We start from the raw sequence: 57,671 nt of genomic DNA, 5'->3' as shown, positions 1-57,671 counted from the left end.
TGTCAAAGTGTCGCTGTCCCATGCCTCGATCGAAAAAGCCTTCAGCGTCGGTGGCGAGAACAGCGACATCGAAGACAGTGGCCTGCCGGAAAACGTCCAGCAATTGCTGAAGATGATCCGCAAACTGCAAAAGGAAATCGCCGAGAAGAAAGCCCGGATGGCGGCGGTCATGGCTGACAAGAGGCTGACCAACGAAGCCAAGGTCAACATGCTCGCCGCACTGCGTGGCGCCATCGCCGCGCTGAATACCGGGCTGATCAGCGCCAACCTGGCCCTGTCCAAAGTCATGGACCAGTCCGGCCTCACCTCCGAGCAGAACCTCAAGCTCGGCTCACTGCTGACGAAAAACTAGATCACCCGCGAAAAGCGCTGCCGGTTCTGCTGTTCCAGATACGCGTCGAATACCATGCACACCGAGCGCACCAGCAGGCGTCCGGCCGGCAGCACTTCGATCCGCTCGCGTTCCAGATTGATCAGCCCATCGTTGGCCATGCCTTGCAGTTGCGGCCACAGCGCGCCGAAGTAACCCTGAAAATCGATGTTGAACGCCTGCTCGATCTCGGCGAATTCCAGGCTGAAATTGCAGATCAGTTGCTGGATCACCGCGCGACGCAAGCGATCGTCGGCATTGCACACCAGGCCCCGGCTGGTCGCCAGTTGCGCGGCGGCCAGGGTGTTCTGGTACTGGTTCAGATCGCTATTGTTCTGGCAGTAGAGATCGCCGATCTGGCTGATCGCCGACACCCCCAGACCAATCAGATCGCAATGGCCGTGGGTGGTGTAGCCCTGGAAGTTGCGCTGCAGGGTCTGTTCTTCCTGAGCGATTGCCAGCTCATCGTCGGGCAGGGCGAAGTGGTCCATGCCGATGTAGCGGTAGCCGGCGGCGGTCAGTTGTTCGATGGTGCGCTGGAGCATTTCCAGTTTTTGCGCAGGGCTTGGCAGTTCGTGGCTGTTGATCCGCCGCTGCGGCATGAAGCGCTCCGGCAAGTGCGCGTAGTTGAATACCGAGAGCCGGTCCGGTTGCAGGCTGATGACTTCCTCGACGGTGCGCGCGAAGTTTTCCGGGGTCTGCTTGGGCAGGCCATAGATCAGGTCGATGTTGATCGAGCGAAATTGCAGGGTGCGCGCCGCGTCGATGACTGCGCGGGTCTCCTCAAGGCTTTGCAGGCGATTGACCGCGCGCTGTACCGCCGGATCAAGGTCTTGCAGGCCGATGCTGACCCGGTTGAAACCCAGTTCACGCAGCAGGCCCATGGTCGACCAGTCGGCCTCGCGTGGGTCGATCTCGATGCCGTAATCGCCGGAATCGTCATCCAGCAGATTGAAGTGTTTGCGCAGGTGCGCCATCAGTTGACGCAGTTCGTCATGGCTGAGAAAGGTCGGGGTGCCGCCGCCGAAGTGCAGTTGCTCGACTTTCTGCGCCGGTTCCAGGTGGCAGGCGATCAACTGGATTTCCTGCTCCAGGCGTTGCAGATACGGTTGTGCGCGCCCGCGATCCTTGGTGATGACTTTGTTGCAGGCGCAGTAGTAGCAAATGTTCGCGCAGAACGGCACGTGCACATACAGCGACAACGGGCGCAGCGCCTTGCGGCTGTCGCGCAGGGCATGGAACAGGTCGAAGGTGCCGACCTGGCTGTTGAATTGCACGGCCGTCGGATACGAGGTGTAGCGCGGCCCCGCCAGGTCGTAGCGGCGGATCAGATCAGTGTCCCAACGAATGGCGTCGAGCATGCGGGCATTCCCCCGGATAGGCTGGCAGTGTGGCGAGTCTATCGGGGTGCGGCGACGGGGCTCTTGATTTGCATCAACGGCGTATTGGTAATGACTGCTTTTGTGGCGAGGGAGCTTGCTCCCGCTGGACTGCGCAGCAGGCCCCTGGTTTTGCTGTCAAATCGGGAGGGGCGCTTCGCACCCCAGCGGGAGCAAGCTCCCTCGCCACAGTTTTAGTGACCCATCAACCAATGTTGGTGAGGGCCAGGAAGCGTCCAGATCCCGAACAGAATCACCAGCAAGCCCCCGGCCATGCGCACGCTGCGTTTGCGCAGCAACGCCGTCACCCGCTCGGCCGCCAGCCCTGTGGCGAGCAGCACCGGCCACGTCCCCAGCCCGAACGCGAGCATCAACAGCGCACTGTCCAGCGCATTGCCCTGGCTCGCCGACCACAGCAGCGTGCTGTAAACCAGTCCGCAGGGCAGCCAGCCCCACAGCGCGCCGAGCAGCAACGCGCGGGGCAAACTCGACACCGGCAGCAGCCGATTGGCCACCGGCTGAATGTAACGCCACAAACCGCGACCCAGGCTTTCGATGCGGGTCAGGCCGCTCCACCAACCGGCCAGATACAGGCCCATCGCAATCAGCAGCAACCCGGCGAGGATGCGCATGAACATCGCCGCCGGGCTGTTCGCCACCGCCCAGCCAGCCAGGCCGATCAGCAATCCAGCGGTCGCGTAACTGAGGATCCGTCCGAGGTTGTACGCCAGCAGCAAACGAAACCGCCGGCTGCGCTGTTCTTTGGGAATCGCCAGAGTCAGTGCGCCCATCAGGCCGCCGCACATGCCCAGGCAATGCCCGCCACCGAGCAGACCGAGGATCAGCGCCGAGACCAGCAGGGGCGCCAGCTCAAGCATGGGGTGGCGCCTTGTCCTGCGGTTTGTCGGATTTGGCATCGTCCACGGCGGCGGTGTGGTTCGGGTCCTGATCGTCGAACAGGATGCTGTGGGCCGGGCCGTCGAGGTCGTCGTACTGCCCGCTGTCCACCGCCCAGAAGAAGATGTACACGGCGATGGCCACGATCAGCAGGGCGGCCGGGATCATCACGTAAAGAGCTGGCATCGGTACTCCAGGGCCGTGCGGCTCAGGCCGGCAACGGGCGGGTTTCTGAACGGGTGCCGGCAACCGGCGCGCTCGGCAGGCGAGTCAGGCGCAGGGCGTTGAGCACCACGGTCAACGAACTGATCGACATGCCGACCGCGGCCCACACCGGAGTGATCCAGCCGAGGGCGGCGAACGGCAACATGAGGCCATTGTACAGCGCCGCCCACAGCAGGTTCTCGATGATTACCCGACGGGTTCTGCGCGCTAGCGTGAAGGCTTGCACCAGCGCGTCGAGACGGTTGGACAGCAGCACCGCGTCGGCACTGGTTTTCGCCAGATCCGTGGCCGAACCCATGGCCACGCTGATGTCGGCAGCGGCCAGCACCGGTACGTCATTCACCCCATCGCCGAGCATCAACACCTTGCGTCCTTCTTGATGCAACTGTTGCAGCACCTGCAATTTGTCGTCCGGGCGCAGACCGCCACGGGCCTCGTCGATGCCCAGTTCCGCGGCGACGCTGGCGACCATCGGCGAACTGTCGCCGGACAGCAGCAGCGTACGCCAGCCTCGGGCCTTGCACGCGGCGAGCAGGGCGGGTGCGTCGTCGCGCAGGCGGTCGTCGAGAACGAACCATGCCAGCGGCCCTTGATCGTCTCCAAGCAGCAGCCATTGGCCCGGTTCATCCGGCATCGCCGGCACAGGTGCGCCGCTGAGGTCGCAGACGAATTCGGCCTGCCCGATGCGCAAGCGCTGTGCGTCGACCAATCCTTCTAGCCCAAGCCCCGGCGTGCTGTGCACTTCCTCGGCGGCCAGTGGCGCACGCCCGAAGGCGCGGGCAATCGGGTGTTCCGAACGGTTTTCCAGAGCGGCGGCCAGGCTAAGGCACTGGTCGCTGTTCAACGTGCCCAGTGGGCGAATCGAACGTAAAACCAGTCGCCCTTCGGTGAGGGTGCCGGTCTTGTCGAAGATCACCGTGTCGATCTGGTTCAGGCCTTCCAGCACGTGGCCGCGCGTCAGCAACAGGCCGAGTTTGTGCAGGGTGCCAGTGGCAGCGGTCAACGCCGTCGGGGTCGCCAGCGACAGCGCGCAAGGGCAGGTCGCGACCAGCATCGCCAGGACGATCCAGAACGCCCGTGACGAGTCCAGCTGCCACCACAACAGGCCGATGGCCGCCGCTGCAATCAGCGACAACAGCAGGAACCATTGCGCGGCGCGGTCGGCGATTTCCGCCAGTCGCGGTTTCTCGGCCTGGGCGCGATCGAGCAGGCGGACGATGGCCGACAGGCGTGTGTCCTGACCCAGCGCCAGCACCTCGACGGTCAACGCGCCTTCGACGTTCAGCGTACCGGCGGTGACCGCATCGCCGAGGGTGCGCGGTTGTGGCAGGTATTCACCGGTCAGCAGCGATTCGTCGATGCTCGACTGGCCGTCGAGGATCTTGCCGTCCGCCGGCAGGATCGAACCCGGTTGCACCAGCACCCGGTCACCTAGGCGCAATTCGCTGAGCAGAATGCGTTCGCTCTGGCCATTGGCGTCGAGGCGCAGGCACGAGGCTGGTAGCAGGTTCACAAGCTGCGCGGTGGCAGCGGCGGTGCGTTCGCGGGCGCGACGCTCCAGATAGCGCCCGGCGAGGAGAAACAGCGCGAACATCCCGACCGCATCGAAGTACAGCTCGCCGACCCCGGTGATCGAGGTCCAGATCCCGGCGATGTAGGCACTGCCGATCGCCAGCGACACCGAGACGTCCATGGTCAGATGTCGGGTACGCAAATCGCGCATGGCGCCCTTGAAGAACGGCGCGCAGCTGTAGAACACGATCGGCGTGGTGAGGAACAGCGCGACCCAGCGCAGGATCGTGTGCAGTTCGGGGCTGAGGTCGATGTTGAATTCCGGCCAGGTCGCCATGGTCGCCATCATTGCCTGGAACCACAGCAATCCGGCGACGCCGAGTTGGCGCAGCGCCAGACGGTTTTCGCTGGCCAGTTGTTCGCTGGCGCGGTCGGCCTGATACGGGTGGGCGGCGTAACCGATGTGGCGCAGTTCGGCGAGGATCTGGCTCAGTGGCAATTGCGCATCCGCCCATTGCACATGCAGGCGATGGTTCGACAGATTGAGCCGCGCCTCGGCCACGGCCGGCAGAGTGCGCAGGTGTTTCTCGATCAGCCAGCCGCAGGCGGCGCAACTGATGCCTTCCATCAACAGGGTGGTTTCGGCGAGTTCGCCCTCATGACGTACGAAAGGTTTTTGCACGTCGGCGCGGTCGTACAGCGCCAGTTCATCGGTCAATTGCACCGGCAGTGCTTCGGGGTTGGCCGAGGCTTCGCTGCGATGCTGGTAATAGCTTTCCAGACCACCGGCGACGATGGCTTCGGCCACAGCCTGACAGCCGGGGCAGCAGAACTCGCGGGACTCCCCGAGCACGACGGCGGTGAAGCGGCTGCCCGACGGGACGGGCAGAGCGCAGTGGTAGCAGGGGAGTGGGGTGGTCATTTGTGATGCCGTGCAAATCTATTGTGGCGAGGGAGCTTGCTCCCGCTCGGCTGCGAAGCAGTCGTATGGCAGCAATTCATTCTGCCTGAATGAACCGGGAAGCGGGTTATAGGGGCGCTTCGCACCCCAGCGGGAGCAAGCTCCCTCACCACAGTGCAGATTTTTATTTATCCAGGTCTTCGGCGCCCTGCAGCGGTTCGTCACCGAGCAGCAGATCCTTGTCATGGCTGACCTGTTCCTCTTCGAACATGCGCCACACGTGGTCGTCCTGAGTGCCCAGCAATTCGACAAAACGTCGGCCTTCGACCTTGTCGCCCAACTGGCCGATGTAACGGCCGGTTTCGGTTTCGCTGCGGGTCAGGACGATCTTGCGATCCTTCTCCGGCTGGGTCGGCGAGATCAGGTTCAGTTCCAGGGTTTTCGGCTGGCTGTCACCGCTCAGGCGCAGATCGACTTCGCCAGTGACGTCATCCAGATGCACGTTGGCGCGCATTTTCAGATTCTGCGCCAGCAGTTCGCGATCCAGTGAACGATTGATGCCTTTACCGGCCTCGTAGTAGTTGTCGTTAACCAGGTTGTCCGGGTTGTTCACCGCAATGGTCACCATCGACAGGGTCAAGGTCACCGAACAGGTCAGGATCCCGATGATGATCCATGGCCAAAGGTGCTTGTACCAAGGGCTTGCGGCGTTTGCTGCGGGCATGTTCAGTTCTCTCAACGGGTTTGTGGGCCGATGAATCGGCTCTTGGCTTCAACGTGGACGCTGTCGTCGTCGGCATCCTTGAGGATGAATTTCACCTCGTTGGTGCTTGACGGCAATTGTTCCGGTGCGCTCGACAACTCCACCGGCATGCTGAAAATTTCGCCGGCCGGCACCTTGATCTCGCGTTTGCCTTGCAGGCGCAGATCCGGCAGACCGGCGGCCTCCAGCACGTAGGTGTGGTCGCGCTGATCCTTGTTCATGATCTTCAGGCTGTAGACGTTTTCGATCCGGCCTTCGGCGTTTTCGCGGTACAGCACGCGGTCCTTGCTGACGTCGAACCCGACCAGTGAGCGCATGAAGAACGCGGTGACCAAAAGACTGATCATCGCCAGCAGCACTACCGCATAGCCGATCAGGCGTGGCCGCAGTTTATGGGTTTTCTGTCCGGAGAGGTTGTGTTCGGTGGTGTAGCTGATGAGGCCGCGCGGGTAGTCCATCTTGTCCATGATGGCGTCGCAGGCGTCGATGCACGCGGCGCAACCGATGCACTCGATCTGCAGACCGTCACGAATGTCGATGCCGGTCGGGCACACCTGAACGCACATGGTGCAATCGATGCAATCGCCCAGCCCCAGGGCCTTGTAGTCGACACCTTTCTTGCGCGGGCCACGGCTTTCGCCGCGACGCGGATCGTAGGAAACGATCAGCGTGTCCTTGTCGAACATCACGCTCTGGAAGCGTGCGTACGGGCACATGTAGATACACACCTGTTCACGCAGCCAGCCGGCATTGCCGTAGGTGGCGAGGGTGAAGAACCCGACCCAGAAATACGACCAGCCATCGGCCTGGCCGGTGAAGAACTCGAACACCAGTTCGCGGATCGGCGAGAAGTAGCCGACGAAGGTCATGCCGGTGACGAAGCCGATCAGCAGCCAAAGCGAATGCTTGGCGAGTTTGCGCAAAAACTTGTTGCCGCTCATTGGCGCTTTATCGAGCTTGATGCGCTGGTTGCGGTCGCCTTCGGTGACCTTCTCGCACCACATGAATATCCATGTCCACACGCTTTGCGGGCAGGTATAGCCGCACCAGACACGGCCGGCGTAGACGGTGATGAAGAACAGGCCGAATGCCGCGATGATCAGCAGGCCGGACAGCAGGATGAAATCCTGCGGCCAGAAGGTCGCACCAAAGATGAAGAATTTACGCTCAGGCAGGTTCCACCACACCGCCTGATGCCCGCCCCAGTTCAGCCACACCGTACCGAAATACAGCAGGAACAGCGCGGCGCCGCCCACCATTCGCAGATTGCGGAACAGACCGGTGAAGGCACGGGTGTAGATTTTTTCTCGGGAGGCGTAAAGATCGACGCTGTTGTTCGCGTTTTTGCTCGGTGGTGTGATGTCGTGTACCGGAATCTGGTTGCTCATCATTGCATCCCACGGCAGTGGAAAAACGCCTCGGTCGATACGTGCCGACCGCGGTCAGAAAGGGGTGTTGCAGTGGCGCAATGATACGCCTGTCGCTCTGGCTCAAGGGTGCGACCTTTGGTCGCGTTGGGAAAAAAGCGTTATTGGTGTAGCGAATGCAGCAAAGCCTGATGCAGATCAATTGACTTGATGAGTATGGACAGTTTTCGCGCAGTCGCTCGCTCATTGTTCCCATGGATTGATCAGAGCAACGCCGCTCGACTGGAAATCGCCGACGTTACGAGTGACCACCGTGAGCCCGTGCACCAGGGCAGTGGCGGCGATCAATGCATCGCTTTCATTGGTCTGGTCGGGCACATGCAGGCTGGCGCAGCGTAGTGCAACCGCAGCATCGACCGGCAGGATTCGTGCTTCGAAGGCCGGCATGACGTGACGCGTCAGCCAGCTGCGCAACAGCTTTCCTTGAGCAGGATCACGCCGTTCCATTCGTAGTACCCCGGTTTCCAGTTCTTTCAAGGTAATGGCCGAGATGTACAGGCGCGGTGCGATGACACTTTTGGCCCAACTGACGACATTGGCATCGGCTTGCGGCTTGCGAAGTTCGGAAATCACATTGGTGTCGAGTAAATACATCAGGACAGATCCACAGGACGATGAATGATGACTGCACGCTCGGTTTCGAAATCGATGTCGGCAGCCTCCGGCATGACCAGCAAATCGACAATGCTGGCGTTTGCACCGCTCAGTTTCTGAAATTCCTCAATGCTCAACAGTACGTGAGAGGCCTTGCCACGGTCGGTGATGATCACTGGACCCAGACGTGCAGCCTTTTTGGCGCCGCTGGTGTCCTGATTGAATTCACGGCTTGAGATGGTGGTGATTGCCATCATGGTAGACCTCTCGCAATACAGGTGTAGCAACGTTACTACTTCGCCTTCGGTGCGGCAATCGAGGAAGACCGGGCTCAGCCGTCCGTTGGTCGGTCCCTGGCTGGCGTCAGTCGAGCCGGCCTCGCCAAAGGTGGAGACCGGCTCGGGTTTATTCAGACCTGACTTCAAGACTCAGGGAAGCCTGCCGCCGCCCAGGCTGTCGAGGCTGCCGGTATTTCTGTGGGGTTTTGTGGTGCGGCGGGATTCGGGTTGCAACGGATTGCCCAGTGTCACGGCAATCGATTCCGCGGGGTGATCTGATGGTTCGGCGTGATTGTTATCAGCGAGGTTCTGATCATCCGAGAGACGGTTCTTGTCGTCATTCAACATAGTGGCTTCATCCTTGAAGTTGCTCCGATGCGGATCATCGGGCTGTGGAAGACCCTACAGAGCATTGTTGATCGAGTCCATCAGGCATGTGTCTCAAAGTATTAATTTCAATGACTGTGCCGATGTTGTGGAAATATCATTAGTTAATTGAAGGCTTTTAATTTTTTATTGTTTTCGAATAGCTTTGCGGCTGTTCTGCAGCGTATTAGTTGCATGTTCATGTTTTGATGGTTAACTAAATATTGGAGTGTTATGAGAATCAAGGAAGTTAAAAAGCTTTTCGCGTGTCTGTGCCTGTTGTCACTGACTTCTTTGGCCAGTGCCAACGAAAGTGCGCCGCAACACATGGTATTCGCCTCGGATCCGCAATACCCGTGGACGGAAAAATCGGACAGTGGTGAAGATGAATCGAGCGCGGATTTCGAAAAACGCGCGAAATGGCTGGTGGAAACCCAGTTCGCGAGTGTCGCCCAGTTCCGCAACGAGATGGGCGGGCAGGCTGCAGTACCATTGATGATCAATGGTGACATGACCGCGTTTGGCCATGGCTGGCAGCGTTCTTATGTCGGATCGATGCTGAAGAAATACTTTGGCGATCACGTGCTCTACGGATTGGGTAATCACGATTATCAGAACAATGTGAATGACTGTTTCAGTGAGAACTGCGCCGCAGGCAGTATTGTTGATTACCGTGATCATCATGTCGATAAAGTCGACCAGTTCGATCTGGAAGTGAGCGGCAGTTTTCTGAACAAGCACTATCTGGGTAGTCTGGCTTATTCAAAGAATATCGGTGAAGTGCATCTGGTGCAGTTGAACAATGAACCGACTTACGCGGTGAAGATTTCCCATGCCTTGAATCCGACCACGTTTGATATCAAACACTCGCTGGATTGGCTGGAAACTGATTTGCGGATCGCGCGGGCGCAGGGTTACGCGATCATTATCAACATGCACAAACCCTATGACTGGGCGGGTAGTCGGGATCAGGAAAAGCGCTTTCGCGACATGATCGAAAAGTATCAGGTGACGGCGATGTTCGCCGGCCACTTCCACGACGAGGGTGGTAGCCAGACCTATATGGGGAGCGTGCCGATGTTTCTCAGCGGTTCAGCTTCTCAGCAGACGTACCTGACCGCCACTTTTTCCAAGGACCGCAAGCAATTGGAGGTAAGTCTGGTCGAGGACAATCAGTGGCGCAAACGTACACCGGTGGCCACCGTGCCGGTGAAGTCGATCTGGGCCAGTGCCCCATAAAAAATCCCCCGCCAGAGCACTGGCGGGGGATTCTTCATTGCATCAAGCCCTGGCTTTACTGCGCCTCGGCTTCCGGCGCTTTTTCACCGTGGGACAGGCTGTAAACGTAAGCCGCCAGCAGGTGGACCTTGTCGTTGCCTTGCAGTTGTTCCTGCGCAGGCATCTGGCCCTGACGGCCGTAACGGATGGTCTGCTGCAGTTGCGCGAAGCTCGAACCGTAGATGAACGCGGCCGGGTGGGTCAGGTTAGGCGCGCCCATGGCCGGGGTGCCCTTGCCCTCAGGACCGTGGCAGGCCACGCAGTTGGCGGCGAAGAGTTTCTGGCCGTTGGCCGGGTCAGCCTTGGTGCCTTCCGGCAGTTTACGGCCATCGAGCTGGGTCACCACGAAGGCCGCGACGTCGGCTACGCCTTGTTCGCCAATCACTTCGGCCCAGGCCGGCATCACTGCGTGACGACCGCCCATGATGGTGGTCTTGATGGTTTCCGGCTCGCCGCCCCAGCGCCAGTCGGCGTCGGTCAGGTTCGGGAAGCCATAGGCGCCCTTGGCGTCGGAACCGTGGCAGACCGAGCAGTTGGAGGCGAACAGACGGCCACCCATCTTCAAGGCTTGTGGGTCCTTGGCGACTTCCTCGATCGGCATTGCCGCGAACTTGGCGAAGATCGGACCGAACTTGGCGTCCGAGCGGGCCATTTCCTTTTCCCATTCGTGCACGCCGGTCCAGCCGGTCTTGCCGTTGGCGAACGCGGTCTGCTTGTCGTTATCGAGGTAGTTGTAGCCCGGCAGCAGGCCTTTCCAGTTGCCCAGGCCCGGGTACAGCACCAGATAACCCAAGGCGAACACGATGGTGCCCACGAACAGCATGAACCACCATTTCGGCAGTGGGTTGTCGTACTCCTCGATCCCGTCGAAGGAGTGGCCGACCGTTTCGTCCGTCTGTTCGCTGCGCTGGCCCTTGCGGGTCGACAGCAGCAGCCAGGTCAGGGCGAAGATCGTACCGAGACTGAGGACTGTGACGTACAGACTCCAGAATGTAGTCATTCTTTGTTACTCCTAGAAGCTTGCTCGACGTGCTTGATGGCTTCGGGATCATCCGCAAAAGGCAGCAAGGTTGCGTCTTCAAACTCCGACTTGCGCTTGGGGCTGAACACCCACAACGCCAAACCGATGAAGGCCACCATCACGACAACGGTGCCCAGGCCTCGAATCATCCCGATATCCATTAAGAATCACCGTTTGCTTTTGATGATGGTGCCCAGGCCCTGAAGGTAGGCCACCAGCGCGTCCATTTCGGTTTTGCCCTTCACGGCATCTTTTGCACCGGCGATGTCTTCGTCGGTGTAAGGGACGCCGAGCGTGCGCAACACTTCCATTTTCTTGGCCGTGTCTTTGCCGTCGAGCTTGTTTTCCACGAGGAACGGGTAAGCCGGCATTTTCGACTCAGGCACCACGTTGCGCGGGTTGTACAGGTGCGCACGGTGCCAGTCATCGGAGTAACGACCGCCGACACGAGCCAAATCCGGGCCGGTACGCTTGGAACCCCACAGGAACGGGTGGTCCCAGACGCTTTCACCGGCGACCGAGTAGTGGCCGTAGCGTTCGGTTTCAGCGCGGAACGGACGGATCATCTGCGAGTGGCAGCCGACACAACCGTTGGCGATGTAGACGTCGCGGCCTTCCAGTTCCAGCGCCGAACGCGGCTTCATACCTTCGACCGGCTTGTTGGTGACGTCCTGGAAGAACAGCGGAACAATCTGGGTCAGGCCGCCAATGCTGACGGCGATGACCATGAAGAAGGCCAGCAGGCCAATATTCTTCTCGACAGCTTCATGCTTCATCAGTGAGCTCCAACGACAGCGATCTGGGCAGCGGCTTCGGCTTCAGCCGGGTTCGAGGCGCGCACGGTGCGCCAGACGTTGTAAGCCATCAACAACATGCCGCTGGCGAAGAATGCACCGCCCAGGGCACGGACGATGTAGCCCGGGTGGCTGGCCTGCAGCGCTTCGACGAACGAGTAGGTGAGGGTGCCGTCATCGTTGATTGCACGCCACATCAGACCCTGAGTGATGCCGTTGACCCACATCGAAGCGATGTACAGCACGGTACCGATGGTCGCGAGCCAGAAGTGCGCGTTGATCAGGCCGACGCTGTGCATCTGCGCACGACCGAACAGTTTCGGGATCATGTGGTAGATCGCGCCGATCGAAATCATCGCCACCCAGCCCAAAGCGCCGGCGTGGACGTGGCCGATGGTCCAGTCGGTGTAGTGCGAGAGCGAGTTGACGGTCTTGATCGCCATCATCGGACCTTCGAAGGTCGACATGCCGTAGAACGCCAGCGACACCACGAGGAAGCGCAGGATCGGGTCGGTGCGCAGCTTATGCCAGGCGCCCGAGAGGGTCATCATGCCGTTGATCATGCCGCCCCAGCTTGGCGCCAGGAGGATGATCGACATCGCCATGCCCAGCGATTGTGCCCAATCCGGCAGTGCGGTGTAGTGCAGGTGGTGCGGGCCGGCCCAGATGTACAGGGTGATCAGCGCCCAGAAGTGCACGATCGACAGGCGATAGGAGTAGATTGGACGTTCGGCCTGTTTCGGCACGAAGTAGTACATCATCCCGAGGAAGCCGGTGGTCAGGAAGAAGCCCACGGCATTGTGGCCGTACCACCACTGGATCATCGCGTCGGTCGCACCGGCATAGGCCGAGTAGGACTTGAAGAAGCTGACCGGCAGGGACGCGTGGTTGACGATGTGCAGCATCGCGGTCACGACGATGAACGCGCCGTAGAACCAGTTACCGACATAGATGTGCTTGGTCTTGCGCTTGGTGATGGTGCCGAAGAACACCAGCCCGTAGGAGACCCAGACAATGGCCAGCAGAATGGCGAGCGGCCATTCCAGCTCTGCATATTCCTTGGTGGTGGTGTAACCCAGCGGCAAGGTAATGATTGCGCCGACGATCACCGCTTGCCAGCCCCAGAAGGTGAAGGCGGCGAGGCTGTCGGAGATCAGTCGCGTCTGGCAGGTTCGCTGCACGACATAGTAGGAAGTGGCAAACAGTGCACAACCACCGAAGGCGAAAATCACCAGGTTTGTGTGCAACGGGCGCAGGCGTCCAAAGCTCGTCCACGGCAGACCGAAGTTCAACTCCGGCCAGACCAGTTGCGAGGCGATGAAGACACCGAGCCCCATGCCAAGGATCCCCCAGACCACCGTCATGATGGCGAACTGGCGGACTACCTTATAGTTATAAGCAGTCGGACTGATTGCTGTGCTCATTCTAAGGTTCCACGGTTTGGGTGTTTTATTAGGATTAAAATCGGCCGCAAGTATGCAGAGAGCAGGGGGTCATTGCAACGCGCCATGACCTGGGTCAATGCTTTCCAACGCTGATTCTGCGGCCTTTCCATACGCCGCGTAAGGACAAAATTGGCCTCGGACAAAATGTCGCAGCGGACGAAAAAAGCGAGGGGTTCAGGTCAGTTGTAACGGGGTGAGTTCGAACGCAGTGATCGGGTGACGGACGGTCATCGACGCGACAGCCGGTATCTACCGGGCTTTGCGCCCTGTCAGTCAGGCGATTTGTCGAACACATCGCTCAAGGTCGACCTGGAACCGGCACGGGCCAGTCCGCATCGAGCAAGCGTAGACCCGAATCGGAGGATTCGAAAGGAGAGGGTGTGACGGGGTGCGACAATGCGTCGCAAAGGGGCGGGATGCTGCCGCACCGAGAACGGTGCGGCAGATATGTACGCAATACTTATTACTTGTTGTCTTCAGTAATCAGTTTTTCTGTATTCAATCCATGGCTCAGGCTGTACACATAAGCGGCGAGCAGTTGCACTTTATCGTTGCCCAACAGTTCGTTCTGTGCCGGCATGTGGCCTTGGCGACCGTGGCGGATGGTCTGCTCAAGCTGCGTCAGACTCGTGCCATAAATAAATCCGGCCGGGTGCGTCAGATTCGGCGCACCCATGGCTTCAGTGCCGTGGCCGGTTGCCCCATGACAGGCTACGCAGGTGGTGCTGAACGCTTGCTGTCCGGCTTGCAGGTCAGCCTTGCTGTCGGCGGGCAGTGGCAGGCCGGCCAGTTCGTGACGCACATACGCCGCGACGTTCTTCACCCCGGCTTCACCCAGCACGTCGCCCCAGGCTGGCATTGCCGCCATCCGGCCACCCATGATGGTGGTCTTGATGGTCTCGGCATCGCCGCCCCAGCGCCAATCGCTGTCGGCCAGGTTAGGGAAGCCGAAAGCGCCCTTGGCGTCGGAACCGTGGCACACCGAGCAGTTGGAAGCGAACAGCCGGCCACCCATTTTCAGCGCCTGCGGATCCTTCGCCACTTCTTCCACCGGCATGGCGGCGAATTTGGCGAAGATCGGCCCGAATTTGGCGTCGGCCTTGCTCATTTCCTTTTCCCACTCGTGGACGCCGGTCCAGCCGTCCTCGTAGCCGGGCAGGATGCCTTTCCAGTTGCCCAGGCCCGGATACAGGATCAGATAGCCCACGGAGAACACCAGCGTGCCGGCGAACAGCATGAACCACCACTGCGGCAGCGGGTTGTCGTACTCCTCGATGCCGTCGAAGCTGTGGCCCATGGTCTGGTCGACGCTGCCCTTGGTCTCGCCCCGACGCGTGCCGATCAGCAGCCAGGTCAGGCCGATCAGGCTGCCGATGGTCAGTACGCAGATCCACGTACTCCAGAAGGTGGTCATGGCCGGGTACTCCTTGGTTCAGATACTGGTTGGGTGTCGGGTTTCGGCTCGTCGGCGAACGGCAGCAGGCGCGCTTCGGCGAACTCCGGGGTACGCTTGCGGTTGAACACCCAGATCGTCAGGCCGACGAAGGCGACGAACACCACGACGGTGCCGAGGCCGCGAATCAGCCCTGCACTCATTTCAATGATCATCGTGCTCACCTCTTGCTCTTGATCGCAGTGCCGAGCACTTGCAGGTAGGAGACGAGGGCGTCCATTTCGGTCTTGCCCTTGAGGCTGGCGACCGCGCCGCTGATGTCATCGTCGGTGTACGGCACGCCGAGGGTGCGCATGGTCTTGAGCTTGGTTTCGGTGTGGCTGCTGTCGACCGCTTGCGTCACCAGCCACGGGTAGGCCGGCATTTTCGACTCGGGCACGACGTTGCGCGGGTTGTACAAGTGCGCGCGGTGCCAGTCATCCGAGTAACGCGCGCCGACCCGGGCCAGATCCGGCCCGGTACGTTTCGAGCCCCAGAGGAACGGGTGATCCCACACGCTCTCACCGGCCACCGAGTAGTGCCCGTAGCGTTCGGTTTCGGCACGGAAAGGCCGGATCATCTGCGAGTGGCAACCGACGCAGCCTTCGCGGATATAGATGTCGCGGCCCTCCAGTTGCAGCGCGGTGTAGGGCTTCATGCCTTCCACCGGTTTGTTGGTGACGTCCTGGAAGAACAGCGGGACGATCTGGGTCAGGCCGCCGATGCTCACGGCGAACACCATCAGCAGCATCAGCAGGCCGACGTTCTTTTCAATCGTTTCGTGTTTCATGGCGGACTCCTCAGGCCATCTGCGCGGCAGCAACGACGTCAGCAGGCTGCGAGGCCCGCACGGTGCGCCAGGTGTTGTAAGCCATCAGCAACATGCCGCTGAGGAAGATCGCCCCACCCACCAGACGCACGATGAAGCCAGGGTGGCTGGCCACCAGGGTTTCGACGAAGGAGTAAGTCAGCGTGCCGTCCTCGTTGACTGCGCGCCACATCAGGCCCTGGGCGATGCCGTTGACCCACATCGAGGCGATGTACAGCACGGTGCCGATGGTCGCGAGCCAGAAGTGCGCGTTGATCAGGCCGATGCTGTGCATCTGCTCTTTGCCGAAGACTTTCGGGATCATGTGGTACAGCGCGCCGATCGAGATCATCGCCACCCAGCCGAGCGCGCCGGCGTGTACGTGGCCGATGGTCCAGTCGGTGTAGTGGGAGAGCGCATTGACCGTTTTGATCGCCATCATCGGCCCTTCGAAGGTCGACATGCCGTAGAACGCCAGCGACACCACGAGGAAGCGCAGGATCGGGTCGCTGCGCAACTTATGCCACGCGCCCGAGAGGGTCATCATGCCGTTGATCATGCCGCCCCAGCTCGGTGCCAGCAGAATCAGCGACATCACCATGCCCAGCGACTGCGCCCAGTCCGGCAGCGCGGTGTAGTGCAGGTGGTGCGGGCCGGCCCAGATGTACAGGGTGATCAGCGCCCAGAAGTGCACGATCGACAGGCGATACGAATACACCGGACGTTCGGCCTGTTTCGGCACGAAGTAGTACATCATCCCGAGGAAACCGGCGGTGAGGAAAAAGCCTACGGCGTTGTGGCCGTACCACCATTGCACCATCGCGTCGGTCGCACCGGCGTACACCGAGTAGGACTTGGTCAGGCTCACCGGCAACTCGAGGTTGTTGACGATGTGCAGGATCGCCACGGTGATGATGAACGCGCCGAAGAACCAGTTGCCGACGTAGATGTGCTTGGTCTTGCGCTGCATGATCGTGCCGAAGAACACGATGGCGTAGGCGACCCAGACGATGGTGATCAGGATGTCGATCGGCCATTCCAGCTCGGCGTATTCCTTGGAACTGGTGTAACCCAGTGGCAGGCTGATCGCTGCCAATAGAATCACAAGCTGCCAGCCCCAGAAGCAGAATGCGGCGATTTTCGGCGCGAACAATTGCGTCTGGCAGGTGCGTTGTACCGAGTAGAACGAACTGGCGAACAGCGCACAGCCACCGAAGGCGAAGATCACCGCGTTGGTGTGCAGCGGGCGCAGACGGCCGAAACTGGTCCAGGGCAAATTGAAGTTGAGTTCGGGCCAGACCAATTGGGCCGCGAGAAAAACCCCGAGCCCCATGCCGACGATGCCCCACACCACCGTCATAATGGCGAATTGGCGGACCACCTTGTAGTTGTAGGCGGTACTGATAGAAGTGTTCATGGTTCCCCATCCACGGTTCAGCCGAAGTGAGCGCGCGCAAGACGCCGCGAATCCTTCGCCTGGAGTTATAGGCAGACTAAAAGAGAGGCAAGCATGGACAAACAGCACAAGGCCAGTATTGACGGGGATCAATGGGCGCAGTGCGTGCGGGATCATGGGTGGTTGTGGGATGCCGCTGTTGGCGAGGCTTCGGCCACGTTGATCCTGGCGCATGGGGCGGGGGCGCCGATGGACAGTGAGTGGATGTCGGATATGGCTGGGCGCCTTGCTGCATTGGGCGTGAACGTGTTGCGGTTTGAGTTTCCTTACATGGCGCAGCGGCGGGTGGATGGCAGTAAACGGCCGCCTAATCCGGCGCCGAAACTGCTTGAGTGCTGGCGCGAAGTGTTCGCTGAAGTGCGACGTCATGTCGCTGGGACTTTGGCCATCGGTGGTAAGTCCATGGGCGGGCGGATGGCCAGTCTTTTGGCTGATGAGTTGGGTGTTGATGCGCTTGTCTGTCTCGGATATCCGTTTTATGCGGTGGGGAAACCTGAGAAGCCGCGGGTTGAGCATTTGGCTGGGTTGAAGACTCGGACTTTGATTGTGCAGGGGGAGCGGGATGCGCTTGGCAATCGGGACGCAGTCGAGGCTTATGATCTATCGCCGAGTATTGAGGTGTTTTGGTTGGCCTCTGGGGATCATGATTTGAAGCCGTTGAAGGTTTCCGGGTTTACGCATTCGGATCATTTGGCCAGTGCTGCGCGGAAGGTTGCTTCGTTTCTTCGATGAAATTTGGGTGTATATCCGTTGCTGCGGTCACGGCGGCTTAGGGTTCCGCCCTTACGGCGGGTCACTTTTTCCAGACGCCGAAAAAGTAACCAAAAAGGCTTGCTCCTGCGTGCGGCCCGCTCGCTGGGGCTCGGGGTCCCTTCGCTGCGGGATCGATCCGGGGGCAGCGCCTACGGTTTGCTTCGCTGCACCTCCTCTCGCTGTGTTTGGCTGCGCCAAACGGTCGCTGCGCTCCCACCCCCGGATCAATCCCTCCACTCAGCCTTCCGACGTCGCCCGTGGATCAAGATCAAGATCAAGAGCGACAGCCGAGCTTGCGCTCATCCTGGAGTGGGGCGGCTGCGCCGCGTGCGGGTTGTACTTATCTTCCCTGTAGGAGCTGCCGCAGGCTGCGATCTTTTGATCTTGATCTTGTGGGAGCTGGCCTGTCAGAGATGACGGCCTACGACCCGACCATTCTGTTACTGATGCACCCGACCGAACTGTAGGAGTGAGCCTGCTCGCGATGGCGGTCTGTTACCTGACCGATGTCCTGCAGATTGCATGCAGTCCCAGTGGGAGCTGGCTTGCCAGCGATGGTGGCATTACAACCGACCAATTCCTTACTGATGCGCCCGGTCCAAATGTGGGAGCGAGTCTGCTCGCGAAAACGGTCTGACAGACACCATAAAAAACAGGGCGTTTGCGGATTTTTCTGTCGGTAAACGCAATCCTGCAGACACGTTTAAATCACACAATCCGTTACGCCACCGGACCTACAACGCCTTGCGCCGTTACCTACGCGTACGCCAGAATCCGCCGGCTTACGCGGCTATGGGCCGGGCTATATCGTTTCCCTGTCACTGAAAATCAGTGATCGGGTTTGGTAGCCCGTCTGTAATAGCTGTATGGCAACACCTATTCAGTCTCTTTCTTGAGGCTCGGTTTTATGGTGGTCATGCGTGGGGCTCATTCGTGAGCGCCGGGTTCCTATTGCAGCCGGTCTACCAACCCGCGTATGGCCGCCACCCATCGTTTGGTAGCGTGGGTGATGGCTCCTTGGAATCTGCGATAGGAGTTACATCCATGTTCAAAGCCACGCCCACCCCACCAGAAGCTGATCCAACCCCTCACCACCCCGAGCTTGAGTCGCAAAAGACAAAAGACGCCGCCGACCGCACACTCGACTTTTACCTCGGCCCCGATATCCCGGAGTACTTCCCACCCAAGGCCCGCCCCATCTACATGGTCGATCCCACGCTCGATGACGAAACACTGCTCGTCGAAGCCAGTGAATCACTGTCATCAGCCAACGCCATGGCCGGCAATATCGCCAACTCGGTGAAAGGTCCGGAGCGCAAACCGCTGCTGGCATTGCAACAGGTGATCATGCTGAACGAGCTGTTGGTCAATCGACTGCTGGATAAGCTGAAGTTGTCTCAATAATTTTGCTGGCCGTTATGGCCTCATCGCGAGCAGGCTCACTCCTACAGAGGATCGTCGCCGGGCACATGCTCTGTGATTACCGCAGATCAACAGTGGGAGCGAGCCTGCTCGCGAAAGCGGTCTGCCAAGCGCCATCAATTTCAAATAGGCAATAAAAAACCGGAAGCTTTCGCTAGCTGGTTTTCACGATCAAAAGATCGCAGCCTGCGGCAGCTCCTACACAGTTACTTGTAGGAGCTGCCGCAGGCTGCGATCTTTTTGGATTTACTTTGTAATGGGTAGCCTGCCAGTGATCACAAATTTATCGAACACTTTCTGACCATCACGCGCGGCCTTTCGAACATCAAGGAATGTCAGTTCATCACGAACTTTCTGTTTGTGGGTTTTTTGCGTGGGGTACGTATTCATGCTGGCCGATCTGCGTGATTGAGTAGCGACCGGCAAACGATAGAACTTGGCTGCACCGAGCACCAGTCGGCGCATTCTGGCGCAGTTGTAGGCAGTGTCTGCATTGCTTGAGTGAGATCGTCGTTAGCAGAGAAGGCCTCATCGCGAGCAGGCTCGCTCCCACATTTGGAATGCATTTCCCTGTGGGAGTGAGCCTGCTCGCGATTGCGATCTGCCAAGCACCATCACTTTCAGACCAGCAACAAAAAAACCGGAAGCTTTCGCCTTCCGGGCTTTGAAGATCAAAAGATCGCAGCCTGCGGCAGCTCCTACATTGGAATGCATGTTCCTGTAGGCGCTGCCGTAGGCTGCGATCTTTTGTTTTTAGCGGTTAAACCGCTCCACCAACGAATACTGAGTATTCGCCGTCTTCGTCAGCTCTTCACTCAGCAGCGCCGAGTTATGCGCCTGTTCCGAGGTCTGGTCCGCCAGTTCCGAAATGTTGCTGATGTTGCGGCTGATTTCTTCAGCCACCGCACTTTGCTCTTCGGTCGCCGCAGCGATCTGGGTGGTCATGTCGGTGATGTTGGCCACTGCTTCGCTGATACCGACCAGTGCCTGATCCGCTTCCAGTACCCGCGCCACGCCTTCTTCGGCCTGACGATGCCCGGCTTCCATGGTTTGTACGGCGCTGGACGCAGTCTGTTGCAACTTGGCGATCAGGGCATGAATCTGCCCGGTCGATTCGCTGGTGCGTTGCGCCAGTTGGCGGACTTCGTCGGCGACTACGGCAAAACCACGGCCCATTTCGCCGGCACGTGCCGCTTCGATGGCGGCGTTGAGCGCGAGCAGGTTGGTCTGGTCGGCGATGCCTTTGATCACGTCGACCACGCCGCCGATTTCGTCGCTGTCCTTGGCCAGTTGCGTCACGGTCAGGCCGGTTTCACCGACCACTACCGACAGGCGCTGGATGGCTTCGCGGGTTTCCCCGGCGATGTCGCGGCCACGACCGGTCAGGCGATTGGCTTCCTGGGTGGCGTCGGCAGTGCGCTGCACGTGGCTCGCCACTTCTTGCGTGGTGGCAGCCATCTGGTTGACGGCGGTGGCGACCTGTTCGGTTTCCACGCGCTGACGTTCCAGACCGCTGGAGCTGTTGTGCGCGAGGGCGTCGGACTGCTTGGCCTGATCGGTCAGGTGCTCGGCGGTGTCCTGCAGACGGGTCAGGCAGGTTTTCAGGCGGGCTTCCTGGCTGAGGATCGACATTTCCAGACGCGCCTGCGCGCCACGGCTGTCGGTGTACATCTGTGCGATCAGCGGGTCGGAGGTGGTCTGTTCGGCCAGGCGCAGCAGGCGCTTGAGTCCGCGTTGTTGCCATTGCAGGCCCATCAGGCCCAGCGGTACCGACAGACCAGCGGCCAGGGCGAAGCCCCAGTGCGAGTTCAAGGTCGCGCCGATCACGAAGCTCAGTTGGCTGACCAGAATGAACGGCAGCCAGTCCTGCAGCACCGGCAGCCATTTGTCGCTGGAAGGAATTGCCGACTTGCCCTGGTTGATGCGTTGGTAGAGCGCTTCGGCACGGCGGATCTGTTCGGCGGTGGGTTTGATCCGCACCGACTCGTAACCGACCACCTGATTGCCGTCGAACACCGGTGTCACGTAGGCGTTAACCCAGTAATGATCACCGGATTTGCAGCGATTCTTGACAATGCCCATCCATGGCAAGCCTTGTTTCAGTGTGCCCCACATGTGCGAAAACACCGCCGCCGGGACGTCGGGGTGACGAACCAGGTTGTGCGGCGCACGGATCAGCTCTTCACGCGAAAACCCGCTGATTTCGACGAAAGCGTCGTTGCAGTAGGTGATCACGCCTTTGGCGTCGGTTGTGGAAATCAACCGCTGCTGAGCCGGGAAAGTCCGTTCGCGTTGTGTAATGGGCTGGTTATTACGCATGGTTTTTCAATCCGCAAGGCTTTGAAAGGTTGTCGGCGCTGTCAGGAAATTATTGAAGTTTTTTTTCAGATATAAGTACGGCGTCGCAAAACCGCTCTTGCTTCAAGCGGCCAGCATCGGATAGGTGAACAGCGCAAAATGCAGCAGGTTCAGCCCGAAATGCGTGGCGATCGCTGCCGCCAATCCACCGAAACGGTAAGCCAGACCGTAGCCGACACCCGCCAGACCCGCGAGCAACACCCAGTGCCAGCCAGCACCCGCATGTGCCAGGCCGAAGATCAGCGACGCCAGCAGCAGGGCGAGATTGTCGCCGTGGGGCAGGTGCTTGAACAGGCGGCTCAGGCCTCCCTGTATATAGCTGCGAAACAGCGCCTCCTCGACCAGGGTCACCAGCAGCAGATTGTTCAGCAGCCACAGCCACGCCTGATCGGGCCACTTCGGCGCCCAGGCAATCATGCCGAACAGAAGCGCTCCGCCCAGCGCCATTACGGCGCTCAAAGTCAGGCCCAGGACGCTGGCAAACACCGTCAGACGCAACGAGCGTGCCGCGACGATCCACGGGCAGGCCAGCAACAGCCAGAAGCCGAGCAAGGGTTTGTCCAGATTGAGGTACATCACGAAAGGCACGGCGTCGTCGGTGAAGCGCATCCGGGCGATGGCCCGACCGTTGTCGAACCCCGGCAACCAGTGCAGCGCCAGCGACAGGGCGAGGAAGATAAACAGCGCGTGTCCCAGCAACCGCGCCACCGGCACCTGCTGTTGGCGCACGGCGAAACCGGCCACCAGCAACAATCCGACCGAGATCAGCGCGAGCCAGCCGAGGTGGCCAATGCTCAGCGCCCACCCGTAACCGAGGCTGAGAAGCGCCAGATAGACCCATGGCAACGCCTTCATCGAAAGTCCTTGTGCAGAATTTTGTGGAAGGGCTTTCTACACGGGTGGGGGCGTTGGGACAAGTCAAGGTGTGGCGGGAGGTGGGGACAGGCTCCAAACCTTAGGCCATCCCCAAAACCCATTGTGGGAGCGGGCTTGCTCGCGAAAGCGGTGTATCAGACAACATCCATGTCGCCTGACACACCCTCTTCGCGAGCAAGCCCGCTCCCACAGGGAATTTGTGTCTGGCTGAGGATTCAGCGCAAATCGAGCTTCGCCGCAGCGCGCTCGGTGATTTCCGTGCGCAGTTTCAACGACGCCGCTGCACGATTACGAGCCTCTTCGACGACAGCACTCGGCGCTGTCTGCGGGCTGCCGGATTCAAACGGCGGGGCCGGCGCATATTCCAGTTGCAGCTGGATCAACTGCGCCGCCTCAGCCCCCACCAGTTCGGCGGCCAGCACCAGCGCAAAGTCGATCCCCGCGGTAATCCCGCCACCGGTAAACAGATTACCGTCGCGCACCACCCGGTCCTGCACCGCAATCGCGCCGAGTTTCGGCAGCAGTTCGTGATAGGCCCAGTGGGTGGTCGCGCGTTTGCCTTTAAGCAGGCCCGCCGCGCCCAGCACCAGCGAACCGGTGCACACCGACGTCACATACCTGGCCTGCGCCGCCTGACGCTTGATGAAGCCCAGCGTCTGCTCATCTTCCATCAGCGGCCCGACCCCGGCGCCGCCGGGAATGCAGATCACATCCAGATTCGGGCAGTCGTCGAAGGTGGTGGTCGGTTTCAGCAGCAGGCCGGTGCTGGCGGTGACCGGCACCAGATCCTTCCAGATCAGATGCACCTGCACGTCCGGCAGCGAGGCCAGCACGTCATAGGGGCCGGTCAGGTCGAGTTGCTGCACCTGTGGAAACAACAGAAAACCGATCTGCAACGTCATGGGGGATTTCTCCATTTGAGGGGTGGACGGCTTCACTGTAGGCGCGTAGGTTCTGGCGCATACGCCAATCACCCCACGAATTACGCCAAATGCCCAAAGTCATCCATGTACTCGCGTTTGCCAACATGCAGATTCTCGATGTCACCGGCCCGCTGCAAGTGTTCGCCTCGGCCAACGACATCGCCCGCCAACGCGGCTTGCCCGTGCCGTATGCGCCATCGGTGATTGCCCGCGAGGGTGGCGCGGTGATGTCCTCGGCGGGGCTGGCGGTGCTCGCCGAGCCGTTGCCGCAAGACGCCAGCGACACGCTGATTATCGCGGGTGGTTGGGGGATCTATCCGGCATCCGAAGATGAGTCGCTGGTGGATTGGGTACGCGAGCACGCAGCGAAGTGTCGACGCGTGGCCTCGGTGTGTACGGGGGCATTTCTACTGGCGGCGAGCGGCTGGCTCGACGGGCGCCGCGTGGTCACCCACTGGACCCGTTGCGAGCAACTGGCGCAGCAGCATCCGAGGCTGCAGGTCGAAGCCAATCCGATCTTCATCAACGACGGCCCGGTCTGGACTTCGGCAGGCGTCACCGCCGGCATCGATCTGGCACTGGCGATGGTCGAGGAAGATCTGGGCAGTGATATTGCTCTCGACGTCGCGCGGCATCTGGTGGTGTTCCTCAAACGCCCGGGCGGGCAGTCGCAGTTCAGTGTGACCCTGGCCCTGCAGAATCAGGGCAATCGTTTTGATGAACTGCATGCCTGGATTGCCGAAAACCTCACCTGCGACCTCGGCGTGCCGACCCTGGCCGAACAGGCCGGCATGAGCGAACGCAGTTTCGTCCGCCACTACCGCGCCGACACCGGCCAGACCCCGGCCCGGGCGATTGAATTGATTCGTGTGGAAACGGCGCGGCGGTTGCTCAGTGATACCGGGCTGCCAGTGAAGCGAATAGCGGCCAATTGCGGCTTTGGCAGTGAAGAAACGTTGCGCCGCAGTTTTCTGCGGGCGATGGGCGTGACGCCGCAGGCGTATCGGGAGCGGTTTTCGGTCAGCGCTGGAGCAGATCCAGTAGTGCCTTGAGCGTTTGCTGCGGTGCTTCTTCGGGAATGTTGTGGCCGACACCGGGCAGCACGCGCCTTTCGTACAGGCCGGTGAAATGCGCAATGTCTTCATCGACTTCCGGCGCCGGACCGACCCCGTCGTCGGCACCGCACAGGGAGATAGTGGGCACGCTGATCGGCGGTTGTTTGATCAACGCGTCTTCCATCCATTGCAGCGCCGGATCGCCTGCGGCGTACATGAAGCGATGACGGTAGGAATGAATCACCACGTCAACGAAGTCCGGGTTGTCGAAGGCCGGTGCGCTCAGCGGATAACGTTCGGCGTTGCGTGCCCAGGTCGGTGACCACAATTTCCAGAGCAGTTCACAGAACGCCTGCCGGTTTTGCGTCAGGCCTGCGACGCCGCGTGGCGTGTGGAAATAGTACTGGTACCAATAACGGTGCTCGGTCTCGGGATCCAGTGGTCGGGTCGAATTGGCGATGTCCTGCACGTTATAGCCATCCCCCGTCACCAGCCCGCGCACCCGCTCGGGAAACAACGCCGCAACGATGCACGCTGCCCGACCGCCCCAGTCGTAACCGCAAAGCGTGGCCTGTTCGATACCCAGCGCATCCATCAACTCCAGCAAATCCTGGGCGAGGGCCGCTTGCTGGCCGGAACGCAGTGTTTCGGGGTGGTTGAAGCGAGTCGGCCCGTAACCGCGCAGGTACGGGACGATCACCCGATAACCGTGGGCGCCGAGGGCGGGGGCGATTTCATCGTACGCCCGAGGCGAGTAGGGGAAACCATGCAGCAATATGACCGCGTCGCCGCTGGACGGGCCGTGCCGTTCAAAGGCTACGGTCAAGTTGGGTGTCGGTACCCGTTGAATGTCAGACACGGCAGACTCCACGGCAATGGGCATCAGGCAACACTAGACCATTATTTTGTGGCGAGGGAGCTTGCTCCCGCTGGACTGCGCAGCAGGTCCATTCGAGTATGGGGTCGCTTCGCAACCCGGCGGGAGCAAGCTCCCTCGCCACAGGGGGGAAGCGCCACTTGTTGGCCTCCGTTCCTGGTTAGCCGAACAGCACCTTTTGCCAATGATCTTCGCTGATGATCGCAATCGGCACGCCGCTCTCTCTAAGTTCTACGGCTTTCTTGATCTTGGTGCCGTAGGTGCTGTGAAGCCACTGATCATTGCCAATGCTGCCGACCACCAGATAATGAATTTTTTTGCTGACAGAACCACCGATAAGGCCGCCGCGTTCGAGGATCTGCGACTCACACTCCTTACGCGGCCCATAGGCCATGACGCCTGTAAACAGGAAGACCCGATCAACCAGGCATAACTCCGGGGCAGGGTTGTCGAGGGGAAGGCTGGCAGGAGCGGCAAACGTTGGTGTTTGTGTTGGTGCAACTGGCAGCCCAGTGAACTGATGCAGCATTTCCAACAGCTCCGCTGACTCGTCGGCGTCTAGAACTCCATCACTGAGCATGTCGGCAAGACGTCTGTAAAGGATGTTCACAACCGGATCATCCAAGTGCACCAAATGGGTTTCAATCCAGGTTCTGAGAAACTCGGCTTCTTGCTGGTTGATGGTGCCGTCAGCGGCAAGACCGGCTGCGATGCCGATGAGAGCATCGACCGAGCGCCGCTCGATTCTTGCCTGATGAAAGAAAGCGCTGCTCTGAAATTCCTGATGCAAATCGACCATCGTTGCTTCTCCTTAAGCCTCGGCTTCCGCCACCTGATTGAAATACTTCGTCCGATCCGGGGTAAACGTTACCCGCATCTTCGTCCGCGAGCAGGTCAGCGAACGTTCCTCACCCAGATCAATATCCAGATCCTCGCCCCGCAAGCCCTGCCACTGGGCGAGGTATTTCAGTGAGCCGTATTTCTCGTTTTTCTTCAGGCTGCGGCTCACGCCGCCTTTCCAGCCGAGTACCGGCAGTTCGCCGGCGAGGCATTGTTGCGCAAGGTCGGGGAAGCGCGTGGCGCGCTGGCGGCCGATTTCCCAGCATTTGATCAGGCCTTTGTCGGCGGCTTCCCAGAGTTGGGTGCGGGTCAAGCCGGTGCGCAGGGGCGTGGCGATGGGGCGATGGACATGCAGGGTCATTCTGGTTCCTTGAATTCGGGTTTTATTGGACAGCTCCGCTGTGCCCGTTGCGGTTGATGGTAGGGGGGGATGTAACAGCTGGCAACAGGGTATTTCAGGGTGTAAGTGCAGGTTACGGGGGAGGGATTGGGCGGAGATTGTTTAGACGAAGTAGGAGCTGAATGACCTGGCGTGTGGCGAGGGAGCTTGCTCCCGCTCGGCTGCGAAGCAGGCGCAAAGCCAGACAATGCGGTTCTTCTGGAGAAGTGGGGACGCAGGTATTGGGGCCGCTTCGCGACCCGGCGGGAGCAAGCTCCCTCGCCACAGAAGTTCACCAACGTTTATTTTTGTGTAGGAATCAGTCCTGCAAAAGCCGAGTTGTAAGGGATATTTCCGACAGAGTGCGGCGAATATTACGGCTGCCAAACACTCTTCTCCCCACTCAACCGCCGATCGAGAAAACTCGCCGCGCTGATCAGCGCCAGATGCGTCAGCGCCTGCGGGGTGTTACCCAGGTGCCGGCCCTTGCTGTCGAACTCTTCGGCGTACAGCCCCAGCGGGTTCGCATAGCGCAGCAGTTGTTCGAACTCCAGGTGGGCCTTTTCCACCTGACCGGCCCGGGCCAGGCATTCGACGTACCAGAACGAGCAGGCGGCAAACGCGCCTTCGGTGCCGGTCAAACCGTCGATGTTGGCGTCATCGTTGCGGTAGCGATAGACCATGCCGTCGCGCACCAGATGCTTTTCGATCGCTTCCAGGGTTGAAAGCCAGCGCGGGTCCTTGGCGCTGACGAAGCGCACCAGCGGCATCAGCAGCATCGAGCCGTCGAGCGCGGTGCCGCCCTTGTACTGGACGAAATGCCCGCGCTCCTCGTCCCAGAAGTTATCCCAGATGTCGGCGTAGATCGCCTGCCGGGTCTGGTCCCACTGGGCGAACGGTGCCGGCAGTGAGCGTTTCGAGGCCAGGCGAATCGCCCGGTCCAGTGCCACCCAGCACATCAGTCGCGAGTGCAGGAAGTGATGTTGCTCGCCGCGCATTTCCCAAATGCCGACATCGGTGGTCTGCCAGCTCTCACAGACCTGATCGACCACTTCACGCACGTGTTTCCAGCCCTGATGGGAAATCGCGTCGCCGTACTTGTTGACCAGATACACCGCGTCCATCAGTTCGCCAAAGATATCGAGCTGAATCTGGTCGTACGCGCCATTGCCGATGCGCACCGGTTGCGCGCCGCCATGACCGGAGAGGTGGGTGAGTTCGGTTTCCGGCAATTCCTGACGGCCATCGATGGCATACAGGATGTTGAGTTTGGTTGACTGCCCATGGCAATCGCTGACCCGCCCGCGCAGCCAGCCCATGTAGGCGTTGGCCTCAGCGACAAAGCCCAAGCGCATGAACGCGTAAACGGTGAACGAGGCGTCGCGGATCCAGGTGTAGCGATAGTCCCAGTTGCGCTCGCCGCCGGGGGTTTCCGGCAGGCCGAAGGTGGCGGCGGCGAGGATTGCTCCGTGCTTGCGCGAGGTCAGCAGTTTCAGCGCCAGTGCCGAGCGGTTGACCATTTCCCGCCAGCGTCCGCGATAGTTGGACTGGCCGATCCAGTCACGCCAGAACTTCAGCGTGCGTTCCAGGCACATTTTTGCGCCGTCATCCTTGAAGCGTGGATCGTCGGCCCCCCCGAGGAGGAATTCGGCGCTCTGATCCTGGTTCAAACTGAACGATGCGACGGCCGATTCGCCATCGATCTGCAGCGCCTGATCCGCCACCAGCCGCAGCGACGGCTGACCCTCGGCGCTGAAAATCACCGATTGTTCATCCATCTGCGCCCGGGTGTTGGCGCGGGCGTAGTCATGGCGCACTGCGCAGCGCATATGAAAGGTGGCCTGGCCGCTGACCACACGCACCCGGCGCATCAGCAGCGGCAGGTCATCGACACTGTCGCCGATCGGCAGCAGGTCGGTGATCTCCACCACCGCATGTTCGCTGAGCCAGCGGGTTTGCAAAACGTTGGTGTCCGGCAGGTAGATCTGCTCGCGCCGGGCATCGGGCAAGTCCGGGGCGAGCTGGAAAATCCCCGCCTCGGGCGTGTCGAGCAGCGAACAGAAGATCGACGGACTGTCGAATTCCGGCCAGCAGAAAAAATCCACGCTGCCCTTGTCGTTGACCAGTGCGGCACTGCGCAGGTCGCCGATGATGCCGTGGGCATCGATCGGGCTTTGTCGTTCAGGATGATGCTCAGCCATTGCCACGAAACTCCGGATAAAGACTCATGCCGCCGTCGATGAACACGGTGGTGCCGACGATGTAGTCGGCAGCGTCGGAAGCGAGAAACACCACCGCGTTGGCGATGTCTTCGACATCGCCGATGCGCCCGTAGGGGATCAGATCCAGCAGTTTTTCGCCGGCTGCGCCTTCGGTGGCGTCTTGGTTGATGGCGGTGCGAATCGCTCCCGGCGCGATGCTGTTGATGCGGATGCGCTGATGGCTGACTTCCTGGGCGAGGGTCTGCATCAACTGGTCGACGCCGCCCTTGGAGGCTGCGTAGTTGACGTGCCCGGCCCATGGAATGCGCTGGTGCACCGAACTCATGTGAATGATCTTGCCGGCGGCGCGGGACACGCCTTCACGCACGCCTTGCCGGTTGAAAATCCGCAGCGCGGCGCGGGCGCAGAGGAACTGGCCGGTGAGGTTGACGCCGATCACCGTGTTCCAGTCTTCCAGGGTCATGTCCACCGCCGCGGCGTCCTTTTGCAGGCCGGAATTGGCCAGCAGAATGTCCAGCGAACCAAAGGCGTCCAGAGTCTCGGCGAACAACCGTTCGACCTCGTCCTCCTTCGACACATCGGCACCGATGGCCAGTGCCTGACCGCCATCGGCAATGATCTGCCGGGCCAGCGCTTCGGCGGGTTCCGCCTGACGGTTGTAATTGATGACGACTGCTGCACCGGCAGCGGCCAGGGCTTTGGCGGCGGCGTGGCCGATGCCGGAGCTGGCGCCGGTAATCAGGGCTACTTGTCGGGCGAGGGAAATCTGCATGCGAAGTCGTGCCTTGCGTGAGGGCCTATTTAGCTGACTGGTCGCAAGCCATGAGAGTTCATTCGACGGTGCGGTGTTGTGGTGAATATGCCGGCCTCTTCGCGAGCAGGCTCGCTCCCACGGTTAGAACGCGCTGCCCCCGTGGGAGCGGGCTTGCTCGCGAAGGGGCCTTCACATTCCACCAACAATTGCGCGCTTCCACGCTCATCAGCCTTTATGGCAACTTGGCGGCCCTTGATGAGGCAGTGTTCCATGGCAAACCCCTACCGCGAATTATTCACCGCCCCCGGCGCCCGGGCTTTTGTACTGGCCGGGATGATCGCGCGCATGCCGATTTCCATGACCGGCATCGGCGTGATCACCATGCTCTCGCAGCTCAAGGGCGGGTACGCGCTGGCCGGTGCGGTGGCGGCGACCTTTGCCCTGGCCACGGCGTTTTGTGCGCCACAGGTCTCGCGTCTGGTGGATCGTTTCGGTCAGGGCAAGGTGCTGCCGCTGTCGGCATTGATCGGTGGCGGGGCGCTGTTGATGTTGCTGCTGTGCACCCGCTTGCAGGCGCCGACCTGGACGCTGTTCATCTTCGCCGCGCTGGCCGGTTGCATGCCAAGCATGTCGGCAATGGTGCGCGCGCGCTGGACCGAGATCTATCGCGGCCAGCCGCAATTGCAGACCGCTTATGCACTGGAATCCGTACTCGATGAAGTTTGTTTCATCGTCGGCCCGCCATTGTCGGTGGGGCTGTGTGTGGTGGCGTTTCCCGAGGCCGGGCCATTGGCCGCGCTGTTGGCGCTGGCGATCGGCGTAACGGCGTTTGTCGCCCAGCGCAGCACCGAACCGGCGGTGCACCCGCAGGAGTCGCAGCATCAAGGTTCGATCATTCGCTCGACCGACGTGCAATGGCTGCTGGCGTTGATGCTGGCCATGGGCGTCATCGTTGGCGTGGTCGATGTGGTCAGCGTCGCCTTCGCCCAGCAGCAGGGCCAGCCGGCGGCGGCGAGCATCGTGTTGTCGGTGTACGCCATCGGCTCGTGCCTGGCCGGTATCGCGTTTGGCGCGATGCGTTCGAAACTGCCGTTGCCGCGGCTGTTTCTGTACGGCGGTGTGGCGACGGCGGTGACCACGCTGCCGCTGTTGCTGGCGAGCAATATTTTCGGTTTGTCGCTGGCGGTGTTTGTCGCCGGGCTGTTCTTCTCGCCGACGCTGATCGTCGCCATGGCGCTGGTTGAGCGCATCGTGCCGCCGGCCAAGCTCACCGAAGGCCTGACCTGGCTGGTCACCGGTCTGAGCATCGGTGTGGCGATTGGCGCGGCTGGATCCGGCGCACTGGTGGACGCCTTCGGTGCGCGCAGCGGATTCTGGCTGGCGATCGCGGCCGGCGCGGTGGTGCTGGGTTCAGCTGTGCAGAGTTTCCGCCATTTGAAGTGATCGGCATTCGGACTAATTCGCGCCACGCCTCATCCGTTCTCTTTTACAGATAACCCATTGAGGTAAACGCGGTGACAAAGCTGACACTGCTGTGCCTGCCCTATTCGGGCGCCAGCGCGATGGTCTATAGCCGCTGGCGGCGCCAACTGCCGTCATGGCTGCAATTGCAACCGGTGGAGTTGCCCGGGCGCGGTGCCCGTTTCGACGAACCCCTGCAAACTGACATGCGAGCCCTGGCCCGCCAGTTGGCCCGTGAGCACAAACCCGGCCTGCAAACGCCTTACGCCCTGTTCGGCCACAGCCTCGGCGCGCTGCTGGCGTGCGAGATGGCGCACGCCTTTCGCGAGCTCGGCGCGCCGGAACCGGTGGCGCTGTTCGCCTCCGGCACGGCGGCGCCGACCATGCGCAGCGACTACGATCGCGGGTTTGCCGAAGCGCGCAGCGATGAGGAATTGATCGATCAACTGCGCACCTTTCAGGGCACCAGCGAAGAAGTGCTGGCCAACCAGGAACTCATGAGCCTGACGCTGCCGGTGCTGCGCGCCGACTTCATGATGTGCGGACGCTTCAGTCCGGCGCAGCGGCCGCTGCTCAATTGCCCGGTGCATGTGCTGGGCGGCAAGGAAGACCGCGCGACCACCGAGCAACTGATCGGCTGGAGCAAGGAAACCCTGGGCAGTTTTTCCGTGGACATGATGACCGGTGGGCATTTCTTCATCCATGAGCACGAAGCCCGGGTGATCCGCACGATCAAGACGCATCTGGAAGTCCATCACCGGCGTCATGCGCAAGCGGCGGCACCGGCGTTTTGACGCACCGCTCACTATCGAGTGATTACAGGAGGCCAGTCATGGCTGTTGCTGTGGAATTTTCCGTTCGGCCGCTGCTGCCGCAACGAGGGCGCTTGCCGCTGTTGGTGGAGGCGACCGAGGCGGATACCGACCTGTTGGCGGTGTTCGATGAAGTGAAAGCGCTGGTCGATGAGCATCTGCTGCGCGATGGCGGGGTGCTGTTCCGCGGATTTCGTCTCGACGGCGCTGAACAGTTTCGTCAGTTCGCGGCCAGTTTCGGCCATCCGCTGTTGAACTACGAGTTCGGCTCCACGCCGCGCACCAACGTCACCCAAGGCGTATACACCTCGACCGAATACCCGGCGCACCAGAGCATTCCGCTGCACAACGAACAGGCTTACTCCCGCGACTGGCCGATGAAGATCTGGTTCTACAGCATGATTGCGGCGAAGTCCGGTGGCGAAACGCCGATTGCCGACAGCCGCGAAGTCTATCGGCGTATTCCGGTGGCCATTCGTGAGCGCTTTGTCAGCAAAGGTCTGATGTATGTGCGCAACTTCGGCAACGGCCTGGATGTGGCTTGGGAAGATGTGTTCAACACCGACGACCGCGAGGTCGTCGAGGCGTACTGCAAGGCCCATGGCATCCTTTGCGAATGGAAGGATGACGGCGAATTGCGTACCCGCCAGACCTGTCAGGCGGTAGCGGTGCATCCGGTGACCGGCGATCACGTCTGGTTCAATCAGGCGCACCTGTTCCACATCTCCAACTTGCAGCCGGAAGTGCGCGAAAGCCTGTTGGACATCGTCGATGAGGAGGATTTGCCGCGTAACGTTTATTACGGTGACGGCTCGGCCATCGAAGACGAAGTGCTGGCGCAGATTCGTGCGGTGCTCGATGAATGCGCGATCAGTTTTCCGTGGCAGGAAGGCGATGTACTGATGCTCGACAACATGTTGTCGGCCCATGCGCGTTCGCCGTTCGAAGGGCCGCGCAAAGTCATCGTGGCCATGGCCGAGGGGCATTCCCAAGGCCCGCTCTGAGCCATTCGGGAGGTTGCCCGTGAAGGTGCCGAAGCCGGTCTTGGACCGGCTTCGGCATTTGTGCGTCGGCACGGCTGACCGCCGGGGCGCTGTTGCGCCAGCGCGCTAAATCATTGCGTTTGTCATTCGTTCTTGTTGATACGACCGGGCCTCCTGGTCACGCCGCCGATCAGCAAGGACCCAATGCATGAATGCCGCAGACGCACAGAAACTAGCCCGCCGCTTTATCGAACTGCCGCAGGACAAACGCCGTTTGTTTCTCGCCGGCATGGCCCGCGAAGGCATCGATTTTGCGCAGCTTCCCATGACCGCCTGTGACGGAATCGCCGAGCGTGACGGCCTGTCCTACGCCCAGCAACGGATGTGGTTTCTCTGGCAACTGGATCCGCAAAGTGCTGCCTACAACCTGCCGATGGCCGTGCGTCTGAACGGCGCGTTGCAGGTGCAAGCGCTGGAGCAGGCGTTCAGCCTGCTGGTCGCGCGGCACGAATGTCTGCGCACCACCTTCGGTCAGGTCGGCGAGCGTGCCTTCCAGCGCGTGGCCGAGCCGCAGGCGCTGCAACTGCCCCTCACCGATTTGAGCGCCGTGCCCGAACAGCAGCGTTGGCCGCTCGCGCAACAGCACATGATGGCCGAAGCCACGCAAGCGTTCGATCTGCAGAACGGCCCGCTGCTGAGCCTGCGCCTGTTGCGCCTGGCCGAGCAGGAGCATGTGCTCCTGCTGACCTTGCACCACATCATTGCCGATGGCTGGTCGATGAATATTCTCATCGACGAGTTCATGCGTACCTACGATGCGCTGGTGGCGGGGCGCGAACCATCGTTGCCGGCGCTGACCGTGCATTACCGCGATTACGCGCTGTGGCAGCGCAGCTGGCTGGAGGCGGGTGAGCGCGAACGGCAACTGGACTACTGGCGCGCACAATTGGGCGACGAGCATCCGGTCCTGGAGTTGCCGACCGACCGCGCTTATCCGGCGCAATCGAGTCACCAGGGCGCGCGCCTGGAAACGGTCATTGATGCGGCGCTGCGTCAGGAACTGAAAAGCCTCGCCCAGCGTCAGGGCGTGACCCTGTTCGTGGTGCTGCTCGCGGCGTTCAAGACGTTGTTGCATCGCTACAGCGGGCAGACCGACATTCGCGTCGGCGGCCTGATTGCTAACCGCACCCGCAGCGAAACGGAAGGGCTGATCGGCTTCTTCGTCAACACCCAGATCCTGCGCAGCGAAGTCACCGCGCAAACCCGTTTCACCGAGCTGTTGCAGCGGCTGCGCGAGGCTGCACTCGGCGCGCAGGTTCATCAAGAGCTGCCGTTCGACGCCTTGATCGAGGCCCTGCAGCCGGCGCGTAGCCAAAGCCACAATCCGCTGTTTCAGGTGATGTTCAACCATCAGCCGCTGGTGACCGACTTGCAGCATGTGCAGTTGGAATCGGGTCTGCAGGTGGGTTATCTGACGCAAGAGCAACTGGCCGGCAGCGCTCGGCAACATGCGGCCACCAGCGATTTGATGCTCGATACCCGCGAAGAAGGCGAGCAGCTGTTCGCCGCCTTCACGTACGCCACCGATATTTTTGATGCCGCGACCATCGCCGCGATGGCCGGGCATTGGCGCAACATTCTTGAATCCGTCTGCCGCGACCCGCAGCAGGTCATCGGCGAAGTCGCGCTGCTGGCAGATGCCGAGCGCGCGCAACTGATTCAGGCCACTGCTGCGGCGCCGCGTTTCGCCAGCGTGCAAAACCTGTTCGAGGCGCAAGTGGCACGTACGCCGCAGGCAACGGCCGTGATCCTCGCCACCGCGCCGTCACCGTCACTGACCTATGCCGAACTCAATGCGCGCAGCAATCGCCTGGCGCATCAGCTGCGCGCGCGCGGTGTCGGCCCGGACGTGCTGGTCGGTGTGGCGTTGGGGCGCTCGCTGGAGCTGGCGGTGGCGTTGCTGGCCGTGCTCAAGGCGGGCGGCGCCTATGTGCCGCTGGACCCGCAAACCCCGGCTGAACGGTTACGTCACGTGCTGGATGACAGTGGCTTGAAACTGCTGCTGACCGACAACGCCAGCCTTGCCAGCCTGCCGGCGCTGGAGGCCGTCGAGTGCCTGTGCCTGGAGCAATTGTCCGGCGAGACTTCGGCCGACAACCTGTCGTTAACGGTCGCGCCGCAGAATCTTGCCTACGTGATCTACACCTCCGGTTCCACCGGGCGGCCGAAAGGCGTGGCGGTCAGTCACGGCGCACTGAGTGAATTCATCGACCGCGCCATCGATTACAGCGACCTGCGCGAAGGTGACCGGGTCCTGCAGTTCGCCACCAGCAGCTTCGACGGTTTTGTCGAGCAGTTCTTCCCGCCGCTGTGCCATGGCGCTGCTGTGGTGCTGCGCGATGCGCCATTGTGGGACAGCGCAACGTTGCGTCAGGTGATTGTCGATCACGGCATCACCCTGGCTGACCTGCCGGCCGCGTACTGGTATTGGCTGGTGCAGGAATATGCAGCGCAACCGCCGGCCGGTTTTGGCGCGCTGCGACAGATCCACGTCGGTGGCGAGGCCATGGCGGTGGACGGTTTGCGTCTGTGGCAACAGGCCGGGCTGGGGCATGTGCGGTTGCTCAACACCTACGGTCCGACCGAAGCCACGGTGGTTTCGACCATTCATGATTGCAGTGCACTGACGGCAGACGCCGTGTCCTGGCGCGGCATCCCGATTGGCAAGGGGCTCGATGCCCGGCGTCTGTACGTGCTGGACGATGATTTGAACCTGCTGCCGCAAGGTGCGGTGGGCGAGTTGTACATCGGTGGCCCGGGCCTGGCCCGTGGTTATCACCGTCAGCCGATGCTCAGTGCCGAGCGCTTTATCGCCGACCCGTTCGCCGCAGGGCAGCGTCTGTACCGCACCGGGGATCGTGCCCGACTGCGCGCCGATGGCGCGCTGGAGTATGTCGGCCGGGTCGACCATCAAGTGAAGATCCGCGGTTTCCGCATCGAGCTGGGCGAAATCGAGTCGCGCCTGCAACAGTGCCCGGGCATTCGCGAGGCGGTGGTTCTGGCGGTGCCGCTCAGCGGCGGCCAGCAACTGGTGGCGTACGTGGTCGGTGAGCACGCCGTGCTGGAAAGCGCCGCTACCCAGTCGGCGTTCCGCCAGCAAATCCGCACCGCGCTGCAAGCCCATCTGCCGGACTACATGGTGCCGGGGCATTTGCTGTTGTTGCCGAATCTGCCGCTGACACCGAGCGGCAAGCTCGACCGCAAGGCCTTGCCGGCGCCGGATGCGAGCCAGTTGCAAGGCGACTATCGCGCGCCGCAAACCGACACCGAGCAGTGCCTGGCGCAAATCTGGGCCGAGGTCCTGCAAGTGTCGCGGGTCGGTCTGGATGATCACTTTTTTGAACTGGGCGGCCATTCGCTGCTGGCCGCGCAGGTGATCGCACGCATCAAAACTCAATTGGGCGTGGTCTTGCCACTGCGCAGCCTGTTCGAAAAACCGTTGCTGGCCGATCTGGCGGCGGTGCTGGCGCAACGGGCGGACAGCGCAACGGATGACGACTGGTCCGACATGGATCAGTTCATGAATGCTTTGGAAGGAGAAGAAGTATGAGCGGCACCATGGCGGAGCGTATCGCTAAAAGATTCGTCGGTTTGCCGCTGGAGCAGCGTCGACAGTTTCTGGCCAGACTGCGCGAGGACGGCAAGGACTTCAGCCTGTTGCCGCTGCCGGTCAGTCGTCACGAGGTCACGCCGATTCCGTTGTCGTTCGCTCAGCAACGCCTGCTGTTTCTATGGCAACTCGAACCGCAGAGCGCCGCGTACAACATGGCGGCCGGCCTGCGCCTGAAAGGACGTCTGGACGAATCGGCGCTGCAACGCTCTTTCGATCACCTGGTCGCGCGCCACGAAGTGCTGCGCACTGTGTTCCACACCGACGGCGATCAGCCGCAGCAGGTGATTCTCGAGCAGCAGCCGATCGCTCTGGAACGCATTGACCTGACCGGCCTCGCGGCTTCGCAGCGCGAGCCGGCCTTGGCGCAACAGGTGCAGACAGCCACCGCGCGACCGTTCGATTTGCGCCATGGACCGCTGCTGCGTGCGAGCCTGTTTGCTCTGGCCGAAGAGGAATTCGTGTTGGTGGTGAGCATGCACCACATCGTCTCCGACGGTTGGTCGATGGACGTGATGGTCAAGGAATTCGTCCAGTGTTATCAGGCCTTCAGTCTTCAGCGCGAGCCGCAGTTGCCGGCGCTGCCGTTGCAATACGCCGACTATGCGATCTGGCAGCGGCGCTGGCTGGAAGCCGGCGAGGGCGAGCGTCAACTCGATTACTGGCGTCAGCAGCTCGGTGAGGAACATCCGCTGCTGGAAGTGGCGCCGGACTTTGCCCGGCCCCTGACGCAAAGCTTCGCAGGCCAGACCCTGAGCTTTGATTTCGGTGCCCGGTTGTCCCTGCAACTCAATACATTTGCCCGCAGCAAGGGCATCAGTCTGTTCATGCTGGTGCTGGCGGGTTTCTCGCTGTTCCTCTCGCGTCAGGCCGCGCAGCGCGACATTCGCGTCGGCGTGCCGAATGCCAATCGTGGCCGTGCCGAAGTCGAAGGGTTGATCGGTTTCTTCGTCAACACCCAGGTGTTGCGTTGCGAGATCGATGAGCGCGGCAGTTTCGAAGACTTGCTGGCGCAGGTGCGCGAGGCGGCGTTCGGCGCGCAGGCGCATCAGGAACTGCCATTCGAGCAACTGGTGGACGAATTGGTGGCGGAACGAACCCTGGGCCACAACCCGCTGTTCCAGGCCAAGTTCAACCAGAACGTCGGTATGCAGAAACAGCGCTCGATGAACCTGCCGGGGCTGAGCGTGGCCGAGTATCCGCTGGACAAGGACGGCACCCACTTTGATCTGGCGCTGGACATCACCGACGACGGCACGCTGATCCACGGCCAGCTGACCTATGCCAGCGACCTTTATCGCGCACAAACCGTCGAGGGCTTTGTGCCGGCGTTACTCGGTCTGTTCGGCGAATTGCTCAAGGCACCGCAAGCGCCGTTGCACAGCGTCGCCACGCGGGCTCCGGTGGTGCTCGCAGCACCGGGCGAACCGGCGTTGTCAGTGTTGCAGCAGTGGGCTCGTCAAGTGGCGCAACAGCCCGAAGCACTGGCTGCGCGCGACCTGCATCAGACCCTGAGTTTTCAGGCGCTGGACCAGGCCGCCAATCGTCTGGCCCATCATCTGCTGGCGCAGGGCATCAGCCCCGGCCAACCGGTAGCGGTGCTGATGGAGCGTTCGCTGGACTGGCTGACCTGTGTGCTGGCGATCTTCAAGGCCGCAGCGGTGTACATGCCGCTGGACGTGAAGGCGCCGAACGCGCGCTTGCAGCAGATGCTCGGCAATGCCGGCGCGCGCCTGCTGTTGTGCGCGCAAGGGGATGCGCGGGTGTCCGCGCTGGCGGTCGACGGTTGTCAGGGGCTCGCGTATGCGCCGCAACAGTGGCAGCAGGAGGCGGATGTCAGCCCGGTGGTGCCACTGTTTGCGCAGTCCCCGGCGTATGTGATTCACACCTCCGGTTCCACCGGGCAACCCAAGGGCGTGCTGGTCAGTCACGGGGCGCTGGGCAGTTACGTGCGCGCTGTGCTGGAGCGCCTGGCGCCGACGCCGGACACCAGCATGGCGCTGGTGTCGACCATTGCGGCGGATCTGGGCTTCACGGTGTTGTTCGGCGCGCTGTGTTCCGGTCGCCTGTTGCACGTATTGCCGGAAGAACTGGGTTTCGACCCGGATCGATTTGCCGAGTACATGGCTACGCATCAAGTGGGCATGCTGAAAATCGTCCCGGGGCACCTGGCGGCGTTGTTGCAGGCTGGCCGCGCCGCCGATGTGCTGCCGACGCAGGCGCTGATCGTCGGCGGCGAAGCCTGCTCGCCGGCACTGGTGGAACGCGTGCGTCAGCTCAAGCCGGAGTGCCGCATCATCAACCACTACGGGCCGAGCGAAACCACGGTCGGTGTGCTGACCCACGAGGTCAGTGAGCTGGCGGCCGACGCGCGCAGCGTTCCGGTCGGCACCGCGCTGAGCGGTGCGCAGGTCTACATCGTTGACGATGTGCTGAACAATGTCGCCGACCAGGTGGCCGGCGAGCTGTACATCGGTGGTGACAGCGTGGCGCTGGGGTATCTCGGGCAACCGGGTCTGACTGCCGAGCGCTTCCTGCCTGATCCGTTCGGCGCCCCGGGTGCGCGGGTTTATCGCAGCGGTGACCGGGTGCGGCGCGATCGTCAGCAAGCGGTGGAGTTCATCGGTCGCGCCGACGATCAGGTCAAGGTGCGTGGTTATCGCGTCGAACCGGCGGAAGTCGCGCGGGTTCTGCTCGGCCTTGATGGCGTCAGTGAGGCGGCGGTGCTCGCCCTGGCCCTGGATGACGATCCGGCGCGCCTGCAATTGGTGGCGTGGTGTGTGCCGGCGGCCGCTGCGACCGTGCAGGCACACGCTCTGCGCGAGCAGTTGCAGGCATGCCTGCCGGAGTACATGGTGCCGGCGCAGATTGTGCTGCTGGAGCAACTGCCGCTGACGGCCAATGGCAAACTCGACAAGCGTGCCTTGCCGGTGCCGGGCGTGGTCACGCAGCATTTCGTTGCGCCGGTGGGAGAGGTCGAGGAGAAGCTGGCGGCAATCTGGGCCGAAGTGCTCAAGCTTGAGCGCGTGGGCACCAGCGACAACTTCTTCGAGCTGGGCGGTGACTCCATCCTCAGCCTGCAGATCATTGCCCGGGCCAAGCGCCAGGGGATCAAGCTGAGCCCCAAGCAACTGTTCGAAAAACAGACCATTGGCCAGTTGGCTGCGGTGGCCAGGCTGATCGAAGCCAAACCGGTGGCGGCCACGGCGCCGAATCGTGGGCCGCTGCCGTTGTTGCCGATTCAGGCACGCTTCTTCGAGACCGACATTGCCCAGCGTCAACACTGGAACCAGTCGGTCATGTTGCAACCGACCAGCACCCTTGACGGCAATCACCTGCGCACTGCGTTGGCGGCACTGGTCGAACAGCACGATGCACTCGCGCTGAGTTTTCAGTGCTCGGGCGATACGTGGCAGGCACTGGCGCAGACCCAGCGTGATCCGGAGTTGTTGTGGCTGCGCGAGCTCGACAGTCTGGCGGCGTTGCCGGCACTCGCTGACGAAGCCCAGCGCAGCCTCGATCTGCAACAGGGACGCTTGCTGCGTGCGGTGCTGGTGAACCTGCCGCACGCTGAGCAACGCCTGTTGCTGGTCATTCATCACCTGGTGGTCGACGGAGTGTCCTGGCGCATTCTGCTGGAGGATCTGCAGCACGCTTACACCGCGCTCGCCGCCGGCACGCCGCTGGTTCTGGCGGGTAAGAGCACGTCGCTGCACAGCTGGGCCGAACATCTGCAGCGGTATGCGCAAAGCGAGGCGCTGGCTGTCGAGAGCGACTACTGGCGTGCAACCCTGGAGGCGGGCGACGCACAACTGCCGCGAGATTTCCCGCAGGACAGTCAGACCCGTGCCCAGGCAGCCCGGGCCAGTTCACGCCTGAGTCAGGCGCTGACCCATAAGCTGCTCAAAGTCGCTCCAGCGGCGTATCGCACGCAAATCAACGACCTGCTGCTGACCGCGCTGGCAAGGGTGTTGTGCGACTGGAGCGCGCAGCCTTCGGTATTGATTCAGCTCGAAGGGCACGGGCGCGAAGATCTGTTCGAAGAGGTCGATCTGAGTCGCACGGTCGGCTGGTTCAGCAGCCTGTTCCCGGTACGCCTGACCCCGGATGTGAATCCGGGCGCCTCCCTGTGTGCGATCAAGGAACAACTGCGTGCGGTGCCGGGCAAAGGCATCGGTTATGGCGTGCTGCGATATCTGAGCCGACGCGCCGAGCTGCAGGAGTTGCCGCAGCCGCGCGTGACGTTCAACTATCTGGGCCAGTTCGACGGTGCCTTCAGCGCTGACGAGGGCGCGCTGTTCGTGCCAAGTGGCGAAAGCACCGGCGCCAATCAGGACGCCGCTGCACCGTTGGGCAACTGGCTGAGCGTCGATGGTCAGGTGTACGGCGGTGAGCTGGAGCTGACCTGGACCTTCGGCACGGGCATGTACCGCGCAGAAACCATCGCGGCGCTGGCCGAAGCCTATCGGCGTGAGCTGGAGCGTCTGATCGAGCACTGCTGCGACAGCGGTGAAGCAGGCGTCACGCCGTCGGACTTCAGTCTGGCGACCTTGACCCAGGCACAGCTGTCGACACTGCCAATCCCGGCCCGTGACATCGTCGATCTGTACCCGTTATCGCCGATGCAGCAAGGCATCCTGTTCCATAGCGTCAACGACCCGGACAGCCCGGCGTACACCAACCAGTTGCGTGTCGACGTGCAACAACTGGACGCCGAGCGCTTCCGTCAGGCCTGGCAGCACACCGTTGAGGCCCACGAGATTCTGCGCAGCGCATTCATCTGGCCGCAGGATGCCGCCGCGGCGGTGCAAGTGGTGCGGCACCACGTGCAGATGCCATGGCAGGTCGAGGATTGGCGTGGCCGGGCCGACCTCGGCGCAGCGCTGGAACAACTGGCCAGCGACGATCTTGCCAGCGGGTTCGACCTGACCGCCGCGCCGCTGTTGCGGGTGACGCTGGTGCGCACCGACGAAGCGACGCATCACCTGATCTACACCTGTCATCACATCCTGATGGATGGCTGGAGCACCTCGCAGTTGTTCGGCGAAGTGTTGCAGCGCTACGCCGGTCTGGCCCCGGCCGCACCTCAGGGGCGCTATCGCGACTACATCGAGTGGCTCGGCCAGCGTGATCAGCAGGCCAGCCGCGCGTTCTGGACGGCGGCGCTGGCCGACCTGGAAGAGCCGACGCGACTGGCCGGCGCCGTGTCGGGCGCGCCGCTGGCGGCGGTCGGTTACGCCGACCACGAGCATGTGTTCAGCGAGGCGTTGACCGCCGACCTGAACCGTTTTGCCCGCGAGCAGAAAGTCACCCTCAATACGCTGGTGCAGGCGGCGTGGCTGGTGCTGTTGCAGCGTTACACCGGTCAGGACAACGTGGCGTTCGGTGCCACCGTTGCCGGACGTCCCACCGACCTGCCGGGTGTCGAGCAGCAGATCGGCCTGTTCATCAACACCCTGCCGGTGGTGGCGGCGCCGTCCGCGGAAATCGTCGTCAGTCAGTGGTTGCAACAGGTGCAGGGCCTCAATCTGGCGTTGCGCGAGCACGAACATACGCCGCTCTACGACATTCAGCGTTGGGCGGGAACCGGTGCCGGGGCGTTGTTCGACAGCATTCTGGTGTTCGAAAACTACCCGATGGCCGAAGCCCTGCAACAAGGCCCGGCCACCGGTCTGACGTTCTCGGCGATTCGCCGCCAGGAACAGACCAACTACCCACTGACGCTGGTGGCGGTCACCGGTCGCGAGCTGAGTCTGGGGATCAGTTACGATCAGGCCAGTTTCGCCGCGAACACAGTCGTTGCCTTGAGTGCGCAGCTTGAAAGCCTGCTGACGCAGTTCCTCGCCGATCCCGCTCAGCCACTGGGCGGGTTGCAATTGCTCGCAGCGCCGCAGCGCGAAGAGGCGATCAATTGGGGCAAGGCTGCCGTCACCGCGCCGGACACTCGCACGGTGCTGGAACACATCGCCGCGCAACTGCAGCGGCAACCACAGGCGCAGGCCGTGGTGTTCGCCGAGCAATCGATCGATTACCAGAGCCTCGATGCCCGGGCCAATCGTCTGGCGCACAAACTGCAAACCTTGGGTGTCGGGCCGGAAGTGCGCGTGGGCGTGTGCATGCGCCGCACCCCGGACATGCTCGTGGGCCTGCTGGCGATCCTCAAGGCCGGTGGCGCTTATGTGCCGCTGGATCCGGACTACCCGCAGGAACGTTTGCTGCACATGCTCGACGACAGTCACGCCGCCGTGCTGCTCACCGAACCCGCGGCGCAGGCGATGCTGCCTGAAGCGTTGAGTGCGCAGGTAGTGCTGGTGGATGAGGACGCGCTCTGCGAGTTCCCGTCTACCGCCCCGGTGGCGAAAGTGACGGCGCAGAATCTGGCGTATGTGATCTACACCTCGGGTTCCACCGGCAAGCCGAAAGGCGTGGCGATTACCCACGGCAACCTGTCGGCGCTGATTCAGTGGTCGGCAGGTGTGTATCGCGCAGAGCAACTGCGCGGTGTGCTGGCGTCGACGTCGATCTGCTTCGACCTGTCGGTCTGGGAAATCTTCGTCACGTTGGCCTGCGGCGGGTGTCTGGTACTGGCGGACAACGCACTGGCACTGGCCGATCTGCCGGGCCGCGAGCAGGTCACCTTGATCAACACGGTGCCGTCGGCGATTGCCGCGCTGCAACGTGCCGGGCAGATTCCGCGCTCGGTCAAGACCATCAACCTGGCCGGTGAGCCGCTCAAGCAAAGTCTGGTGGATACCTTGTACGCGAGCACCTCGGTGCAGCAGGTCTACGACCTGTATGGGCCGTCGGAAGACACCACGTATTCGACCTTCACCCTGCGTACGCCACAGGGGCAGGCGAACATCGGCCGGCCGCTGGAAAACACCGTCGCGTACCTGCTCGACAGTCAGTTGCAGGTGCTGCCTGAAGGCGTGCCGGCCGAGCTGTACCTGGGCGGTGCCGGCGTGACCCGTGGCTACCTGATGAAGGCCGCGTTGACCGCCGAACGCTTTGTGCCGAACCCTTACGCGAGCAACGGCGAACGGCTGTACCGCAGCGGCGACCTGGTGCGCCAGGGCAGTGACGGCAACATCGAATACATTGGCCGCGCCGACCATCAGGTGAAGATTCGCGGATTCCGTATCGAACTCAGCGAGATCGAGGCGCGGCTGCTGGAGCAGGCGGACATTGCTGAAGCGGTGGTGCTCGCCCAGGACGGTGCGGCCGGTAAACACCTGCACGCCTACGTCGTACCGGCGCAGCCGGTGAGCGATCAGGTCGCATTGGCGGAACGCTTGCGCAGCGCTCTGGCCGCGCGCCTGCCGGCGCACATGGTGCCGGGGCACTTGCACCTGATTGACGCCATCCCGCTGACGCCTAATGGCAAGCTGGATCGCAAGGCGCTGATGACCCTGGGCGACAGTCCGGCGCAGCAGCAGTATCAGGCGCCACAGACCGATCTGCAGTGGGAAGTGGCGACGGTCTGGCAGGAGGTGCTGGAGGTCGAGCGCGTCGGGCTGGCGGACAATTTCTTCCAGCTCGGCGGGCATTCGTTGCTGGCCACGCTGGTGGTGACCCGGATCAAGGAACGTCTGGGTGACAAGGTGCCGCTCAAGGCGTTGTTTGAAACCGATACCCTCAAGGCGTTCTGTGCGCGGATCGAGGCCCTGCGTGTCGAAATGTCGCCCGTTCAGGATGAATTGGCTAAATCCCTGGAGGCCCTCAAACGTCTATCCCTCGATGATCTGGAAAAACTGATTTCTTGAGAGGGAAAAACGCGTGCAAGAGTTAATCGAGTCGGTAGGACAACTTTCGGCTAAGCAAAGAAAGGCTCTGGCGGTTCTGCTCAAGCAGAAAGGCGTCAACCTCTTTGACATTGCCCCGGTTTTCAAGCGCACGGCTGAAGAGCCGTTGCTGCTGTCCTACGCCCAGCAACGCCAGTGGTTTCTCTGGCAGTGGGCGCCGCACAGCGCGGCCTACAACATTCCGACGGCCCTGCGTTTGCAGGGGCCGCTGGATGTATCCGCGCTGGAGCGCAGCGTCCAGGCGCTGATCGAACGACACGAAACCTTGCGCACGGTGTTCACCCAGGAAACCGGACAACCCTTGCAAGTGGTCCTGCCCGCAGGCGCCTTTGCACTGGAGATCCAGCAACTGAGCGCTGAGTCGGCGAACGACCCTGAAGCGTCCATTCAGGCGTTCGTGCAGACCCAGAGCCAGAAAACTTTCGACCTGGAGCATGGCCCGCTGTTGCGCGCGGCGTTGCTGCAGGTCACCCCGAATGACCATGTCCTGGTGCTGACCCTGCACCACATTGTTTCCGATGGCTGGTCGCTGCAAGTGATGATCGAGGAACTGGTGCAGCTGTACGCCGGTTTCAATCTCGGGCACGCCGCCGGTCTGCCGGCGTTGCCGATTCAATACGCCGATTACGCCCTGTGGCAGCGGCAGTGGATGGAGGCCGGTGAGCAAGAGCGGCAACTGGCGTACTGGCAAGAGAAGCTGGGCGGTGAGCAGCCAGTGCTGGAACTGCCGATGGATCGCTCGCGTTCCATCGAGCAAAGCTTTGCCGGGGCCAGTCACAACCTGATTCTCGATCCAGCGCTGAGTCATGCGCTCAAGGCGTTCGCCCGTCAGGAAAACGTGACCCTGTTCGTGGTGTTGCTGGCCTCGTTCCAGGCGTTGCTGCACCGCTACAGCGGGCAGGCCGACATCCGCGTCGGCGTGCCGGTGGCCAACCGTGGGCGGGTGGAAATCGAGCGTCTGATCGGCTTCTTCGTCAACACTCAGGTGCTCAAGGCCGACATCGACGGGCAGATGCCGTTTGTCGATCTGCTGCGTCAGGTCAAACAGACCGCGCAGGAAGCCCAGGCCCATCAGGACCTGCCGTTCGAGCAACTGGTCGAAGCGCTGGAGCCGGGGCGCAGCCTGAGCCACAGCCCATTGTTCCAGGTGATGTTCAACCACCAGGCCGAACGCCGCGCGAGCATCGAAACCCGTCTCAACGGCCTGAGCATCGAACCGCTGGAATGGCAAAGCCAGACTGCGCAGTTCGACCTGACCCTGAACACCACCGAGCAGGCTCACGGCATCGAAGCCGTGCTCAAGTACGCCACGGATCTGTTCGACGCCGCGACCATCGAGCGCCTGGCGCAACACTGGAATGCGCTGTTGCGGGCGATCGTCGCCGAGCCGGGCCAGCGTATCGGGCAACTGCCGATGCTCGATGACGGCCAGCAGCAACAATTGCTCGCGCAGTGGAATCCGGCACGGCTGGAACAAGCGGTCGAGCAGTGCATTCATCAAGTCATCGAAGCCCAGGCTGAATGTCATCCTGAAGCGATCGCCGTGACCTTTGACGGGCAGCGTCTGACCTACGCCGAGCTCAATCGGCGTGCCAACCAGTGGGCGCACGTGCTGATCGACCGTGGCGTCGGCCCGGACGTGCGCGTCGGTGTTGCCGTCGAGCGTTCGCTGGACATGATCGTCGCCATCCTGGCGGTGCTGAAGGCCGGTGGCGCGTATGTGCCACTGGACCCGGGTTACCCGGATGATCGGCTGAGCTACATGATCGCGGACAGCGGCATCCAGTGGCTGCTGACCCAGGGTCATCTGCTGGCGCAATTGCCGGTGCCAGCGGGACTGACCTGCCTGGATCTGAACCAGCCAGTCGCAGGCAGCCGCGACAGCAACCCGGTGTGCCTGACCACGCCGGACAATCTGGCCTACGTCATCTACACCTCGGGCTCCACCGGCAAACCGAAGGGCGCTTTGTTGCCGCACAGCAACGTCATTCGTCTGTTCAGTGCCACTGAGCACTGGTTCGATTTCGGCCCGCAGGACAGCTGGACGCTGTTCCATTCCTACGCCTTCGACTTCTCGGTCTGGGAGATTTTCGGTGCGCTGCTCTACGGCGGCAAACTGGTGGTGGTGCCCCACGACGTCAGCCGTTCCCCGGAAGATTTCTACAGCCTGCTGTGCGATGAAAACGTCACCGTGCTGAACCAGACGCCATCGGCATTCAAGCCGTTGGTGCAGGTGGCCAGCGAGTCGTCGCGCGATAACGGCCTGCGTTACGTGGTGTTCGGTGGCGAGGCCCTCGAAGTGCAGAGCCTGCGCCCGTGGTTCGAACGTTTCGGCGACCGCGCGCCTACGCTGATCAACATGTACGGCATCACCGAAACCACCGTGCACGTGACCTACCGGCCATTGTCGCTGGCCGACTTGCAGCAGAGCCACAGCAGCCCGATCGGCGAGCCGATCGTCGACCTGTCGTGGTATTTGCTCGACAACGCGCTGAACCTGGTGCCGCAAGGCTGCATCGGCGAGCTGTACATCGCCGGTGCCGGTCTGGCCCGTGGTTATCTGAATCAGGCCGGCATGAGCGCGACGCGGTTTGTTCCGGACCCGTTCAATCCACAGGCCGGTCAACGCCTGTATCGCACCGGTGACCTGGCGCGGTTGCGCGGCGACGGTGTGATCGAATACATCGGCCGCATCGACCATCAGGTGAAGATCCGCGGTTTCCGAATCGAGCTGGGAGAAATCGAAGCGCAACTGCTCAAGCACCCCGCAGTGCGTGAAACGGTGGTGCTGGCGGTCGATGGTCTCAGTGGTCAGCAACTGGCAACCTGGATCGTCGCCAACGAGGCGCTGGATGCCGAAGGGCAGGGCGCGCTGCGCGATTCGATCAAGGCACACTTGCGCGAATCGCTGCCCGATTACATGGTTCCGGTCAGTTGGGCGTTCCTCGAGCGTCTGCCGCTGACGGCCAATGGCAAGCTTGATCGCAAGCAACTGCCGCAGCCGGACGTCGCCCAGGTGCAGGAAGCCTACGCCGCACCGCGCAACGAACTGGAACAGCGTCTGGCCGATATCTGGCAGGACGTGTTGAAGGTCGAGCGCGTCGGTCTCAACGACAATTTCTTCGAGCTGGGCGGCGATTCGATCATTTCGATTCAGGTGGTCAGTCGCGCCCGTCAGGCGGGTATTCGCTTCACCCCCAAAGACATCTTCCAGCACCAGACCGTGCAGCGTCTGGCAACCGTCGCGCAACAGAGCGATGCGGTGCAGACGCAACAGGGCGAAGTGCTCGGCGATGCGGTTCTGACGCCGATTCAGCATTACTTCTTCAACAGCGACATCCCGGCGCGGCATCACTGGAACCAGTCGATCCTGCTGACCCCGGCCACGGCGCTGCAAGCGGCGCCGCTGGAACAGGCGCTGCTGCACCTGCAACGGCACCATGACGCGCTGCGCCTGCGTTATCGCCAGACCGGCGATGGCTGGCAGCAGAGCCATGCGCCGGCGGATCAGGCGCAAGCGTTGCTGCGCACTGTCACGCTGGATGACAGTGCGGCATTGCCGGCGCTGTGCCTGGAGTTGCAGCGCAGTCTCGATCTGCTCGACGGCCCGCTGATGCGTGCGGCGCTGGTCGATCTGCCGGACGCCAGCCAGCGCTTGCTGCTGGTGATCCATCACTTGGTAGTCGATGGCGTGTCGTGGCGGATCCTGCTGGAAGATCTGCAAACCGCCTATCAACAACTGAGCGGCGGGCAGGCTGTGGTGCTGCCGGCCAAGACCAGCGCGTTCAAGGATTGGGGGCAGCGCCTGCAAGCCCATGCCCGCAGTGCGGCGCTGGACAGTCAACTCGGCTACTGGCGCGGGCAGTTGCGCGACGTCTCGGTCGAGCTGCCGCTGGACAACCCGCAAGGCCGATTGAGCAATCGTTTCGAGCGCAGCGTCGACACCCGTCTGGATGCCGAACGTACCCGTCAACTGTTGCAACAGGCCCCCGCGGTCTATCGCACCCAGGTCAATGATCTGCTGCTGACGGCACTGGCCCATGTGCTGTGCCAGTGGACGAGCTCGGACAGCGCACTGGTGCAGCTTGAAGGTCACGGTCGTGAAGACCTGTTCGACGATGTCGACCTGAGCCGCACGGTGGGCTGGTTCACCAGCATGTTCCCGGTGCGCCTGACCCCCGGCGCCAGTCTCGAAGCGTCGATCAAGGGCATCAAGGAGCAACTGCGCGCGATCCCCGACAAAGGCATCGGTTATGGCTTGCTGCGTCATCTGGGCAGCGCCGAGGCCCAGGCGGCGCTGAACGGCCTGGCGCAACCGAAAGTCACGTTCAATTACCTCGGCCAGTTCGACAACAACTTCGACGCCGACGCCCTGTGGGTACCGGCCACCGAAGACAAGGGCGCCGGTCAGGATGAAAACGCGCCGATGGCCAACTGGCTGACCATCGATGGCCGGGTCTATCAGGGCCAACTGAGCCTGACCTGGACCTACAGCGGTGACGTGTTCGCAGAGGCGACGATCAATGCGCTGGCTCGCGCTTATGAAGTGGCGCTGGGCGAGTTGATCGACCATTGCCTGATCCATTCGAACGGTGGTTTGACGCCGTCCGACGTGCCGCTGGCCGGGTTGTCCCAGGCGCATCTGGACAGCCTGCCGATCGCCGCTCAGCGTATCGAAGACATCTATCCGCTGGCGCCGATGCAGCAGGGCATTCTGTTTCACAGCCTGTACGACGCCGATGCCAGCGCCTACGTCTATCAGATGCTGCTGGACATCGACGGCCTCGATGTGACGCGTTTCCAGCAAGCCTGGCAGCGGGTGGTGGATCGCCATGAAGTGCTGCGCGCCGGGTTCATCTGGGGTCGCGACGGTCTCGATGCACCGCTGCAAGTGATCAATCGGCAGTTGACCCTGGAGATGCCGGAAATCGATGTGCGCGGTGTGGCGGATCTGCCGGCGGTGCTTGAGGCTCGAGCGCAGGCCGATCGCGAGCGCGGTTTTGATCTGCAGAATCCGCCGCTGTTGCGCCTGTGCCTGTTGCGCACTGCGGATGAACGTCATCGATTGATTTTCACCTGCCACCACATCCTGATGGACGGCTGGAGCAACTCGCGGATGTTCGGCGAGGTGTTGCAGGATTACGCCGGTCACCCGGTGCCGAGTGCGCAGGGCCGCTACCGCGATTTCCTGGTGTGGCTGCAAGGTCAGGACAAAGCCGCCGCCCAGGATTTCTGGCGCGGGCAACTGGCTGCGCTGGAGGCGCCGACCCGCCTGGCTTCGGCCTGCCACGGTGCTACGGTGCCGGGGCCGGGCAAGCAGATGCATCGTCTGCATTTCGATGCGGCCTTCACCCGGCGCCTGAACGCGTTCTCGCGTCAGCAGCAAGTGACCCTCAACAGTCTGGTGCAAGCCGCGTGGCTGCTGGTGTTGCAGCGTTACACCGGGCAGGCCACGGTGGCCTTTGGCGCGACCGTGTCGGGGCGTCCGGTGGATCTGCCGGGCATCGAGCAGCAATTGGGGCTGTTCATCAACACCTTGCCGGTGATCGCCAGCCCGCAGGCGACAGTCAGCGTCGGCGACTGGGTGCGCAGCGTGCAGGACAAGAACCTGCTGCTGCGTGACTACGAGCAGACCCCGTTGCAGGACATCCAGCGTCTGGCCGAACTGAGCGGCGAAGCGCTGTTCGACACCTTGCTGGTGTTTGAAAACTACCCGGTCTCCGAAGCGCTGGAGGCCAATCCCGGTGGGTTGCGTTTCGGCGGTCTGGAACACCGCGAGCAAACCAACTACGGCCTGACCCTGATTGCCGGGGCCAGCGACGTGTTGAATCTGGACTTCAACTACCTCACCGAACACTTCGCCGAGCGCAGCGTGCTGTGTCTGGCGGCGCATCTGCAAGAGGTGCTGCGTCAGTTCCTCGAGGCGCCGCAGCGTTGCCTGGGCGAGATCGGTCTGTTGCCGCTGGCCGAACGTCAGACCCTGGCGCAATGGAATGACAATCACGCCGCCTATGCAGAGCAACGCCTCATTTCGCAGAGCTTCGAAGCGCGGGTGGCGATGCATCCGCAAGCGCAGGCACTGAGTCATGCCGGTGTGGCGCTGAGCTATGCCGAACTCAACCGACGTGCCAACCAGTTGGCCCGTCATCTGCTGGCGCTCGGGGTCGGCCCGGAAATCCGCGTGGGCGTGGCGATGCCGCGTTCGGCGGAACTGGTGATCGGCCTGATGGCGGTGCTCAAGGCCGGCGGCACTTATGTGCCGCTGGACCCGGATTATCCGGCGGATCGGGTCGCGTACATGCTCGACGACAGCCAGGCGAAAGTCCTGCTGACGCAACAGTCGCTGCTGGCGCAATTGCCGCAGACCGATGCGCAAGTGGTGTTGGTCGAGGCCGGTGGGCAGGCGTTTGCCGGGCAGTCGCCGGACAATCTGCCGGCGCGGGGCGATAGCGCCAATCTGGCTTACGTGATCTACACCTCTGGTTCCACCGGCAAACCGAAGGGCGTGGCCATCGCCCATCTCAACGTGCAGGCGCTGATTCACTGGTCCGCCGAGGTCTACAGCGAAGACGACCTGCAAGGCGTGCTGGCCTCGACGTCGGTGTGCTTCGACCTGTCGGTGTGGGAGATTTTTGTCACCCTCGCGCGCGGCGGTTCGCTCGTCATGGCGCGCAATGCGCTGGAACTGCCGGACTTGCCGGAGCGTGATCAGGTGCGCCTGATCAACACCGTGCCGTCGGCGATTGCCGCGCTGCAACGCGCCGGGCACATTCCGCCGGGCGTGCGCATCATCAACCTCGCCGGCGAGCCGCTGAAGCAGGGCCTGGTCGACACGCTCTATGGCGAAACCTCGGTGGCCCACGTCTATGACCTGTACGGGCCGTCGGAAGACACCACCTATTCGACCTGGACCCGCCGCGAGGCCGGTGGTCAGGCGAACATCGGCCGGCCGCTGCTCAACACCTCGGCGTACCTGCTCGACGGCCAATTGCAGGCGGCGCCGATTGGCGTGGCGGCCGAGCTGTATCTGGCCGGCGACGGCATCACCCGCGGCTATCTGTTCCGCCCGGGGCTGACCGCCGAACGTTTCGTACCCAATCCGCTGTCGACCCGCGGCGAGCGCATGTACCGCACCGGCGATCTGACCCGCTTCACGGATGACGGCCGGATTGAATACGTCGGACGCATCGACCATCAGGTCAAGGTGCGTGGTTTCCGCATCGAACTGGGTGAAATCGAAGCGCGTCTGCTTGCCCAGGATAGCGTGCGCGAAGGTGTGGTGCTGGCAGTGGATGGCCATAGCGGTCAGCAACTGGTGGCGTATGTGGTGCCGAGCGACAGCGGCCTGAGCCTCAAGGAGCAGGACGATCTGAGTGAAGCGTTGCAGTTCGCACTCAAGGCGCATCTGCCGGATTACATGGTGCCTGCGCAGTGGCTGTTCCTCGAGCAACTGCCGCTGACGCCGAACGGCAAACTCGACCGCAAGGCCTTGCCCGCGCCTGACGCCAGCCAGGCGCAACGTGAATACGTGGCAGCGTCGACGCCACTTGAGCAACAACTGGCCGACGTCTGGCAGGACATTCTCAAGATCGAACGCGTCGGCGTCACCGATAACTTCTTCGCCCTCGGCGGCGATTCGATCATCTCGATTCAACTGGTCAGCCGCGCGCGTCAGCAGGGGATTCGGTTCACCCCGAAAGACCTGTTCCAGCAGCAGACCGTGCAGAAACTCGCGGCTGTGGTCTCGGTGGATGACGACTCGGCAGGCGAGACCGCGATGGATTATCCATTGGCCCAACTGGATCAGGCGCAGCTCGACGCGTTGCCGGTACCGGCGCAGATGATCGAGGACGTTTATCCGCTGTCGCCCATGCAGGAGGGCATGCTTTTCCACACGCTGTCGGACAACGGCAGCAGCCTTTACGTCCAGCAGGTCAGCCTGCCGATCAAGGGCCTGGACGTGGAGCGCTTCCGTCAGGCGTGGGAATTCGTGATCGTCCGGCAGGCGATTCTGCGGACCAGTTTCCATTGGCAGGATGGCCTGGTGAAACCGTTGCAGGTGGTGCATCGCCACGCCCCGTTGCAGATGCAGGTGCTCGACTGGCGTGAACGGGAAACCAGCGAAGAGCTGATTGCCCGGTTCGCCAGCGATGACCGCGCGCTCGGTTTTGATCTGGCCGAGGCGCGTTTGCAGCGGATAACCCTGCTGCGCCTGAGCGACGATCAATACCAGATGATCTGGACCAGCCACCATGTCCTCATGGACGGCTGGAGCAGTTCGCGCCTGTTCGGCGAGGTTTTGCAGCATTACGCCAAGGGCGAAATCATCGGCGAGAACGGTCGTTACCGCGACTTCATCGCCTGGTTGCAGGCGCAGGACCAGGACGCTCAGGAGCTGTTCTGGAAGGCGCGTCTGGCCGTGGTCAACGAGCCGACGGCGCTGAGCCAGGCGATGCATCCGCGCCACAGCGCCGATGTTTCCGGCCACGATGCGATCTACTCGAACTGGGACAAGGCACAAACCGAACAATTGCTGCAGTTCTGCCGCGACCTGCGCATCACCCCCAACACCTTGATTCAGGGCGCGTGGCTGCTGCTGTTGCAACGCTACACCGGGCAGCAGACGGTCACCTTCGGCGCTACGGTGTCGGGGCGTCCGGAAAGTCTGGCGAATGTCGGCAACATGCTCGGCCTGTTCATCAACACCTTGCCGATCATTCAGACGCCGCAAGCGCATCAGCGCGTGGCCGACTGGCTCGGTGAAGTGCAGGCCTATAACCTCGACATCCGCGATTACTCCCAGGCGCCACTGGCCGACGTACAGCGCTGGTCCAACCTCGGCGGCCAGGCCCTGTTCGACAGCATTGTGGTGTTCGAGAACTTCCCGATCGACGATCGCCTGCAAGAAGAAAACGACACCGACCTGACCTTCGGCAAATCCATCGGCCACGGCGTGACCAACGTGCCGATGGACCTCGCGGTGATGCTCGGTGACGAGTTGTCGATCGAATACCTGTATCTGCGCAGCCACTTCAGTGCCGAAGCGGTTCTGGGTATTCGCCAGACCATGGAAAACACCCTCGCGGCGATGATGGCTGCGCCGTACGAGCGCCTTGGCAACCTGCAGCGCCTGAGCCGCGAGCAATGGCAAGCGGCGCAGGCCTGGAGCGCCGAACCGGCGCACAACCATCAGGCAGCGTTGTTGCCGGAGTTGATCAGCCGCCACGCGCAACAACAGCCGCAGGCCATTGCCTTGCAATGCGCGGGGATGAGCCTGAGCTACGCCGAACTCGAGCAGCGCGCCAATCGTCTGGCACACTGCCTGATCGAACACGGTGCCGGCCCGGAAGTGGTGATCGGCGTCGCCTTGCCGCGCTCGCTGGAGATGGTGGTCAGCTTCCTCGCGGTGCTCAAGAGCGGTGCGGCGTACGTGCCGCTGGACATCGAGTACCCGCCGGAGCGTCTGGCGTACATGATCGAAGATTCGGGCATGGCGCTGCTGCTGACCCAGAGCAGCCTGCGTGCGACGTTGCCGGCGCCACAGGGGTTGCTGCGTCTGGAAATCGATCACCTCGATGAACGCCGCTATGCCGCTCACGCCCCCGACAGCCGCGTTCAGGAGCAGGGCCTGGCGTATCTGGTCTACACCTCCGGTTCCACCGGGCGGCCGAAAGGCGTTGCGGTGACCCAAGGCCCGCTCAGCATGCACTGCCAGGCGATTGCCGAGCTGTATGAAATGGATGCCAGCAGTTGCGAGCTGCACTTTATGTCGTTCGCTTTCGACGGCGCCCATGAGCGTTGGCTCAGCACCTTGTACAGCGGCGGTCGACTGGTGATTCGCGACGGTTGCCTGTGGACACCGGAGCAGACCTACGAGGCGTTGCACGAATACGGCATCACCATTGCCTGCTTCCCGCCGGCCTACCTCAAGCAGCTGGCCGAATACGCCGCCGCCAGTGGTATCGCGCCGCCACCGGTGCGCATCTATTGCTTTGGCGGTGACGCGGTACCGGATCAGACGTTCGAGCAAGTCAAGGCGGCGCTGCGTCCGGAATACTTCACCAACGGCTATGGCCCGACCGAAACCGTGGTCACGCCGATGCTCTGGAAAGTCCCGGTGAGTCAGCATTGCGAAGCGGCGTATGCGCCGATCGGCCGCGCCGTTGGCGCGCGTTCGCTGTACGTGCTGGATGAAGACCTTAACCCGTTGCCGCCAGGTTTTGCCGGCGAGTTGTACATCGGTGGCTATGGCGTCGCCCGCGGCTATCACGGGCGTCCCGACCTGACCTGCGAGCGCTTCGTGCCGAACCCGTTCGCGACGGGTGAGCGCCTGTATCGCAGCGGCGACCTGGTGCGCCTGCGTGCGGACGGCGTGGTCGATTACGTCGGGCGCATCGACCATCAGGTCAAGGTGCGCGGCTTCCGCATCGAACTGGGTGAAGTCGAGGCGAGTCTGCGACAGTTGCCGGCGGTCACCGATGCACTGGTGATCGCCCGGGACAATGCGTCGGGCAAACAGCTGATCGGTTACGTGGTGACCGAAGCCGGGCAGGACATGGGCGATGAACTCAAGGCCGGGCTGCGGGCGTCGTTGCCGGAATACATGGTGCCGGCGCAGATCGTCTGCCTGGACGCTTTCCCGGTCACACCCAACGGCAAACTCGATCGCAAGGCGTTGCCAGAACCTGAGTTCAAAACCGAAGAATACGTCGCTCCGCGCAACGAGCAGGAAACCTTGCTCGCGCAAATCTGGGCTCAGGTGTTGCAGGTCGAGCAGGTGGGCATCTGCGACAACTTCTTCGAACTGGGCGGCGACTCGATTCTGAGCCTGCAGGTGATTTCCCGGGTGCGTAATCACCCGACGCTGAACATGGAGCTCAAACTGCGCGATCTGATGCGCTATCAGACCATCGCCGGCATCGTCGAGCAGGAAGTGGCGAAGGAGGGCGGCCAGCCACCGGCGACGGACCTCACGCAGGTGGCAGCGGAGGGCACGTTCAACCTGCTGCCGATTCAGGAATGGTTCTTTGCCGAGGACATGGCCGAGGCGCATCACTACAACCAGTCGCTGCTGCTGAGCGCGCGCCAGCCGCTGGATCTGGATGCGCTGGAGCAGGCGCTGGGCTGGATCGAAAAACATCACGACTCGTTGCGTCTGCGTTTCTCCCGCGAAGGCGGGCGCTGGGTGCAACGCTACTGTGAGATCGATGAACGGGGTGAAGCGTTGCTCTGGCGTCGTGAAGCCGCGAACAGCGAGCAGGTCGAAACGCTGGCCAACCTCGCCCAGCGCAGCCTGAAACTCGACGCCGGGCCGGTCTGGCGAGTGATGCATGTCGCCATGCCCGAGGGGCAGGCACGACTGCTGGTGGTGATCCATCACCTGGTGGTCGACACGGTGTCGTGGCGGATTCTGCTGGACGACTTGAAGGTCGCCTACGAAGCCTGCGTGCAAGGGCTGCCACCACAGCTGCCGATTCGCACCAGCAGCTATCGCTCGTTTGCCGAGGCATTGCAGGCCCAGGCGCCAGTGATTGCCGAGCAGGAACTGGGCTGGTGGCTGGAGCAACTGGATCAGCCGGGTGTCGATCTGCCGTGCGACAACCCGCGCGGCAAAAACCTCGTGCGCCAGCAAGCTCAGGCGCGCCTCAAACTGTCACGCGAGCACACCGAGCAACTGCTCAAACAGGCGCCAGCGGTGTACGGCACGCAGATCAACGATCTGCTGCTGTCGGCGCTCAGCCGCACTTTGTGCCGCTGGAGTCAGCAGCCGTCGGCGCTGATCCTGCTCGAAGGGCATGGTCGCGAAGACCTGTTCGAGACCCTTGACCTGAGCCGCAGTCTGGGCTGGTTCACCAGTATGTTCCCGGTACGTCTGCGTCCGGACAGCGAGGACATCGGCCGCTCGATCGTCGATGTGCAGGCGCAATTGGCAGCGGTTCCGCAGAAGGGCATCGGCTACGGCGTGTTGCGCCATCTGGCGGGGGCCGAGGTGTCTCGGCAACTGGCGGATCTGCCGCAGGCACGCGTCACGTTCAACTACCTGGGGCAGTTCGACCAGAGCTTCGACGAGCAGGCATTGCTGGTGCCGGCACTGGAGGAGACCGGTGACAACTACAGCCTGAAGGCGAACCTGGGTAACTGGCTGGAAATTGTCGGCCAGGTCTATGACGGTCAGTTGGCCTTGCGCTGCATCTACAGCAGCCAGCGCTATCGCGCCGGCACCATGGATGCGTTGATGAACGATTACCAGCGCGAGCTGGAGGCGTTGATCGAGCATTGCATGGCACGCGCCGGCTGATCGCCGGGCACTCGGTCATTTTGGGGCGTTGCCGAGGCGCGCCCCTTTTTTGCTTATACAAGGATCTTAGCGATGTCGTTACACCCTGACCTGGAAGCCTTTCTCGACCTGGCCCAAGACAGCCAGGACGCCGGCCTGCCGGCCATGCACCAGATGACCCCGAGCGAGGCCCGTGCCACCTTCGAGCAGACCACCGCGCAACTGCGCTGGGCTGCGCCTTCGGATCTGTCGGTGACGCAGATCGACATGGCAGCCCGGAACGGCACGCCTTTGGCGTTGCGCCTGTATCGGCCGAACGGCGCCGTCACGCCGCTGCCGGTGCTGGTGTATTTCCACGGTGGCGGATTTGTCGTCGGCAGCCTCGATTCCCACGACGGTGTGTGCCGCGAGTTTTGCCAGCGCACGCCTTGCGCGGTTTTGTCGGTCGGTTATCGACTGGCGCCCGAGCATCGTTTTCCTGCGGCGCTGGAAGATGGCGAAGACGCCTTGTCGTGGCTGGCGGAAAACGCCACAAGCCTCGGCCTCGACACCACGCGCGTAGCGTTCGGCGGCGACAGCGCCGGCGCCACACTGGCCACCGTGCTGGCGATACAGGCAGTCGTACAACCGCAAACCGTAGCCATCGCGCCTAAGGCGCAGTTGCTGTGTTATCCGGTCACCGATGCTTCACGCCCCCACGATTCGCGTCTGCTGTTCGGCGAAGGTTACTTGCTGGAAAACGAAACGCTGGACTGGTTCTATCAGCACTACGCGCGCAGCCCGCACGACTGTCTGGACTGGCGTTTTTCGCCGTTGCTGACGGAGGATCTGCGTGGTGTGGCACCGGCTATTGTGCTGTTGGCCGGGTTTGATCCGTTGCTCGATGAGGGGCAGGCTTATGTCGATAAATTGCGTGCTCACGGGGTGAGGGTTGAGCTCGAACATTGTCCGGGGTTGACCCATGATTTGCTGCGTATGGCTGCGGTCATGCCTGATGTGTTGCAGGTGCATGAAGATTTGAGCAGGGCGTTGGGGCGGTTGTTGGGGTGATGCTTTGGTTGGGGTGATGCCTTGGTTGGGGTGAATATCCGTTGCTGCGGTTACGGCCTCCTATGGTTCCGCCCTTACGGCGGGTCACTTTTGGCAAACGCCCCAAAAGTAACCAAAAGGTCTGTGCCCTGACGTTCGGCCCTCGCCTGGGCTCGGGTTCCTTCGCTGCGGGATTCATCCGGGGGGCAGCGCCTACGGTTTGCTTCGCTGC

37 protein-coding genes (1 of these 37 running past the window's edge) are annotated in these 57,671 nt (G+C 62.0%); 12 read left to right on the top strand and 25 right to left on the bottom strand.

Annotated elements, in window-relative coordinates; genetic code table 11:
- Positions 1-352, top strand: the 3' portion of a protein-coding gene (locus tag LCH64_RS11305) for a hypothetical protein (protein WP_226500302.1). 131 nt of this gene lie to the left of the window's left edge; the window shows 352 of its 483 coding nt (coding positions 132-483); the start codon falls outside the window, past its left edge; its stop codon occupies positions 350-352.
- Here the strand turns inward: LCH64_RS11305 and hemN are convergent.
- The 9 genes from hemN to LCH64_RS11260 all read right to left on the bottom strand — a co-directional run bounded on the left by hemN (position 349) and on the right by LCH64_RS11260 (position 8,694).
- A complete protein-coding gene (hemN, locus tag LCH64_RS11300) occupies positions 349-1,731 on the bottom strand; it encodes an oxygen-independent coproporphyrinogen III oxidase (RefSeq protein WP_003223350.1) in 1,383 nt (460 codons plus the stop codon). The genes LCH64_RS11305 and hemN overlap by 4 nt on opposite strands.
- Positions 1,732-1,943: 212 nt before the next feature.
- Positions 1,944-2,627 carry a sulfite exporter TauE/SafE family protein gene (locus LCH64_RS11295; RefSeq protein ID WP_095165377.1) on the bottom strand — a complete coding sequence of 228 codons (684 nt, stop codon included), beginning with the start codon at positions 2,625-2,627 and terminating at the stop codon, positions 1,944-1,946.
- Complete coding sequence (gene ccoS, locus LCH64_RS11290; RefSeq protein ID WP_003223354.1) at positions 2,620-2,832, bottom strand: cbb3-type cytochrome oxidase assembly protein CcoS; 213 nt, start codon at positions 2,830-2,832, stop codon at positions 2,620-2,622. Before ccoS ends, LCH64_RS11295 begins: the two co-directional genes overlap by 8 nt.
- A gap of 22 nt (positions 2,833-2,854) precedes the next feature.
- Entirely contained in the window at positions 2,855-5,305 is a 2,451-nt protein-coding gene (locus LCH64_RS11285) for a heavy metal translocating P-type ATPase (RefSeq protein ID WP_226500301.1), read from the bottom strand.
- A gap of 163 nt (positions 5,306-5,468) precedes the next feature.
- Positions 5,469-6,008: a FixH family protein gene (locus LCH64_RS11280; RefSeq protein ID WP_103485065.1), complete on the bottom strand. Its 540-nt coding sequence runs from the start codon at positions 6,006-6,008 to the stop codon at positions 5,469-5,471.
- Positions 6,009-6,019: 11 nt separating this feature from the next.
- Complete coding sequence (gene ccoG, locus LCH64_RS11275) at positions 6,020-7,435, bottom strand: cytochrome c oxidase accessory protein CcoG (protein ID WP_226500300.1); 1,416 nt, start codon at positions 7,433-7,435, stop codon at positions 6,020-6,022.
- A gap of 222 nt (positions 7,436-7,657) precedes the next feature.
- Positions 7,658-8,068 (bottom strand): type II toxin-antitoxin system VapC family toxin, encoded by a 411-nt coding sequence (locus LCH64_RS11270; protein WP_003223364.1) that lies wholly within the window; start codon positions 8,066-8,068, stop codon positions 7,658-7,660.
- Positions 8,068-8,322 (bottom strand): type II toxin-antitoxin system Phd/YefM family antitoxin, encoded by a 255-nt coding sequence (locus LCH64_RS11265; protein ID WP_045122727.1) that lies wholly within the window; start codon positions 8,320-8,322, stop codon positions 8,068-8,070. Before LCH64_RS11265 ends, LCH64_RS11270 begins: the two co-directional genes overlap by 1 nt.
- A gap of 174 nt (positions 8,323-8,496) precedes the next feature.
- Positions 8,497-8,694, bottom strand: a complete 198-nt coding sequence (locus LCH64_RS11260; protein WP_003223368.1) for a hypothetical protein — start codon at positions 8,692-8,694, stop codon at positions 8,497-8,499.
- A gap of 252 nt (positions 8,695-8,946) precedes the next feature.
- On the opposite strand from LCH64_RS11260, the gene LCH64_RS11255 reads away from it, so the two are divergent.
- Positions 8,947-9,951, top strand: a complete 1,005-nt coding sequence (locus tag LCH64_RS11255; protein WP_226500299.1) for a metallophosphoesterase — start codon at positions 8,947-8,949, stop codon at positions 9,949-9,951.
- Between the two features lie 55 nt (positions 9,952-10,006).
- Here the strand turns inward: LCH64_RS11255 and ccoP (LCH64_RS11250) are convergent, their stop codons facing one another.
- From ccoP (LCH64_RS11250) to ccoN (LCH64_RS11215), 8 genes are all read right to left on the bottom strand, one after another.
- Positions 10,007-10,990 carry a cytochrome-c oxidase, cbb3-type subunit III gene (gene ccoP / locus LCH64_RS11250; RefSeq protein WP_003223372.1) on the bottom strand — a complete coding sequence of 328 codons (984 nt, stop codon included), beginning with the start codon at positions 10,988-10,990 and terminating at the stop codon, positions 10,007-10,009.
- Positions 10,987-11,172, bottom strand: coding sequence for a CcoQ/FixQ family Cbb3-type cytochrome c oxidase assembly chaperone (locus tag LCH64_RS11245; protein WP_003175465.1), 186 nt, complete (start codon positions 11,170-11,172; stop codon positions 10,987-10,989). Before LCH64_RS11245 ends, ccoP (LCH64_RS11250) begins: the two co-directional genes overlap by 4 nt.
- Before the next feature lie 6 nt (positions 11,173-11,178).
- Positions 11,179-11,787, bottom strand: coding sequence for a cytochrome-c oxidase, cbb3-type subunit II (ccoO, locus tag LCH64_RS11240; RefSeq protein ID WP_003223378.1), 609 nt, complete (start codon positions 11,785-11,787; stop codon positions 11,179-11,181).
- Positions 11,787-13,229, bottom strand: a complete 1,443-nt coding sequence (gene ccoN / locus LCH64_RS11235; RefSeq protein WP_003223381.1) for a cytochrome-c oxidase, cbb3-type subunit I — start codon at positions 13,227-13,229, stop codon at positions 11,787-11,789. The genes ccoO (LCH64_RS11240) and ccoN (LCH64_RS11235) overlap by 1 nt, the downstream gene beginning before the upstream one ends.
- Positions 13,230-13,713: 484 nt before the next feature.
- Positions 13,714-14,664 (bottom strand): cytochrome-c oxidase, cbb3-type subunit III, encoded by a 951-nt coding sequence (ccoP, locus tag LCH64_RS11230; RefSeq protein WP_226500298.1) that lies wholly within the window; start codon positions 14,662-14,664, stop codon positions 13,714-13,716.
- Complete coding sequence (locus LCH64_RS11225) at positions 14,661-14,858, bottom strand: cbb3-type cytochrome c oxidase subunit 3 (RefSeq protein ID WP_226500297.1); 198 nt, start codon at positions 14,856-14,858, stop codon at positions 14,661-14,663. Before LCH64_RS11225 ends, ccoP (LCH64_RS11230) begins: the two co-directional genes overlap by 4 nt.
- Positions 14,859-14,863: 5 nt before the next feature.
- A complete protein-coding gene (gene ccoO, locus LCH64_RS11220; RefSeq protein WP_003223389.1) occupies positions 14,864-15,472 on the bottom strand; it encodes a cytochrome-c oxidase, cbb3-type subunit II in 609 nt (202 codons plus the stop codon).
- A 10-nt stretch (positions 15,473-15,482) separates the two neighbouring features.
- The gene (gene ccoN / locus LCH64_RS11215) at positions 15,483-16,907 is read right to left on the bottom strand and encodes a cytochrome-c oxidase, cbb3-type subunit I (RefSeq protein WP_103368400.1); all 1,425 of its coding nucleotides are present in this window, start codon (positions 16,905-16,907) and stop codon (positions 15,483-15,485) included.
- A 93-nt stretch (positions 16,908-17,000) separates the two neighbouring features.
- Here ccoN (LCH64_RS11215) and LCH64_RS11210 point away from each other — a divergent pair, with 93 nt between their 5' ends.
- Together LCH64_RS11210 and LCH64_RS11205 are read left to right on the top strand one after the other, a co-directional pair.
- Complete coding sequence (locus LCH64_RS11210; protein ID WP_226500296.1) at positions 17,001-17,678, top strand: alpha/beta family hydrolase; 678 nt, start codon at positions 17,001-17,003, stop codon at positions 17,676-17,678.
- 1,065 nt (positions 17,679-18,743) lie between these two features.
- On the top strand, positions 18,744-19,103 hold the full coding sequence (locus LCH64_RS11205) for a hypothetical protein (RefSeq protein ID WP_226500295.1): 360 nt from the start codon (positions 18,744-18,746) through the stop codon (positions 19,101-19,103).
- A 771-nt stretch (positions 19,104-19,874) separates the two neighbouring features.
- Here the strand turns inward: LCH64_RS11205 and LCH64_RS11200 are convergent.
- The 3 genes from LCH64_RS11200 to inhA all read right to left on the bottom strand — a co-directional run bounded on the left by LCH64_RS11200 (position 19,875) and on the right by inhA (position 23,257).
- A complete protein-coding gene (locus LCH64_RS11200) occupies positions 19,875-21,440 on the bottom strand; it encodes a PAS domain-containing methyl-accepting chemotaxis protein (protein ID WP_003223402.1) in 1,566 nt (521 codons plus the stop codon).
- A gap of 102 nt (positions 21,441-21,542) precedes the next feature.
- Positions 21,543-22,334, bottom strand: a complete 792-nt coding sequence (locus LCH64_RS11195) for a CPBP family intramembrane glutamic endopeptidase (RefSeq protein ID WP_226500294.1) — start codon at positions 22,332-22,334, stop codon at positions 21,543-21,545.
- A 236-nt stretch (positions 22,335-22,570) separates the two neighbouring features.
- Positions 22,571-23,257: an isonitrile hydratase gene (gene inhA, locus LCH64_RS11190; RefSeq protein WP_003223406.1), complete on the bottom strand. Its 687-nt coding sequence runs from the start codon at positions 23,255-23,257 to the stop codon at positions 22,571-22,573.
- A gap of 89 nt (positions 23,258-23,346) precedes the next feature.
- On the opposite strand from inhA, the gene LCH64_RS11185 reads away from it, so the two are divergent.
- On the top strand, positions 23,347-24,330 hold the full coding sequence (locus tag LCH64_RS11185; RefSeq protein ID WP_226500293.1) for a GlxA family transcriptional regulator: 984 nt from the start codon (positions 23,347-23,349) through the stop codon (positions 24,328-24,330).
- Here LCH64_RS11185 and LCH64_RS11180 read toward each other — a convergent pair.
- From LCH64_RS11180 to LCH64_RS11160, 5 genes are all read right to left on the bottom strand, one after another.
- Complete coding sequence (locus LCH64_RS11180; protein WP_226500292.1) at positions 24,299-25,216, bottom strand: alpha/beta hydrolase; 918 nt, start codon at positions 25,214-25,216, stop codon at positions 24,299-24,301. The two genes, LCH64_RS11185 and LCH64_RS11180, sit on opposite strands and share 32 nt — an antisense overlap.
- Before the next feature lie 154 nt (positions 25,217-25,370).
- Positions 25,371-26,009: a BRCT domain-containing protein gene (locus LCH64_RS11175; protein WP_226500291.1), complete on the bottom strand. Its 639-nt coding sequence runs from the start codon at positions 26,007-26,009 to the stop codon at positions 25,371-25,373.
- Positions 26,010-26,021: 12 nt separating this feature from the next.
- A complete protein-coding gene (locus LCH64_RS11170) occupies positions 26,022-26,411 on the bottom strand; it encodes a hypothetical protein (protein WP_003223411.1) in 390 nt (129 codons plus the stop codon).
- Between the two features lie 392 nt (positions 26,412-26,803).
- Positions 26,804-28,630 carry a glycoside hydrolase family 15 protein gene (locus LCH64_RS11165; protein WP_226500290.1) on the bottom strand — a complete coding sequence of 609 codons (1,827 nt, stop codon included), beginning with the start codon at positions 28,628-28,630 and terminating at the stop codon, positions 26,804-26,806.
- Positions 28,623-29,423: an SDR family oxidoreductase gene (locus LCH64_RS11160; protein ID WP_226500289.1), complete on the bottom strand. Its 801-nt coding sequence runs from the start codon at positions 29,421-29,423 to the stop codon at positions 28,623-28,625. The genes LCH64_RS11165 and LCH64_RS11160 overlap by 8 nt, the downstream gene beginning before the upstream one ends.
- A 252-nt stretch (positions 29,424-29,675) precedes the next feature.
- Here LCH64_RS11160 and LCH64_RS11155 point away from each other — a divergent pair, with 252 nt between their 5' ends.
- From LCH64_RS11155 to LCH64_RS11125, 7 genes are all read left to right on the top strand, one after another.
- Positions 29,676-30,848 carry an MFS transporter gene (locus tag LCH64_RS11155; RefSeq protein WP_226500288.1) on the top strand — a complete coding sequence of 391 codons (1,173 nt, stop codon included), beginning with the start codon at positions 29,676-29,678 and terminating at the stop codon, positions 30,846-30,848.
- Positions 30,849-30,919: 71 nt separating this feature from the next.
- A complete protein-coding gene (locus tag LCH64_RS11150; protein WP_003223420.1) occupies positions 30,920-31,660 on the top strand; it encodes an alpha/beta fold hydrolase in 741 nt (246 codons plus the stop codon).
- Between the two features lie 38 nt (positions 31,661-31,698).
- Entirely contained in the window at positions 31,699-32,682 is a 984-nt protein-coding gene (locus LCH64_RS11145) for a TauD/TfdA family dioxygenase (protein ID WP_103484099.1), read from the top strand.
- Between the two features lie 187 nt (positions 32,683-32,869).
- Entirely contained in the window at positions 32,870-36,271 is a 3,402-nt protein-coding gene (locus LCH64_RS11140) for a non-ribosomal peptide synthetase (protein ID WP_226500287.1), read from the top strand.
- A complete protein-coding gene (locus LCH64_RS11135; protein WP_226500286.1) occupies positions 36,268-44,094 on the top strand; it encodes a non-ribosomal peptide synthetase in 7,827 nt (2,608 codons plus the stop codon). Before LCH64_RS11140 ends, LCH64_RS11135 begins: the two co-directional genes overlap by 4 nt.
- 13 nt (positions 44,095-44,107) lie before the next feature.
- On the top strand, positions 44,108-56,431 hold the full coding sequence (locus LCH64_RS11130) for a non-ribosomal peptide synthase/polyketide synthase (RefSeq protein WP_226500285.1): 12,324 nt from the start codon (positions 44,108-44,110) through the stop codon (positions 56,429-56,431).
- Positions 56,432-56,503: 72 nt separating this feature from the next.
- Entirely contained in the window at positions 56,504-57,460 is a 957-nt protein-coding gene (locus LCH64_RS11125) for an alpha/beta hydrolase (RefSeq protein ID WP_226500284.1), read from the top strand.
- Positions 57,461-57,671 lie beyond the last annotated feature (211 nt).

The organism is Pseudomonas sp. MWU16-30322 (assembly GCF_020515535.1).
In the GTDB taxonomy this organism is placed as follows: Bacteria; Pseudomonadota; Gammaproteobacteria; order Pseudomonadales; family Pseudomonadaceae; genus Aquipseudomonas; species Aquipseudomonas fluorescens_H.
Note: the sequence above shows the minus strand (reverse complement) of the source record. Positions and strands in the feature narration are given on the sequence as shown.

Bases quoted from the DNA above. Each gene is read 5' to 3' on its own strand.
- hemN (WP_003223350.1), bottom strand. From the start codon at position 1,731: ATGCTCGACGCCATTCGTTGGGACACTGATCTGATCCGCCGCTACGAC.
- LCH64_RS11295 (WP_095165377.1), bottom strand. From the start codon at position 2,627: ATGCTTGAGCTGGCGCCCCTGCTGGTCTCGGCGCTGATCCTCGGTCTG.
- ccoS (WP_003223354.1), bottom strand. From the start codon at position 2,832: ATGCCAGCTCTTTACGTGATGATCCCGGCCGCCCTGCTGATCGTGGCC.
- LCH64_RS11285 (WP_226500301.1), bottom strand. From the start codon at position 5,305: ATGACCACCCCACTCCCCTGCTACCACTGCGCTCTGCCCGTCCCGTCG.
- LCH64_RS11280 (WP_103485065.1), bottom strand. From the start codon at position 6,008: ATGCCCGCAGCAAACGCCGCAAGCCCTTGGTACAAGCACCTTTGGCCA.
- ccoG (WP_226500300.1), bottom strand. From the start codon at position 7,435: ATGAGCAACCAGATTCCGGTACACGACATCACACCACCGAGCAAAAAC.
- LCH64_RS11270 (WP_003223364.1), bottom strand. From the start codon at position 8,068: ATGTATTTACTCGACACCAATGTGATTTCCGAACTTCGCAAGCCGCAA.
- LCH64_RS11265 (WP_045122727.1), bottom strand. From the start codon at position 8,322: ATGGCAATCACCACCATCTCAAGCCGTGAATTCAATCAGGACACCAGC.
- LCH64_RS11260 (WP_003223368.1), bottom strand. From the start codon at position 8,694: ATGTTGAATGACGACAAGAACCGTCTCTCGGATGATCAGAACCTCGCT.
- LCH64_RS11255 (WP_226500299.1), top strand. From the start codon at position 8,947: ATGAGAATCAAGGAAGTTAAAAAGCTTTTCGCGTGTCTGTGCCTGTTG.
- ccoP (WP_003223372.1), bottom strand. From the start codon at position 10,990: ATGACTACATTCTGGAGTCTGTACGTCACAGTCCTCAGTCTCGGTACG.
- LCH64_RS11245 (WP_003175465.1), bottom strand. From the start codon at position 11,172: ATGGATATCGGGATGATTCGAGGCCTGGGCACCGTTGTCGTGATGGTG.
- ccoO (WP_003223378.1), bottom strand. From the start codon at position 11,787: ATGAAGCATGAAGCTGTCGAGAAGAATATTGGCCTGCTGGCCTTCTTC.
- ccoN (WP_003223381.1), bottom strand. From the start codon at position 13,229: ATGAGCACAGCAATCAGTCCGACTGCTTATAACTATAAGGTAGTCCGC.
- ccoP (WP_226500298.1), bottom strand. From the start codon at position 14,664: ATGACCACCTTCTGGAGTACGTGGATCTGCGTACTGACCATCGGCAGC.
- LCH64_RS11225 (WP_226500297.1), bottom strand. From the start codon at position 14,858: ATGATCATTGAAATGAGTGCAGGGCTGATTCGCGGCCTCGGCACCGTC.
- ccoO (WP_003223389.1), bottom strand. From the start codon at position 15,472: ATGAAACACGAAACGATTGAAAAGAACGTCGGCCTGCTGATGCTGCTG.
- ccoN (WP_103368400.1), bottom strand. From the start codon at position 16,907: ATGAACACTTCTATCAGTACCGCCTACAACTACAAGGTGGTCCGCCAA.
- LCH64_RS11210 (WP_226500296.1), top strand. From the start codon at position 17,001: ATGGACAAACAGCACAAGGCCAGTATTGACGGGGATCAATGGGCGCAG.
- LCH64_RS11205 (WP_226500295.1), top strand. From the start codon at position 18,744: ATGTTCAAAGCCACGCCCACCCCACCAGAAGCTGATCCAACCCCTCAC.
- LCH64_RS11200 (WP_003223402.1), bottom strand. From the start codon at position 21,440: ATGCGTAATAACCAGCCCATTACACAACGCGAACGGACTTTCCCGGCT.
- LCH64_RS11195 (WP_226500294.1), bottom strand. From the start codon at position 22,334: ATGAAGGCGTTGCCATGGGTCTATCTGGCGCTTCTCAGCCTCGGTTAC.
- inhA (WP_003223406.1), bottom strand. From the start codon at position 23,257: ATGACGTTGCAGATCGGTTTTCTGTTGTTTCCACAGGTGCAGCAACTC.
- LCH64_RS11185 (WP_226500293.1), top strand. From the start codon at position 23,347: ATGCCCAAAGTCATCCATGTACTCGCGTTTGCCAACATGCAGATTCTC.
- LCH64_RS11180 (WP_226500292.1), bottom strand. From the start codon at position 25,216: ATGCCCATTGCCGTGGAGTCTGCCGTGTCTGACATTCAACGGGTACCG.
- LCH64_RS11175 (WP_226500291.1), bottom strand. From the start codon at position 26,009: ATGGTCGATTTGCATCAGGAATTTCAGAGCAGCGCTTTCTTTCATCAG.
- LCH64_RS11170 (WP_003223411.1), bottom strand. From the start codon at position 26,411: ATGACCCTGCATGTCCATCGCCCCATCGCCACGCCCCTGCGCACCGGC.
- LCH64_RS11165 (WP_226500290.1), bottom strand. From the start codon at position 28,630: ATGGCTGAGCATCATCCTGAACGACAAAGCCCGATCGATGCCCACGGC.
- LCH64_RS11160 (WP_226500289.1), bottom strand. From the start codon at position 29,423: ATGCAGATTTCCCTCGCCCGACAAGTAGCCCTGATTACCGGCGCCAGC.
- LCH64_RS11155 (WP_226500288.1), top strand. From the start codon at position 29,676: ATGGCAAACCCCTACCGCGAATTATTCACCGCCCCCGGCGCCCGGGCT.
- LCH64_RS11145 (WP_103484099.1), top strand. From the start codon at position 31,699: ATGGCTGTTGCTGTGGAATTTTCCGTTCGGCCGCTGCTGCCGCAACGA.
- LCH64_RS11140 (WP_226500287.1), top strand. From the start codon at position 32,870: ATGAATGCCGCAGACGCACAGAAACTAGCCCGCCGCTTTATCGAACTG.
- LCH64_RS11135 (WP_226500286.1), top strand. From the start codon at position 36,268: ATGAGCGGCACCATGGCGGAGCGTATCGCTAAAAGATTCGTCGGTTTG.
- LCH64_RS11125 (WP_226500284.1), top strand. From the start codon at position 56,504: ATGTCGTTACACCCTGACCTGGAAGCCTTTCTCGACCTGGCCCAAGAC.